This window comes from Heliomarina sp. (genome assembly GCF_052826185.1).
The window spans coordinates 1-57,671 of the sequence record NZ_JBRBUI010000027.1 but is presented as its reverse complement, the minus strand read 5'-3'; the positions used below and the strand labels follow the sequence as shown (position 1 = coordinate 57,671).

Annotated in this window: 50 protein-coding genes and 1 pseudogene (1 of these 51 running past the window's edge); 31 read left to right on the top strand and 20 right to left on the bottom strand. The window is 55.2% G+C overall.

Annotated elements, in window-relative coordinates:
• The 8 genes in view from ACU0FH_RS09100 to ACU0FH_RS09065 are tightly spaced (at most 53 nt apart) and all read right to left on the bottom strand, a layout consistent with a single transcriptional unit that may run on beyond the window.
• Positions 1-939: the start of a Tm-1-like ATP-binding domain-containing protein gene (locus ACU0FH_RS09100; protein WP_446194317.1), read on the bottom strand. The gene continues 1,248 nt to the left of window position 1, outside the view; the window shows 939 of its 2,187 coding nt (coding positions 1-939); the start codon lies at positions 937-939; the stop codon falls past the left edge of the window.
• Positions 932-1,717: an ABC transporter ATP-binding protein gene (locus ACU0FH_RS09095; RefSeq protein ID WP_446194316.1), complete on the bottom strand. Its 786-nt coding sequence runs from the start codon at positions 1,715-1,717 to the stop codon at positions 932-934. Before ACU0FH_RS09095 ends, ACU0FH_RS09100 begins: the two co-directional genes overlap by 8 nt.
• A gap of 21 nt (positions 1,718-1,738) precedes the next feature.
• On the bottom strand, positions 1,739-2,983 hold the full coding sequence (locus ACU0FH_RS09090) for an ABC transporter substrate-binding protein (RefSeq protein ID WP_446194315.1): 1,245 nt from the start codon (positions 2,981-2,983) through the stop codon (positions 1,739-1,741).
• A 53-nt stretch (positions 2,984-3,036) separates the two neighbouring features.
• Positions 3,037-4,068 (bottom strand): branched-chain amino acid ABC transporter permease, encoded by a 1,032-nt coding sequence (locus tag ACU0FH_RS09085; RefSeq protein ID WP_446194314.1) that lies wholly within the window; start codon positions 4,066-4,068, stop codon positions 3,037-3,039.
• Positions 4,065-5,117: a branched-chain amino acid ABC transporter permease gene (locus tag ACU0FH_RS09080; protein WP_446194313.1), complete on the bottom strand. Its 1,053-nt coding sequence runs from the start codon at positions 5,115-5,117 to the stop codon at positions 4,065-4,067. Before ACU0FH_RS09080 ends, ACU0FH_RS09085 begins: the two co-directional genes overlap by 4 nt.
• The gene (locus ACU0FH_RS09075; RefSeq protein ID WP_446194312.1) at positions 5,114-6,424 is read right to left on the bottom strand and encodes an amidohydrolase family protein; all 1,311 of its coding nucleotides are present in this window, start codon (positions 6,422-6,424) and stop codon (positions 5,114-5,116) included. Before ACU0FH_RS09075 ends, ACU0FH_RS09080 begins: the two co-directional genes overlap by 4 nt.
• A 42-nt stretch (positions 6,425-6,466) precedes the next feature.
• The gene (locus ACU0FH_RS09070; protein ID WP_446194311.1) at positions 6,467-7,240 is read right to left on the bottom strand and encodes an alpha/beta fold hydrolase; all 774 of its coding nucleotides are present in this window, start codon (positions 7,238-7,240) and stop codon (positions 6,467-6,469) included.
• Complete coding sequence (locus ACU0FH_RS09065; protein WP_446194310.1) at positions 7,237-8,103, bottom strand: fumarylacetoacetate hydrolase family protein; 867 nt, start codon at positions 8,101-8,103, stop codon at positions 7,237-7,239. Before ACU0FH_RS09065 ends, ACU0FH_RS09070 begins: the two co-directional genes overlap by 4 nt.
• Before the next feature lie 252 nt (positions 8,104-8,355).
• Here ACU0FH_RS09065 and ACU0FH_RS09060 point away from each other — a divergent pair, with 252 nt between their 5' ends.
• Entirely contained in the window at positions 8,356-9,072 is a 717-nt protein-coding gene (locus ACU0FH_RS09060) for a FadR/GntR family transcriptional regulator (protein ID WP_446194309.1), read from the top strand.
• Entirely contained in the window at positions 9,069-9,560 is a 492-nt protein-coding gene (locus ACU0FH_RS09055; protein ID WP_446194308.1) for a FadR/GntR family transcriptional regulator, read from the top strand. Before ACU0FH_RS09060 ends, ACU0FH_RS09055 begins: the two co-directional genes overlap by 4 nt.
• Before the next feature lie 92 nt (positions 9,561-9,652).
• Here ACU0FH_RS09055 and ACU0FH_RS09050 read toward each other — a convergent pair whose 3' ends face one another.
• Positions 9,653-9,937, bottom strand: a complete 285-nt coding sequence (locus ACU0FH_RS09050; protein WP_446194307.1) for a GntR family transcriptional regulator — start codon at positions 9,935-9,937, stop codon at positions 9,653-9,655.
• 448 nt (positions 9,938-10,385) lie between these two features.
• Here ACU0FH_RS09050 and ACU0FH_RS09045 point away from each other — a divergent pair, with 448 nt between their 5' ends.
• Positions 10,386-11,300, top strand: coding sequence for a sugar kinase (locus tag ACU0FH_RS09045; RefSeq protein ID WP_446194306.1), 915 nt, complete (start codon positions 10,386-10,388; stop codon positions 11,298-11,300).
• A 422-nt stretch (positions 11,301-11,722) separates the two neighbouring features.
• Entirely contained in the window at positions 11,723-12,385 is a 663-nt protein-coding gene (gene lipB, locus ACU0FH_RS09040; protein WP_446194305.1) for a lipoyl(octanoyl) transferase LipB, read from the top strand.
• A 15-nt stretch (positions 12,386-12,400) separates the two neighbouring features.
• Here lipB and ACU0FH_RS09035 read toward each other — a convergent pair whose 3' ends face one another.
• The gene (locus ACU0FH_RS09035) at positions 12,401-14,047 is read right to left on the bottom strand and encodes an alpha/beta fold hydrolase (RefSeq protein ID WP_446194304.1); all 1,647 of its coding nucleotides are present in this window, start codon (positions 14,045-14,047) and stop codon (positions 12,401-12,403) included.
• Between the two features lie 393 nt (positions 14,048-14,440).
• Positions 14,441-15,361 (bottom strand): cation diffusion facilitator family transporter, encoded by a 921-nt coding sequence (locus ACU0FH_RS09030; RefSeq protein ID WP_446194303.1) that lies wholly within the window; start codon positions 15,359-15,361, stop codon positions 14,441-14,443.
• 70 nt (positions 15,362-15,431) lie between these two features.
• Here ACU0FH_RS09030 and ACU0FH_RS09025 point away from each other — a divergent pair, with 70 nt between their 5' ends.
• On the top strand, positions 15,432-15,902 hold the full coding sequence (locus tag ACU0FH_RS09025) for a MerR family transcriptional regulator (protein WP_446194302.1): 471 nt from the start codon (positions 15,432-15,434) through the stop codon (positions 15,900-15,902).
• On the opposite strand, the gene ACU0FH_RS09020 is transcribed toward ACU0FH_RS09025, so the two are convergent.
• On the bottom strand, positions 15,899-16,318 hold the full coding sequence (locus ACU0FH_RS09020; protein WP_446194301.1) for an HIT family protein: 420 nt from the start codon (positions 16,316-16,318) through the stop codon (positions 15,899-15,901). The genes ACU0FH_RS09025 and ACU0FH_RS09020 overlap by 4 nt on opposite strands.
• A 223-nt stretch (positions 16,319-16,541) precedes the next feature.
• Here ACU0FH_RS09020 and ctaD point away from each other — a divergent pair, with 223 nt between their 5' ends.
• Positions 16,542-18,215, top strand: a complete 1,674-nt coding sequence (ctaD, locus tag ACU0FH_RS09015) for a cytochrome c oxidase subunit I (RefSeq protein ID WP_088631806.1) — start codon at positions 16,542-16,544, stop codon at positions 18,213-18,215.
• Between the two features lie 132 nt (positions 18,216-18,347).
• Positions 18,348-18,833: a DUF2244 domain-containing protein gene (locus tag ACU0FH_RS09010; RefSeq protein ID WP_446194300.1), complete on the top strand. Its 486-nt coding sequence runs from the start codon at positions 18,348-18,350 to the stop codon at positions 18,831-18,833.
• A gap of 26 nt (positions 18,834-18,859) precedes the next feature.
• Here ACU0FH_RS09010 and ACU0FH_RS09005 read toward each other — a convergent pair whose 3' ends face one another.
• Positions 18,860-19,327 carry a GatB/YqeY domain-containing protein gene (locus tag ACU0FH_RS09005; RefSeq protein ID WP_446194299.1) on the bottom strand — a complete coding sequence of 156 codons (468 nt, stop codon included), beginning with the start codon at positions 19,325-19,327 and terminating at the stop codon, positions 18,860-18,862.
• Between the two features lie 181 nt (positions 19,328-19,508).
• On the opposite strand from ACU0FH_RS09005, the gene carA reads away from it, so the two are divergent.
• Complete coding sequence (carA, locus tag ACU0FH_RS09000; RefSeq protein WP_446194298.1) at positions 19,509-20,672, top strand: glutamine-hydrolyzing carbamoyl-phosphate synthase small subunit; 1,164 nt, start codon at positions 19,509-19,511, stop codon at positions 20,670-20,672.
• Positions 20,673-20,780: 108 nt separating this feature from the next.
• Positions 20,781-22,637, top strand: coding sequence for a glycosyltransferase (locus tag ACU0FH_RS08995; protein WP_446194297.1), 1,857 nt, complete (start codon positions 20,781-20,783; stop codon positions 22,635-22,637).
• A 3-nt stretch (positions 22,638-22,640) separates the two neighbouring features.
• Here ACU0FH_RS08995 and ACU0FH_RS08990 read toward each other — a convergent pair whose 3' ends face one another.
• Positions 22,641-23,285: a GntR family transcriptional regulator gene (locus ACU0FH_RS08990; protein ID WP_238372216.1), complete on the bottom strand. Its 645-nt coding sequence runs from the start codon at positions 23,283-23,285 to the stop codon at positions 22,641-22,643.
• A gap of 100 nt (positions 23,286-23,385) precedes the next feature.
• Here ACU0FH_RS08990 and ACU0FH_RS08985 point away from each other — a divergent pair, with 100 nt between their 5' ends.
• Both ACU0FH_RS08985 and ACU0FH_RS08980 read left to right on the top strand, forming a co-directional pair.
• Complete coding sequence (locus ACU0FH_RS08985; RefSeq protein ID WP_446194296.1) at positions 23,386-24,030, top strand: pyrimidine 5'-nucleotidase; 645 nt, start codon at positions 23,386-23,388, stop codon at positions 24,028-24,030.
• Positions 24,031-24,082: 52 nt separating this feature from the next.
• Positions 24,083-25,279 (top strand): UbiH/UbiF family hydroxylase, encoded by a 1,197-nt coding sequence (locus tag ACU0FH_RS08980; protein WP_446194295.1) that lies wholly within the window; start codon positions 24,083-24,085, stop codon positions 25,277-25,279.
• Here ACU0FH_RS08980 and ACU0FH_RS08975 read toward each other — a convergent pair.
• The 3 genes from ACU0FH_RS08975 to ACU0FH_RS08965 form a co-directional block, all read right to left on the bottom strand.
• Positions 25,276-26,403 (bottom strand): aminotransferase class V-fold PLP-dependent enzyme, encoded by a 1,128-nt coding sequence (locus ACU0FH_RS08975; RefSeq protein WP_446194294.1) that lies wholly within the window; start codon positions 26,401-26,403, stop codon positions 25,276-25,278. The two genes, ACU0FH_RS08980 and ACU0FH_RS08975, sit on opposite strands and share 4 nt — an antisense overlap.
• A gap of 67 nt (positions 26,404-26,470) precedes the next feature.
• Complete coding sequence (locus tag ACU0FH_RS08970) at positions 26,471-26,929, bottom strand: Lrp/AsnC family transcriptional regulator (protein ID WP_446194293.1); 459 nt, start codon at positions 26,927-26,929, stop codon at positions 26,471-26,473.
• Entirely contained in the window at positions 26,926-27,381 is a 456-nt protein-coding gene (locus ACU0FH_RS08965) for an Lrp/AsnC family transcriptional regulator (RefSeq protein WP_446194292.1), read from the bottom strand. The genes ACU0FH_RS08970 and ACU0FH_RS08965 overlap by 4 nt, the downstream gene beginning before the upstream one ends.
• 137 nt (positions 27,382-27,518) lie before the next feature.
• On the opposite strand from ACU0FH_RS08965, the gene ilvC reads away from it, so the two are divergent.
• The gene (gene ilvC / locus ACU0FH_RS08960) at positions 27,519-28,541 is read left to right on the top strand and encodes a ketol-acid reductoisomerase (protein ID WP_088631814.1); all 1,023 of its coding nucleotides are present in this window, start codon (positions 27,519-27,521) and stop codon (positions 28,539-28,541) included.
• A 98-nt stretch (positions 28,542-28,639) separates the two neighbouring features.
• Here ilvC and ACU0FH_RS08955 read toward each other — a convergent pair whose 3' ends face one another.
• Entirely contained in the window at positions 28,640-28,822 is a 183-nt protein-coding gene (locus tag ACU0FH_RS08955; protein WP_446194291.1) for a zinc-finger domain-containing protein, read from the bottom strand.
• A gap of 161 nt (positions 28,823-28,983) precedes the next feature.
• On the opposite strand from ACU0FH_RS08955, the gene ACU0FH_RS08950 reads away from it, so the two are divergent.
• The 6 genes from ACU0FH_RS08950 (at position 28,984) to ACU0FH_RS08925 (ending at position 37,815) form a co-directional block, all read left to right on the top strand.
• Positions 28,984-29,343, top strand: coding sequence for a YigZ family protein (locus ACU0FH_RS08950; RefSeq protein WP_446194578.1), 360 nt, complete (start codon positions 28,984-28,986; stop codon positions 29,341-29,343).
• Positions 29,344-29,471: 128 nt separating this feature from the next.
• Positions 29,472-31,625 (top strand): NAD(P)-binding protein, encoded by a 2,154-nt coding sequence (locus tag ACU0FH_RS08945; RefSeq protein ID WP_446194290.1) that lies wholly within the window; start codon positions 29,472-29,474, stop codon positions 31,623-31,625.
• Positions 31,612-32,382, top strand: a complete 771-nt coding sequence (locus tag ACU0FH_RS08940) for a hypothetical protein (RefSeq protein WP_446194289.1) — start codon at positions 31,612-31,614, stop codon at positions 32,380-32,382. The genes ACU0FH_RS08945 and ACU0FH_RS08940 overlap by 14 nt, the downstream gene beginning before the upstream one ends.
• 1 nt (position 32,383) lies before the next feature.
• Entirely contained in the window at positions 32,384-33,409 is a 1,026-nt protein-coding gene (locus ACU0FH_RS08935) for a polyprenyl synthetase family protein (RefSeq protein ID WP_446194288.1), read from the top strand.
• A 119-nt stretch (positions 33,410-33,528) separates the two neighbouring features.
• Entirely contained in the window at positions 33,529-36,828 is a 3,300-nt protein-coding gene (locus ACU0FH_RS08930) for an AAA family ATPase (RefSeq protein ID WP_446194287.1), read from the top strand.
• A 6-nt stretch (positions 36,829-36,834) separates the two neighbouring features.
• Complete coding sequence (locus ACU0FH_RS08925) at positions 36,835-37,815, top strand: NAD-dependent epimerase/dehydratase family protein (protein ID WP_446194286.1); 981 nt, start codon at positions 36,835-36,837, stop codon at positions 37,813-37,815.
• On the opposite strand, the gene ACU0FH_RS08920 is transcribed toward ACU0FH_RS08925, so the two are convergent.
• Positions 37,807-41,388, bottom strand: coding sequence for a hypothetical protein (locus ACU0FH_RS08920; RefSeq protein WP_446194285.1), 3,582 nt, complete (start codon positions 41,386-41,388; stop codon positions 37,807-37,809). The two genes, ACU0FH_RS08925 and ACU0FH_RS08920, sit on opposite strands and share 9 nt — an antisense overlap.
• Positions 41,389-41,669: 281 nt before the next feature.
• On the opposite strand from ACU0FH_RS08920, the gene ACU0FH_RS08915 reads away from it, so the two are divergent.
• From ACU0FH_RS08915 to ACU0FH_RS08905, 3 genes are all read left to right on the top strand, one after another.
• Entirely contained in the window at positions 41,670-43,487 is a 1,818-nt protein-coding gene (locus ACU0FH_RS08915) for an ABC transporter transmembrane domain-containing protein (protein WP_446194284.1), read from the top strand.
• Between the two features lie 106 nt (positions 43,488-43,593).
• The gene (locus ACU0FH_RS08910; protein ID WP_446194283.1) at positions 43,594-45,474 is read left to right on the top strand and encodes an acyl-CoA synthetase; all 1,881 of its coding nucleotides are present in this window, start codon (positions 43,594-43,596) and stop codon (positions 45,472-45,474) included.
• Between the two features lie 10 nt (positions 45,475-45,484).
• Positions 45,485-46,411: an alpha/beta hydrolase gene (locus tag ACU0FH_RS08905; RefSeq protein WP_446194282.1), complete on the top strand. Its 927-nt coding sequence runs from the start codon at positions 45,485-45,487 to the stop codon at positions 46,409-46,411.
• 34 nt (positions 46,412-46,445) lie between these two features.
• Here ACU0FH_RS08905 and ACU0FH_RS08900 read toward each other — a convergent pair whose 3' ends face one another.
• Positions 46,446-49,373, bottom strand: a complete 2,928-nt coding sequence (locus tag ACU0FH_RS08900; protein WP_446194281.1) for an error-prone DNA polymerase — start codon at positions 49,371-49,373, stop codon at positions 46,446-46,448.
• A 198-nt stretch (positions 49,374-49,571) separates the two neighbouring features.
• On the opposite strand from ACU0FH_RS08900, the gene ACU0FH_RS08895 reads away from it, so the two are divergent.
• The 10 genes and pseudogenes from ACU0FH_RS08895 (at position 49,572) to ACU0FH_RS08850 (ending at position 57,534) form a co-directional block, all read left to right on the top strand.
• Positions 49,572-51,638 carry a methyl-accepting chemotaxis protein gene (locus tag ACU0FH_RS08895; RefSeq protein ID WP_446194280.1) on the top strand — a complete coding sequence of 689 codons (2,067 nt, stop codon included), beginning with the start codon at positions 49,572-49,574 and terminating at the stop codon, positions 51,636-51,638.
• Positions 51,639-52,010: 372 nt separating this feature from the next.
• Entirely contained in the window at positions 52,011-52,325 is a 315-nt protein-coding gene (locus tag ACU0FH_RS08890; RefSeq protein ID WP_446194591.1) for a hypothetical protein, read from the top strand.
• Positions 52,274-52,420 carry a hypothetical protein gene (locus tag ACU0FH_RS08885; RefSeq protein ID WP_446194279.1) on the top strand — a complete coding sequence of 49 codons (147 nt, stop codon included), beginning with the start codon at positions 52,274-52,276 and terminating at the stop codon, positions 52,418-52,420. Before ACU0FH_RS08890 ends, ACU0FH_RS08885 begins: the two co-directional genes overlap by 52 nt.
• The gene (locus ACU0FH_RS08880) at positions 52,421-52,729 is read left to right on the top strand and encodes a hypothetical protein (RefSeq protein ID WP_446194278.1); all 309 of its coding nucleotides are present in this window, start codon (positions 52,421-52,423) and stop codon (positions 52,727-52,729) included.
• Positions 52,707-53,066: a DNA methyltransferase gene (locus ACU0FH_RS08875; RefSeq protein WP_446194277.1), complete on the top strand. Its 360-nt coding sequence runs from the start codon at positions 52,707-52,709 to the stop codon at positions 53,064-53,066. The genes ACU0FH_RS08880 and ACU0FH_RS08875 overlap by 23 nt, the downstream gene beginning before the upstream one ends.
• Before the next feature lie 404 nt (positions 53,067-53,470).
• Entirely contained in the window at positions 53,471-54,646 is a 1,176-nt protein-coding gene (locus ACU0FH_RS08870) for an FAD-dependent oxidoreductase (RefSeq protein ID WP_446194276.1), read from the top strand.
• The gene (locus ACU0FH_RS08865) at positions 54,643-55,947 is read left to right on the top strand and encodes an HD domain-containing protein (protein ID WP_446194275.1); all 1,305 of its coding nucleotides are present in this window, start codon (positions 54,643-54,645) and stop codon (positions 55,945-55,947) included. The genes ACU0FH_RS08870 and ACU0FH_RS08865 overlap by 4 nt, the downstream gene beginning before the upstream one ends.
• Positions 55,944-56,171 (top strand): annotated as a pseudogene (locus ACU0FH_RS08860) (DNA methyltransferase); the annotation flags it as partial. The gene ACU0FH_RS08865 and the pseudogene ACU0FH_RS08860, both read left to right, overlap by 4 nt.
• Entirely contained in the window at positions 56,172-57,194 is a 1,023-nt protein-coding gene (locus ACU0FH_RS08855; RefSeq protein WP_446194590.1) for a hypothetical protein, read from the top strand.
• A 1-nt stretch (position 57,195) separates the two neighbouring features.
• Positions 57,196-57,534 (top strand): hypothetical protein, encoded by a 339-nt coding sequence (locus tag ACU0FH_RS08850; RefSeq protein WP_446194274.1) that lies wholly within the window; start codon positions 57,196-57,198, stop codon positions 57,532-57,534.
• Positions 57,535-57,671 lie beyond the last annotated feature (137 nt).

Below are 57,671 nucleotides of genomic sequence, written 5' to 3'. Positions count from 1 at the left end.
GATATGAAACACGTTCTCGGGGGCTGGCTCGGGAGCAGGTTTGCTTTGCACCACGGTCGCGTTGGGCACATTCCAACGGTTCGGCATTTGAGTCACCGGGTGGAAGTCAGAGACCTTCTGATCTCCGCTGCGATTGACCCTGTAGACCTCGGCCATCTGCTCGGCGACGACAGCCTGTTCGCCGGGAGACGGCTCGGGCATTTCATCTTCGCTGTGGCGTCCCACGCCAAGCAAGCGTTGTTGCAAATCGCGATCCGCAGCCAGTGCTTTTGCATCCATGATACGGTTTATCCGACCGTTCACCATGATCCCGACACGGTCGGAAACGGACGTGGCAACGCCGATGTTCTGTTCGATGACGAGGATCGCCATTTCATCTTCGGCGGCGAGGCGGACCAGCATGTCACGCACCTGATCGACGATCACCGGGGCCAGACCTTCGGTCGGTTCATCCATGATCATCAGTTTCGGGTCGGACAGCAAAGCGCGGGAGATCGCAAGCATCTGCTGTTCCCCGCCCGAAAGCTGGGCGCCGCCATTGTTGCGCCGTTCGGCCAGCCGGGGAAACGTCTGGTAAATCCGCTCCGGGCTCCAGCTGGCGTCGCGCGTTGTTTTGGCCGCAAGACGTAGATGTTCGTCGACCGTCAGGCTTGGCCATACCCGGCGTCCCTGCGGAACATATCCGATGCCGAGCCGGTGAATTTCATGCGGTTCGAGGTGGGAAATTTCGCGCCCCATCGCGCGGATCGATCCGCTTTGAGCTTTTTTCAGCCCTGTGATTGTGTTGCACAGGGTCGTTTTGCCCATGCCATTACGCCCGACGATGGAAAGAACGCCGGTTTCGAGCGTAAATCCGACGCCTTGCAGCGCATGGCTTTCGCCATAATAGACTTGCAGATCTTCCACCTGAAGAACGGCCTTACCTCGACGTTCAGCCATGGCCGTCTCCTAGGTAGATAGCCTGAACTTCGGCGTCATTTTCAATTTCTTGCGGCGTGCCTTCCTTGAAAACGCGGCCGTTATGCATCATCGAAACATACTCCGAGACGCGCAGCGCCACGTCGAGATCGTGTTCGATGATGACGTATCCGATATGCAATGGCAGGGCGCCGAGTATGGCGACGAGATCACGCCTTTCGGTTGGCGAAAGACCGGCCGCCGGTTCATCGAACAGGATGAAACGGGGCGCGCCTGCCAGAGCAAAGGCGATTTCAAGCTGCCGCTTGCGACCATGCGATAGTGTCGCGACCTGAAGATCGGCGTCGTCGTATAGATGAACGGCCATGAGGATCGACCGGGCCTGTTCCATATTGGCGTCCGTATCGCGGGGCCGGAGCAGCGAAAACCGGCGGCGCGAGACGCCGCGACAAGCGAGATAAACGCTTTGGAGAATGGTCAGCCCGTCGAAGAGCTGTGAAATCTGGTAAGTCCGGCGCAAACCGCGCCGGATCCTGTCGTGTGCAGGGATCGATGTGATGTCTTCCCCGAAAAAGCGGATCCGCCCGAAAGTACAGTCGAAATCCCCTGTAATCGCGTTGAATAGAGTCGTTTTCCCGGCTCCGTTCGATCCCAGAACCGCGCGGCGTTCACCTGCGGCGATCTTCATATTGATATCGGACAGCGCCACGAGGGCACCGAAATGACGTGCCACGCCATCCAGCTCCAGCGCGTAAGAGCCGGTGCTGGACAGAGGAGTGTTTTCACTTAGCAATGCCATATTAGGCGCCAGTCCGAAACATCAGGGGCAGCTAGGGTTTTCGCGGCTGACCGCGCCGAGCGCCCTGAACTCTTCCTTGTCAATGCCGAGGGTCTGATTGACCTGCGGCGTGGTCTGGATGAGCTTGTTCACGAGGTTGCCATCCGGACCCTCGACCACTTCGGTCAGGTAGATGTCGGCAATCGCGTTGCGATTTTCATCGAGTGAAACCTTGCCTGTCGGGGTCTCAAATTCTAGATTGGCAAGGGCTTCGCGGTAGGCTGTCGGGTCCGAGAGATCACCGCCGGTTTCCTCGAGCGCGAGCAGGGCTGCTTTCATCCCGATGTAGTACCCATGGGCAAAGAGCGAGGGCGACGGGAACGCACCATCAGTTTTCTTGTACTCTTCGACGAAGGAAAGCCACTCTTTGCTGTCATTGGTATCGGCTGTGGGACCGGCCGCCGGCGTTCCAATCAGGATGTCACGCAGGCGTCCTTCGGAGGTCAGCACAGTCTGGTCGACCGTAATGGACCCGCCGATTAGTGGAGCCTCGCCCCCGGCCTGCTGGTACTGGCTGAGGAAGTTCACCGCATCGGCACCGCCGAGCGCGACATAGATCGCATCTACCTCATCAGGAATAGCGGCAATGACCGACGAGTAGTCCTTGTTCCCGATTGGCACCCACGACTTTGAGGGAACCGTGCCGCCTGCATTGCAGAATTCAGCCATAAAGCCAAAGACCTGCGTGTAAGGGAAGGAATAATCCTCGGCTACGGTTGCGACGGACTGGTAGCCCTTTTCATTGTAGACATAGGTGCCCAAGCCGGCCATCCACTGCGCGCCGTCTGTCGAGAAGCGGAAGAAGTTGTCGGCCGGATCGCGGAACGTGGTGTCCTGCGCGGCGGATGATCCGTTGATGAAGGTCACATCGGGTTGCGTCTTGGCGTAGTCCTTGACGGCGATGCCTTCGTCCCCGGAAAGAGGCCCGACGAGCACCTTGACCCCGTCTTGTTCGACCAGCTTTCGTGCAGCGCGCACCGCGCTATCGGGAGAGGCATCCGAAGAGCCGCGAATGATCTCGATCTCATGTCCGGCAACTTCGCCGCCGAATTCGTTGACGGCAGTCATTGCGCCGCGCTCGCCGTCTTCGCCAAGCACGGTGAACGCGCCTTCGAAGGTAGCCAGCAGGCCGATCTTGATCGCGCCATCCTGTGCAAGCGCGATGCCCGGAAGCGTGAGCGCCGTGGACAGCGTCAGCGCGAGCAGGTTGCGTTTTGTGATCCTCATGTCTTTTTCCTCCCTGGAAGTTTGAATTGGATCGTCTTTCCGGAACCCTCTCCTCAGGAGTCCGGTCGTAATGAGTTCTGTTTCAAATAGGGTTTGGCCTTTTCCCAGAGGCCGAGCATGCCGTCAGGCGATACAAAGACTACGCCCAGGAAAACGAGGCCGATCAGGGTGTTGAAGCGTTCCGCACCCACGATATCGATGGCAAAGGTCTGCATCATAACGACAAGGATCGCGCCGAGGAACGGCCCGATGGGATGTCGCAATCCCCCGATGACGGCGATGATGAGAACATTGACCGCCGCGCCGACCCCGATGGTGCCGGGGCTGATACGACCTTGGAACCAGACGAGCAACACTCCGGCCAAGCCGGCAATCGCCCCGGAGAGAAACCAGGCAAAGACCTTGTGCGCGGTCGTGTTGTAGCCGATGGCGCGCATCCTGCGCTGGTTGTCGCGAGTCGCCTGAAGTGTGAGACCAAAAGTGGATTGCGCACCGTATAGGACAGCCGCGTAGCAGAGCGATGCTGTGCCAAGGCAGAGGTAATAGAAGGGCAATGGATCGCGCCAGTTGACGCCGAACACTTCGGGTGCGCGCAGACCCGCATAGCCCGGAAAACCGTTGAACAGAGTATAGTTTTGCTGGGCGAAGTAGAAAGCCGCTGTGGCGACGGCGAGGGTGATCATGATCGTATAGATGCCCTCGGTTCTCACGGCGATCAGCCCGATCAGTGCAGACGCTGTGGCTGCGAAAAGAACCGCGACTGGAACATAAATCCACCAAGGCCAGCCAAAACCCATTACGTCAGAACTATTTTCACCGAAAATCGCGACGCTGTACCCTGCTACCCCGACAACCGTGATTTGCGCGAGGCTGACCATGCCGCCATAACCCGCCAGCAGCATCAGCGAGAGCGCGATCATCCCGAAAATCAGGGTATAGGCGCCTATCTGGGTCAGGAAAAAGTCAGATGCGACGGCCGGGTATATGATCAGAAGGACGGCCAGTATGATGTTGCCCGCGCCGATATGCCGGATAAAGGCGGGCCCGGACGGGTTTGCATCGCGAAGGGTTTCGATCGAACTCACAGCCGTTTCCCCATAATGCCTTCGGGGCGGATTGCCAGTGTAACGACCATGATCACGAAGGTCAGGACGACGCCGTATGTCGGGAAATAGACGAGGCCGATCTGTTCGGCGAGCCCAATGAGCAGCGCGCCAATCGCGGCGCCGGTGATAGATCCCATGCCGCCGACGATGACGACCACAAGGCTTGCCAGCAGGTAACGGATGTCTTCGCCGGGCGCGACAGAGAGAGCAGATCCGCCGATAACACCCGCCAGCCCAGCCAGTCCGGCGCCAAGTGCGAAAACGCCTGCAAAGACATAGTGGACGTTTACGCCCGTGGCCGAGAGCATCTCGCGGTCATCGACACCGGCCCGGATCATCATGCCGATGCGGGTCTTGTTGAGGGTCAGCCAAAGCGCCACGCCGATTGCCACAGCCACGCCGAGGACGATCAACCGATACAGGGGGTACTTGAGAAAAACGAGCGTGCCGTTCGAGCGCTCTGCCGTTACAACCGGCAGTTTGATCGCACCGCTTATCCATTCAGGCGTCAGAATTTGATAGGTTCCGCCAGACCAGACAGCCAGCATGAGATCGGCTGCCACGATGGAAATGCCGATGCTGACCAGTGTCTGGCGCAGATCGTCGCCTTCGAGGCGGCGGAACACCAATATCTGCATGATCAGACCCACAAGAGCGATGGTGATAAAGGCGCCGGCGACCCCGATGAACCAGTTGCCGGTCCGGGTCGCGATTTCATACCCGACATAGGCTCCAAGCAGGTAGAGCGAACCATGCGCAAGATTCACATTGCGCATCAGCCCGAAGATCAGGGTAAAGCCGCTTGCGACGAGAAAGTAGAGGCCCGCGAGTGTCAGCCCGTTAAGGATCGCGCTGAGAAAAGCCTTTTTCGAGATAAGTATTGCGTCAAGCCAATCCGGCCATTGGGCGACGATCATCCATATGAGCACCAGTCCGACAAGAATGCCGAAACCGACCCAGATCTGCTTCCGGGTTGGCCCCTTCGGCGGGCTGGACAGCTCGTTGCGGAGATTGCCGGTTTCGCTCATGCGATCAGTCGACGCCTTTGTTCCTGTGCCTGAGGCGCCTTGTGAAACTTGCCGTCTTTCATAATCGCAAGGATGCGTTTCTGATCCTGAAGGATGCGGACGTCGGAAATTGGATCTCCGTCGATGAGGATGAGATCGGCAAGGTAGCCTTCCTTGATCAAGCCAAGCTCATCTCCCATCTGCATGATCTGGCCGCCATACTTGGTGCCGGCCTGAATCGCTTCCATGGGACTGAAACCCAGCATATCGACGAAGGTCTCAATGTCCTTGGCGTTGGTGCCCTGGGGGGTCCAGGCAAAGCCGTAATCCCCGCCGATGCAGATGCGGATTCCGCGGCGGTGCATCTTTTTCATCGTATCGATGCACATCTCCAATTCGCGTTCGTATTCCATCGCGATCGGCGATCCGGGTTTGATCCCCCATTCTTCGGCATAGCGTGCGGTATTGATCAGCCATGCGATGCCCGGCGCGACAAAGTGCCTGTCCTTGGCCGCTTCGAGCATGTCGAGGCTTTCCTCGTCAGCGAAGGAGGCATGGTAGATGTTCGTGATCCCGTGGCGGATACATTGCTTGACCGACCCCGAGGAACGGGCATGGGCCGATAGTGTCTTGTTGCGACAGCGGGCTTCCTGCACGGCCATTGCGACTTCCTCCTCGGACATGGGCGTTTCTTCGGCGCCCATTCCGGTGATCGCTTCACCGCTGAGGTTCAGCTTGATGCTGTCGACACCATATTTGATCAGAGTCCGGACGGTCCGGCGAACTTCCTCCGGACCTGAGACAACCAGTCCGAGGTTCAATCCTTCGTGCGGGATGTGGCTTGGCGCGGCATCGCCGAGACCGCCGACCGTCGTGATCTCGGGGCCCGCCGACAGGTAGCGTGGCCCGGGAAAACGGCCTTCATTAATAAAGCGTTTGGCCACGACATCCAGCCTCGGTTTTGCAGCGGCTGCCCCCCTGCCTGCGGTGAAACCAGCATCGAGAACGAGCTTGGCCATCTCCATGGTGACCAGCATGTGTTCTTCCAGTTCCATCATCTGGATCGGGTCGATGCCCGGCGCGTTGTTCCAGCTTAGATGAAGGTGCGCGTCGATCATGCCGGGCATCAGCGTCGCGCCCATCCCGTCGATTACCTTGGCACCCCCGTAAGAAGAGCCGCCAAACCGGGCACCCCCCCGGGAAATGCGCGAGATGCGGTTACCTTTGACGACGACCTCGCCAGTGTAAGGGTTTTCACCCGTTGCATCGAGCACGCGCACATTCGTGAAAACAGTCTCGCTGTTTCCGTTCCAATCCGTTTCAGCCATGTGTTCCTCCCAAAACTGGCCGCCTCCTGTGTGTCGCGCGCGTCAGATCCTGTGACGTTGCAGAAATTCCCGCGTCGCGTTTGCACAATCCCTTGGCCGTTCAATCGGGGTCCAATGGCCGCATCCCGGTATGATGCGAATTTCGGACCCCTCGATATTTTCATTAAGCAACCGGGCCATGCTGACCGGCGCGACAGGGTCATGTTCTCCAGTAACCAGCAGAACCGGCGCTTTGATCTTGCGCCAGTGCGCTGCTTTTGCGCCGGAGAGGGCTTCGCAATTCTGTGCATATCCCTCGGGCGGTTGCCGCATCAGGGATTCACGCACGAATGCTGCGGCGACCGGATTTTCGCGATGCGTTTCGGGCGCTAGTGTCGCTTTGGAAATCTGGTCGGCGACCTCGTCCATCCCGTTCTTACGAACGCCAGCGGCCCGGTCGAGCAGCCCCTTGCGGGCCGCATCCGGCGGTTCCGTCAACGCGCCGAAGAGCACCATCGAGGTAACCAGTTCAGGACGGGTTTCGGCCAGTTTCTGACAGACGAGCGTTCCCATGGAATGTCCAAGCAGGTGGCAGCGTTCCAAGCCGGTGGCTTGAATCCAGTCGGCTACGAGATCGACAATCACATCGAGGGTCAGCCGGGCATGCGGAAGCCCGGTTCGAGCAGCCCCCGGCATGTCCGGTCTGACGCAGCGGTATGTTGTCAGCTCAGGCATCAGAGCTTCGAATGTGTTCGACGATCCGCCCAACCCATGAATCATCACGACTGGATCCCCGTCGCCAGCATCGTCCGAAACAAGGGTGAAGCGGTTGTTCATGATGCCCGTACCGGGTTTTCGAGATAGCCGATCTGGTCGATTTCGACCCGGATGAGGTCTCCGTCCACGAGATACTTCGGTGGTTTGAAGCCGATGCCCACGCCTTCGGGTGTTCCTGTCGCGATGACATCGCCCGGTTTCAGGCTCACGCCAGCCGAGATGGTTTCAATCAGCGTCGGGATGTCGAAAATGAGATCCCTGACGGAAGCGTCCTGTCGCATTTCTCCGTTGATGGCGCAACGCACTCGCATGGAGTCGAGATCAACCTCATCTGCCGTCACGACCCACGGTCCCATCGGGCAGAACGTGTCCTGAGATTTACCGATCAGCCATTGACTGTATTTGCCCTGCAGATCGCGTGCGGTGACATCGTTGATGATGGTATAGCCCCAAACGTGGCCCATCGCCTCATTAGCGGAAATGCCACGCCCGCCTTTGCCAATAATCACGCCAAGTTCGGCCTCGTAGTCGATGGAGGTAGATACGTTTGGGTCAAGCCGCACCTCGGCACCCGGTCCGACAACTGTTTCCGGCACCTTGGAGAAGATAATCGGGTCTTTTGGGACCACAGAATTGGCGGCGCTTGAGTCGAAACCGCTGCTGGCGAATTCCTCTGCATGCGCGTGGTAGTTCTTGCCGACGCAGAAGATGTTGCGTGATGGACGCGGGATAGGAGCGCAAAGTTTCACCTGGCTTAATGGGATTGGCTCCATCTGCCGGGGCATCTCGCTCCTACCGATGAGAACAGCCACACCTTGCGCGGATTCCTCAAGGGTGAGGTCAAACGGGCGCACTGTACTGCCATCAGGATCGACAAGCCCAACTCGCCTTTCGGATTGAATTTCAAATGTGGCGAATTTCATCCGGCACTCCTCCCAAAGTGAACCGATCCATTTATTGGTTCAATATTTTTGTTCTGTAAACCCTATTTTGTTGCCTTGGTGAAATTTAGTAAGTATTGGATCAGGAAGTTTTTGAACTCGACTGCAACGATTTTCGCTTTTTCGGTCAGGACAGTACCTGTTCCCGTTGTCGGCCAGAATGTTATCAGCCTTGAAAAGTTCCAGAATCTGAGCCGGACACGCCATTGGTTCAGAACCTAGAAGAGGACCTCAATGTCGCGTGTGAAGTCCAAAGATATTACCCAGTCGCTGCGGGCGCGTATCGCAGAGGCAGAGTGGGGTGCAGATCAGAAATTACCGAACGAGAGAGAGCTGGCTCAGGAATATGGAGTTGCGCGGAATACGGTGCGCCGGGCGATCTCCGAGCTTTCCGAACAAGGCATACTCACGCGGCATGTGGGCCGGAGCACCGTCATCAACGAAACAGCCGTACTGGGTAGCAGCGATCTGTCTGATATCATCCGCAGTCTCAATGAAATCAGCCCCTTCGATATCATGAATATGCGTCTGATCATCGAACCTCAGGCTGCGGCCAGTGCCGCGACGATGGGTTCCGACAGCGAGCTCGAGGCGATGGAAGAGATACATCAGAAGTCGATCGAGATGGAGGATCGGGAGAAGTTCGAGAAATTGGACATGGCGTTTCACGAAGCCATCTTTGCAGCTACACGGAATGAGCTGCTCAGGAACCTGAACGAAATTTCGTGTATCGTTCGGCGGCGGTCGACCGTGGCGGCAATTCGCAAGAATGGGTTCAGCGAAGCGCGGAGAATCGAGAGTATCGCGCAGCATCGGTCGATCCTTGATGCGCTCAAAGCCAGAAATCCCGAAGCGGCGGCAGAGGCCATGAAGTTGCATCTTGCTGTGCGCAGCCGGAACATTTTTGGTGGAGATACACCCGACCATATGCCGATTGGACAGGTTCTATGAACGGGCCGGAGATCGCGGTCGTTCCGGAACATGATGACGATCAGGAATTGATGGGCGTCCTTCGGCGGATTGCCGGAACAAGCCCGCGGGACATCATGGAAGTGCGTATGATTGTTGAGCCAAAGGCCGCCGCTGTGTCGGCAGCCAACGCCCGGCCCGCCGATCTTGTGGCGATACGCAACGCGCATGATCTGGCTGTGGCGTCGATGGAATCCGGGACCTTCGAGGCATGGGACGGAGAGTTCCATAAACGCATTTTCGAAAGCACCCGGAATGATTTCCTGACGACATTGCACGATATTCTGAACGCGATCCGGATGCGAGAAAACTGGGTGGAGATCAAACGCCGTACCTTTGATCCCGAACAGCGCATTATATATTGCGATGAACATGCTGCCATCTACGCCGCAATCGAATCCCGTGATCCTGCGCGCGCTGCGAGTGAGATGCGCCGACATATCAGAACGATCAGCCGAAACTTGTTCTGACAGCAGAGCAAGATAACCGTTACAGGCTGGTCCCGTCGGGTCGCCGGTGGCCACTTTCCATTACGAAGCTTCGTTCTGACCGATATTTGCCGTCAGGATTGAGAGTGCTTTATCAACATTTTGTCGGCAACGCGGCGGATTCGAGGGAGCGCTGCGCGTCGCAGAGTTTGGAAAGTTCCATTGGAGCGAGGGAAAAAAACAAAGCTGCCGAGCTGCGGTTCGATAACAAGCAGGCCTTCCATCTCGCGACGGTCTATCGCGTTTCGTACAGGCGGGCAGCTGACCTGAATTTTCGAGGCGATTCGCGCTTCGGAAAGTTGGCTTCCGAGGTCCAAGTCATCCGAGATGATCAAGTTCCGTAGGGCTTCGGAGACCATTTCTTTCTAAGATTTAAGGCGCGAAATGGATCTCATACGGGTCTTCTCTCCGAGACTTTAGTCCACACCTGACGGCATACAAAATGCCGGATGTTGGAAAAGTGGACTAAAGCGTATTTTGCGCCCCGGTGATCTGATTGTGGGGTATATCGATGGCTGTGTTCTTGTACCCATCGTGCATGCAGAAGCGGTGCTGGAGACGGCGCGAGAGATAGATGAGCGCGAGTCGGAGCAGGCCGGCTGATCATCGAAACGGGATCCACGAAGAAAGGTCTTGAGAAATACTGGCGTATCTCATCCGGTAGCTTAGACCTGATTCAGCTGTCGGGTGCGTTGGCAATCGCAGGTTCAGCATCCGTAAACTCCGATCGCAGACCAGCCCTGCGCTATTAATAGAAACGAACCCGCGCTTCGCTTTTCGGGCGTGGCCAACCATAGAGAAGGCGATATGGCACCAGAATTACTATGTCTTGGAGAGCCTCTGCTGGAGTTCAACCAACAGAAGAATGGCACCTATCTGCCTGGACATGGCGGTGACACATCCAACTGTGCCATCGCTGCTGCCCGGCAAGGCGCGAGGGTCGGTTATGTGACCCATGTCGGTGCGGATACCTTTGGGGACAGTTTCATAAATCTGTGGGCCGAAGAGGGAGTCGACACCAAGACGGTTCGGCAGGTTAAAAATGCGCATACAGGTGTCTATTTCGTGACCCACGGCCCCGACGGACACCAGTTCAGTTATTTCCGTGAGGGCTCTGCCAGTTCCCGTATGGGACCAGCGGACTTACCTGTTGCTGCTCTTAAATCGGCAAAGATCCTGCATGTCTCGGGTATTAGTCAGGCGATTTCGCAGACGGCGGCGGACGCGGTTTTCGAAGCGATCGATATTGTGAGATCTGCAGGGGGGAGGGTGTCCTACGATACCAACCTGCGGCTCAAGCTCTGGCCGATTGCCCGCGCGCGGGCAGTTACCCATGCAGCGATGGCGATGTGCGATATAGCATTGCCCGGTCTTGATGATGCGCGGCAGCTGACAGGACTGAATGACCCTGACGCAATTGCGGATTTCTACCTTGATCTCGGCGCGGAAACCGTTGCCCTGACTCTTGGCGAGGAGGGCACTCTTGTTGCGACCACAGAAGAACGGCGCCGTATCATCGGTCGTCGGGTAAAGGCGGTCGACGCCACGGCGGCGGGTGATACGTTTGACGGCGCATTCCTTGCCCGCATTCTTGCAGGCGACGACCCTTTCGAAGCTGCAAACTATGCCAATGCTGCCGCAGCCTTGTCGACACAGGGTTATGGGGCCGTCGTGCCCATGCCGCGTCGAGAGGCCGTGCTTGAATTTTTATCGGAGTGCTGAGTGAAGTTGGTAGCCGTTATCGGCGGTTCTCGCGCCATTGGAGTCGCAGCGACCCTTGTTTAGGAGGGATGTTCCGTAACTGCGACCGGCGTAACACGCGAAGAGGTCCAAGCTTTTTGGTACCTATACGCTTGGGATTGCGACCGCAGTGCTTGATGTGACCTACAATAATGCTGTTCCGCTTGGGACAGACTATTTGCTGTGTAAAAGTCTTTTCCAAGATCGACGTGTGTCGATAACACTATGAGAAGTTTGGTCTGAGCGGAGACTACGTGGATCAATTTTGATTATTAGACCCTGATTGAGCAAGTATGCGCAGCCCATGCGGCACTTTGTAAACATGATTTTTTCCAGCGCGTGAGATCGTTCTCGAAAGGCGAACTGCTCTTTTCGCGATCATTCCATCGGTATACATTCGAGCGATGGAATGGATCATCTCAGAAGAACTTGTCCCTTATCAGGATGCGCTGGACTTTATGGAGGCGCGGGCGGGTGCCATCGCCTCGGGTACCGCTGGGGAGTGTATCTGGCTGCTTGAGCATCCGCCGCTCTACACAGCAGGAACAAGTGCGAACCCGAAGGATCTCAAGGAGCCGGACCGATTTCCTGTGATTCCGACGCGACGCGGCGGGCAATACACATACCACGGACCCGGCCAGCGCGTAATTTACGTGATGCTGGATGTCGGACGGCGCGGCCGGGATGTGCGGCGCTTTGTTCAGCAGCTCGAGGACTGGGTTATCCGGGCCCTTCAGGAGTTCAATATCACAGGGCATATCCGCGAAGGACGTGTTGGCGTCTGGGTCGAAAGGCCCGACAGGCCTAAGGGTTTCGACGGATCGGTGCAGGAAGACAAGATTGCGGCCATCGGGATACGGTTAAGGAAATGGGTCAGTTTCCATGGCATCTCGATCAATGTAGACCCCGATCTTTCGCATTTCTCGGGGATCGTGCCCTGTGGAATCGCAGAGCACGGGGTTACCAGTCTTGTTGATCTGGGTATGCCAGTGACGATGGAGGATCTCGATGTTGCGCTTATGCGGTGTTTCAAGGAAGTTTTTGAAACTCATAACGCCGAGGTTTGACGCGACGCTGAATAGTCAGCGGCCGTCGAAAAGCTCGTCTAGTACGTCGAGCACAAGATTAGGCTGATCGTAAAACATGAGCTGCCCGGCGCCGGGAACGATACGAACCTCGACGTTTTCCCGTCCTTTCATGGTATCAACCACGCTTTGTGCGGATACTACGGGGTCGATTTCGCCATTCAGGAAGATGCTGCGGGTCTTATTTTTACCGAGCTGGCCGCCCCAGTCCCGAACGACAAAATAGCTGTCGGTTTCAAAACCGGCCTGTCCCTGTTCAACTGTGAACCTAAAGCCAGATTGCAGCAGGTCGGCAAGTTGGTATTTTTGAATAATACCGTTGTCCCATGTGCCGGGAGCAAAAAGGGAGTTCATGAACTCTGTCACCTCTTTCCCGTCGATTTGCGCAATACCTGCACGCAGGACGGTCGGCAGTAAGGCGGGGGCAAAACGTGCGGTGTAGGCGACGACGCGCTGCCTTGGTGGCATGCTGCGGAACTGGCTCAGACGAGTGATGGGAGCATTGCCGGAAACGCTTAGCGTGCCGGCAACGAGGTCGCCCAGCCGAGTGGCAACAGTATGTGCATATAGACTGCCACCCAAGTGGCTCATAATGACGGGCCGGTCGAGTTCGAACCTTTCGATGAGTTCCTTGGTATGAAGGTAGGCGATATCGACGGCCTGATCGATACGATCGACGGGCGTCGATTTTCCGAAACCCGCGCGCACCGGCATTAGAACCTGAAAGTTCCGGTCCATGAATTCCGCCGCATGCCGTTTGAGCGGGGCTGGTCCGTCTATCATGCCGTGAAAGAAGATCACAGGGCGAGCAGAGCTGCTTCCGATCCGGAAGAGCTGCATCGTCATGCCGGTGGATTCCATCTGCAGGAGTTCGAAGGGCAGATCAATGTTGCTGCGTCTGTTCTTTCCCTGAGCGTCGTTCGTATTGATCAGGAAGACGACAAGGCGAATGAGATCCACCTGACTGGGAGCCCCGGTCTTTGAAAGGACGGATTTGGCTTGATTGCGAACCGTGTGTTCGGACCTGCCGGTTTGTTCGGCGATCTGCTTTAGGTTGTTGCCGCCCAAGAGATTTCTGACAAGTTCCACTTCTGCCCGGGATAGGCCAAAGGAACTGACCAGCATATTGCCTGCCGAGTCGCTCCACTGAAATTCGAGGCCCTCGATTGCAACAAGCAAAGTGGGTGTGCCGTGCTCGGTCGGAACGGGCACGATACGCGCCATGAGATGCCGCGGTGTCAATGCGCTCGATAGAACAACGGGAGGAACAGCGGCGCGCTTCAGTCGCGCAGAAGCGAAAAGTTGTTGCACAAGTTCCACGGAAACAGGGGTCAGCTCGGCGAGCATATCGTCCAGTTCAATGGCCCGGCCCAGCAGCTGCTTTGCAACATGACTCGCCGCCACCGACTTGCCCTCTGAATCGAAAAGGAGGGAGAAAACTGGAGACGCGGCAACTTGATCACTGACATTAGCCTTGGGGGGCGCGACCCGGCCTAGCTGTTCGAGAATATTGTAAGCGCGGGCGAAGTGCGCTTCGAGTTCCGGATCGACGTCAAGATCGATCGTCCCCGGTGGTTCGCTGCCGTCCTTGAGTGCTTCCTGACCCTCAAGCACTGCCTGAATATGATCTCCCCAAGCGTCCATGAACGAATCATAAAAGTCCGGCCTTATGACAGACTCATAAATCGCAGCGACGACTCGTTCCCGCGTCGTGGCCTCTGGTTGGTAACTTTTGGGTGAGTCCCGAATGATGCAATATCCCTATGAGTTGCGGGCTGCGGCTTAAACTTGATCGAAACAACTTTGGTACACGGCTTTTGACCCATTTGGGTCATGGCAAAAATATGCCGTCAGGTTAACAATGTTTTATCGTTCCTTTCGTGAGTGGCGATCATTTCAGTGACAATTTCAGGGCTATTTTTCCGCCCGTACCCATTTCAATACCTTCTACCGCTCCGGGTAACCGGAGCGGTTTTTAGCTCTCTATGTTACTGAGAACTTGTGTCAAAGTATCGAGATGTCAACTTCCGAAGTCTCTCAGTGACCGATGAGTTTCGGATTCTCGCAGATCAGGTCACCGTATTCGAACTCAAGAGTCGTATGGCTGATACTGAACGTGTCGAGCAAGAGTTGCTTGATGTCCTGCTTGATCCGGGTTTGCTTGATCAGATCGGACTCGGCGATGAGCACATGGGCTTGAAGCGCGGTTTCTGACTCCTCCATCTGCCAGAGATGCAGGTGATGGATACCTTCGACGCCGGGCGTCTTCAAAATTGCTTCAATGACTTCTTCAGTATGGATGCCGGGCGGGCTACCCAGCATCAGCACCCTGGTGACACCACCGATTTCCGCGTAGACATGCCATAGGATGTATCCCGCGATCATCAGCGTTACGACGGGGTCAACCCAGTCCCAGCCCAACACGATAACAGCAAAACCGGCGATGATGACTGCGACTGAACCCAGTGCATCCGCAAGGTTATGGAGGAAAGCCGCCCTGATGTTCATGCTTTCCTTTGACAACCTGTAAGTTAGCGCAGCGGTCACCAGATCGATGACAAGTGCAATGGACGCAATCGACACGACCATCCAACCAGCTATAGGCTGCGGGTCCAACGCACGCATGACCCCCTCGAACCCGAGGTAGAGCGCGATAACGACAAGCGTTGTATAATTGATGAGAGCGGCCACGACTTCGGCGCGTCCGTAGCCAAAGCTCATATTCGTGTCTGCCGGACGGCGCGCAATCTTGCGGGCCACGAATGCGATGATGAGCGAGATCGCATCCGAGAAGTTGTGCAACGCGTCTGCGATCAGCGCGAGGGAGCCGGAAAGTATCCCGCCAACTACCTGAGCGAGCGTCAGAAGCATGTTTACAGCGATGGCCCAAGCGACCTTGGCGTCGCCCGCATCGGGATTGATGTGGTGGTGGTGATGGTCAGATTGATCGTGTGGCATTTCGGGTCCTGGTACTTGTGCAGGCTCAAGGTAATTGCTCTAGTAACTAGAGGTTCAAGAGGTGATCTGAATGTTTTCGATAGGCCAGCTTTCCCGCCGAACAGGGGTGAAGGTTCCGACGATCAGATATTACGAAGATCGGGGTCTTCTCCCGCAGCCCGAGCGTTCATCCGGCAACCAGCGGCGCTATGATGAACATACGCTGAAGCTGCTGAAGTTCATCAGGCATACCCGTCAGCTGGGTTTGCCGCTGGAAGATGTATCTGAATTGATTTCCTTGCAGGAACAGAGTGGACCGGTGCTTTCAAAGGCCCATGAAATCGCATTGCGCCAGCGCGATCTTCTGCGTGAGCGTATTGAAGAACTGCAGAAACTGGAGGCGGAACTTGAGCGGATTTCGAATGCGTGCACGCATCCTCATCTCGAAGCGGAGCATGCGGGGGAATGTGCCGTCCTAAACGGCTTCTCGGATCACGGTTCGTGCGAGCATGCGCACAGGAGCTACCCGGTCGGAAGAAATCTGCCCAGAACGACGGGCTAGTCCAGAGCCTTGCGGATCTTGTCTGCAACCGCCGCAATCTGATCCAGATCTCCCATCTGGCCCGGAGGACGCAGTACGTCGCCCTGACGGCGGGGCAGGATATGAAAGTGGAGATGAAATACTTCCTGTCCGCCGGGCGCCTCATTGAACTGCTGAATGGTCACGCCTTCGGCATCCAATCCCTTCATCACGGCCTTGCTGACTTTTTGAACGGTGTTCATAACGCTGGCCAGTTGTTCAGGGCTGGCGTCGAGAACATTCCGGCAGGGGGTCTTTGGTATGACAAGACAATGACCATCGGCCCTTGGCATGATATCCATGAAAACAAGCGTGTCGTCATCTTCGAAAACGCGTGTCGCCGGCAGCTCGTCCCGCAGGATTTTTGCAAAGATATTGTCGTCCTGATACTCGGCCATCTCGTTTTCCCTGCAAGAAATCACGTGTTTCAATCTGTTTCTATTGGTCGTGACGAGCGGGTCAAGCGGCAAAACCTATCAAGGGGGCGCGTCAATATATCTTACTCTGGGACGATTTACGCCATTGAAGCACCAGTCAGGTCATTCTAAAACCTGCATGAATATGCAAGCGGCCGCAACAGGGCTGCGCGCCCATAGCCCATAGCTAACCAGGAGGTGCCCGATGGCAGACGCAGCCATTCACGGCCACGAACACGAGGACACACGCGGGTTTTTCACGCGCTGGTTCATGTCCACAAACCACAAGGACATCGGGGTACTCTACCTCATAGTGGCCGCAATTGTTGGTTTCATTTCAGTAGGCTTTACCGTTTTCATGCGGCTCGAGCTTTTGGAGCCCGGCGTTCAGCACATGTGTCTCGAAGGCGCACGTCTGTTCAGTGATGCGGCGCGCGAATGTACGCCGAACGGTCACCTCTGGAACGTTCTGATTACGGGCCACGGCATCCTGATGATGTTCTTCGTGGTGATTCCTGCGCTCTTCGGCGGATTCGGCAACTACTTCATGCCGCTGCAAATCGGCGCGCCGGACATGGCATTCCCGCGGATGAATAACCTCTCCTTCTGGATGTATGTTGCCGGTACAAGCCTTGCGGTCTGTTCGGTTCTGTCGCCGGGTGGCAACGATCAGCTTGGTGCTGGCGTGGGCTGGGTGCTTTATCCCCCGCTCTCTGTCCGTGAAGGCGGTATGGCGATGGACTTCGCCATCTTCGCGGTTCACCTTTCCGGCGCGTCGTCGATCCTTGGTGCGATCAACATCATCACCACCTTCCTGAACATGCGTGCCCCCGGCATGACCCTGTTCAAGGTGCCGCTGTTCGCCTGGTCGATCTTTGTCACGGCTTGGCTGATCCTTCTGTCGCTGCCGGTTCTGGCGGGCGCGATCACCATGCTGCTGATGGATCGTAACTTTGGTTTCACCTTCTTCGATCCGGCCGGTGGCGGTGACCCGATCCTGTATCAGCACATTCTCTGGTTCTTCGGCCACCCCGAGGTGTATATCATCATCCTTCCCGGATTTGGTATCATCAGCCACGTGATCGCAACGTTCAGCCGCAAGCCGGTGTTCGGTTACCTGCCGATGGTCTGGGCTCTGATCGCGATTGGCGCGCTGGGCTTCGTCGTTTGGGCGCACCACATGTATACAGTCGGTATGTCGCTTCACCAGCAGGCCTATTTCATGCTGGCGACGATGGTTATTGCGGTGCCAACAGGGGTCAAGGTGTTCAGCTGGATTGCCACCATGTGGGGCGGTTCCATCGAGTTCAAAACTCCCATGCTCTGGGCGTTTGGCTTCCTTTTCCTCTTCACCGTTGGCGGTGTAACCGGGATCGTGCTCAGCCAGGCTGCTGTCGACCGTTATTATCACGACACCTACTATGTCGTGGCGCACTTCCACTACGTCATGAGCCTTGGTGCCGTGTTCGCGATCTTTGCGGGTATCTACTTCTACTTCCCCAAGATGACCGGACGCATGTACCCGGAATGGGCAGGTAAGGTGCACTTCTGGACGATGTTCATCGGTGCCAACCTGACCTTCTTCCCGCAGCACTTCCTGGGCCGTCAGGGCATGCCGCGCCGCTACATCGACTATCCCGAGGCGTTTGCCTACTGGAACGCTTGGTCGAGCTGGGGTGCCTTCCTGTCCTTCGCATCGTTCCTCTTCTTCTTCGGCGTCATCATCTACAGCCTGCGCGCAGGCGCCAAGGTGACCGAAGCCAACCCGTGGAACGAATATGCGGATACGCTGGAATGGACTCTGCCGAGCCCGCCGCCCGAGCATACGTTCGAGATTCTTCCGAAGCAGGAAGACTGGGACAAGCACCACGCGCACTAAGCGCTGGGGACGCAAAAAAATCAGGAGCCCCGGCGTTTGCCGGGGCTCTTTTCATTTTTGGCCATCGAAAGTCCAGGTTTTATTGGCCGGGAATACTGAACTGGCCCTATCCATTTAGACAAGGCTCTCTCGATGCCATACCAATGGGAAAGTCAGGAAGAACCCGTCCGGATCCTCAAGCTTTGGCCGCATCAAAGCCTGCAGCCAAGGGGGTTCGTCATATTCATCGGCGCGACCTGCGGGATGCTTCTTTTGCCGCTTTTAGCATTGTTGGGAAGCGTACTGCTTTGGCTATTGCTTCCATTCCCTGCGGCAGCCGTTTTCGGAATATGGTTCGCGATCGGCAAGAACCGAAAGAACGCGCGGATTATGGAAATCCTGACGCTCACAGATAACTTGGTACGCCTCGAAAGACACACGCCCAAAAAGGACGTTAAAGAGTGGGAATGCAACCGGTACTGGGCCCGCCCGCAGATGCATGGAAAGGACGGCCCGGTCCCCTACTACGTGACGCTAAAGGGAGCGGGCCGGGAAGTGGAAATCGGTGCGTTTCTGTCTGAAGACGAACGTCGGGCGCTTTTCGATGACCTATGCCGGATCCTGCCGAGCAGAACCTAGAAATATAGCGCTTGTTTGGGTTTATCTCACCCCGAGCAGAGCCGGTCCTTTACCAACGGACCTACTTTTCCGAAATCCATCTGACCCGTGTAGCGGGATTTCAATTCCGCCATGACCTTACCCATGTCCCGGATGCTTTCTGCTCCGGTGCTATCAATGGCCTTATCCACGGCCTGGGTCATCTGACCTTCGTCAAGCTGCGGTGGCAGGAATTCTTCGATAACCTTCATCTCTGCCAGTTCCCGGTCGGACAGATCGAGGCGGCCGCCTTCCTCGTAAGCAATCGCGCTTTCATGGCGTTGCTTCATCATCTTTCCAAGGATTGAAAGCACTTCCGCGTCGCCCACCCCATTGGCTTCGCTGTCATCGCTCCGCGCGGCAATGTCTTGATCTTTGATCGCCGCGTTAATGAGCCTGAGCGTAGAAAGCCGGGTCGCTGCCTTGTCCCGCATTGCCTGTTTCAGGGCATCATTCACCCTAGACCGCAAGTCCATCTTTTGTCCCATCCCCATGGATCATGAAGTCTCTCACTTTACTAAAAGCGTGTAGTTCTGACAATATCGCTTTCGCGACGTAACTTTTTCCTTAACTTTAACCCGGCACGGCGACTGCGGGTTGACCACGGCTGCGCCGCCTCATACTACTCCATGAATTTGCCGAAATCGGAGTCGTATCATGGTCGCCACAGCCCCCGCGAAGCCTACTGCATGTCTCGCACTTGCCGATGGGACAATCTTTTACGGTGTCGGTTTCGGAGCAATCGGTCAGACAGTGGCCGAGCTTTGCTTTAACACGGCGATGACCGGGTACCAGGAAATCATGACTGACCCTTCCTATGCAGGTCAGATCGTGACTTTTACCTTCCCGCATATCGGCAATGTGGGCGTGAACCCGGATGATGATGAAACCGGCGATCCGGTCGCCGCAGGCATGATCGTCAAGTGGGACCCGACAATCGCTAGCAACTGGAGAAGCGCTGACGAACTGAAAGTCTGGCTTGAAAGACGCGGTCGGATTGCAATGGGAGGCGTCGACACGAGACGTCTGACCCGGGCGATCCGCCAGCAAGGAGCACCGCACGTTGCACTGGCGCACAATCCCGAAGGCAACTTCGACATTGAGGCTCTTGTTGCTGCCGCGCGCGCTTTCCGCGGGCTGGAGGGCATGGATCTGGCGAAGGATGTGACCTGCGCGCAGTCCTATCGTTGGAATGAAATGCGTTGGGCATGGCCGGGAGGCTACACCGCGCAAACAGATCCGAAATACAAAGTCGTTGCCGTCGACTACGGCGCAAAACGCAACATCCTGCGCTGCCTTGCCAGTGTCGGCTGTGATGTGACGGTTCTCCCGGCTTCGGCGACAGCGGAAGACGTGCTTGCGCACAATCCTGATGGATTGTTCCTGTCCAATGGGCCCGGGGATCCTGCGGCGACCGGTGCGTACGCCGTACCAATGATTCAGGAAGTGATCGGAAAAACGGAACTTCCAGTGTTCGGCATTTGCCTTGGGCACCAGATGCTGGCGCTCGCACTCGGTGCCAAGACGGTCAAAATGAACCACGGTCATCATGGTGCCAACCACCCCGTAAAAGATCTTGAAACCGGTAAGGTGGAAATCACCTCCATGAACCATGGTTTTGCTGTTGATGCCCAGACGCTACCGAATGGCGTTCGTGAAACTCATCGTTCGCTGTTCGATGGTTCCAACTGCGGTATTCGCATGACTGATCGACCGGTCTGGTCCGTTCAATACCACCCCGAGGCAAGTCCGGGGCCGCAGGACAGCTTCTATCTTTTCGAAAGGTTCGCGGAGGCAATGAAAGAACGCGCGTCCGCCTGAGAGAAATACCGACGGACAACCAAGGAAAAATTTACCTCTCTTTAAGGTTAACCAGCCAACTCTGCCCTATCCGGCTCGGGAGGCAGGTTACCCATGGAAAGAGGTCCCTTGGTTCACGATGGTGGTGCCAATACTGCCGAGCGGATGCCAATCGGCCGCCACTTGGTTGACAACGGATCGATCACCTCTTCGCAACTGGTAGCCGCGCTTCAGCTTCAGACAACAATCAACGCTCCCTTGGGTGAAATCCTTGTTGCCGAAGGAATCGCGAAGAAGCAGGATGTCGAAAAAGTCCTTGCGCAGCAGTTCCCCCTGCCTAAAGCGGACTTTGATAAAGAACCAATAGACACGGAACTGTGCAAATCTCGACCGCCGCGTTTCTGGGTTCGAAACCGCCTTCTGCCTTGGAAGAATGACGGCGAACGCGTCCTGATTGCCACGGAACGCCCTGATCGCTTTGATGACATTCGCGGCAGTCTTGAAGCGAATTTCGGATCTCTCGCACCGGCGCTTGGCGAATCCGACGATATGACAAGATCTATCAGCTTGTTGTTCGGGCGCCAGCTGGCCCTCGAAGCCAATGAACGGGTTGCGGCTGAATTCAGTTGCCGGAGCTGGCATTGGAGTGCGCGCCTGATTTTACCTCTTCTCCTCGTGGCTAGCGGAACAGGCTTTTACAACTTTCCGACACTCGGGTACTTCTTTGCCACTCTTGTCGCGCTTTCTGCTCTTGTTCTGTTTGCTTGTCTCAGGTTCACGGCGTTCATAGCTCATATGACTGACAACGACCTTCTTGCCGTACCGCTAGGCCGAACCGTGATGCAGGCAGAGAAACTGCGCAAACCAAAAGTCTCGGTCCTTGTTCCCCTTTATCGGGAAAAAGAGATCGTAAAAACGCTGGTTGCCCGGCTTAGTCGTCTGACGTACCCAAAGGCGGTCCTTGAGGTGCTTTTGGTCCTGGAAGAACGGGATGATGTGACCCGGCGTACACTGGCCGAAACAACCTTGCCTAGATGGATGCGTGTCGTGGAGGTTCCCGCAATCGGAGGCATCAAAACGAAGCCACGCGCGATGAACTATGCGCTGGACTTCTGCGGGGGCGAAATCGTGGGAGTTTGGGATGCCGAGGATGCACCGGCTTTTGACCAAATCGAGCGCGTCGTCGAAAGGTTTGCATCGGCGCCCGATGATGTTGTCTGTCTTCAGGGCGTGCTGGATTATTACAATCCACGGACCAACTGGATTTCACGCTGCTTTACCATCGAATACGCCGCCTGGTTTCGTGTCATCCTGCCGGGACTCGCACGCCTCGGTCTGATCGTTCCGCTCGGCGGTACAACACTTTTTTTTCGCAGGGACAAGCTGGAAGAGCTTGGAGGATGGGACGCTCACAACGTGACCGAAGATGCTGATCTTGGCGTACGGCTTTCCCGGTGGGGTTACCGCACGGAAATGATCGATACCGTGACCTATGAGGAAGCGAACTGTCGGGTCTGGCCATGGATAAAACAGAGATCGCGATGGCTAAAGGGATTCATGGTCACATATGTCGTTCACATGCGGCGTCCCTTGAATCTCTACCGCGACATTGGTCCCCTCAAGTTCCTAAGCTTTCAGGCGTTCTTTCTCGGCACTCTCAGCCAGTTCCTGTTGGCCCCTTTCATCTGGACCTTCTGGCTCTTTCTATTTGGCATTCCGCACCCGTTGGAGGGATTCGCACCCTATGAGTATCTCCTAGGCGTGATGCTGTTCTTTTTCTGCATCGAGTTGATGGGGTTCATCATCGCAATGCTTGCTGTATCGAAATCCGACAGGCGTTTTCTGATGATATGGGTGCCAGCGATGCTTTTGTATTTTCCGTTAGGTACAGTCGCCGCGATCAAGGCATTGGTAGAGCTGATGGTGGCGCCGTATTATTGGGACAAGACCCAGCACGGCGTTGTCTTGGCTGACGAATGTGTCTGATCGTCAACCGCGCCTGTCGGCATCCTGTTTCAATCTTGTTTTGAAGGCGACCGAGATATGGTTCTGTAAGGCATGTTCCGCGGAATCCTCATCGCGTTTTTCTATTGCCGCTACAATTTTGCGATGTTCGGCCTGAGCGATTTCACCGCGACCTTCCGCTGCCAAGGAAGTTGTCGCCATCAAGGCCATCGTCCGGTGCACCAGATCCAGTTGTTGCACCAAATATCTGTTGTGCGAGGCAAGCTGTATCTGCTTGTGAAAGCGCCGGTTGGACCGTGCAAGCGCAGGTGGGTCGTGGATCAAGGCGTCGTCCGCCTCTACCATCTCACGCAGAACTGTAATCTCTTCTTCATTCGCGTGGCGGGCAGCAAGGCGGGCGGCCAAGCCTTCCAATTCGCGGCGCACAACATAGAGTTCGGCCATCTGGTTGTGATCCAGTGAAGCCACGATGAGCGAACGGCCGTCTCGGGCCAAGAGTGATTGTGTTTCGAGCCGCTGCAAGGCTTCGCGCACGGGTGTGCGCGAGACGCCCAGCCGCTCTGCAAGATCGCTCTCGACCAACCGGTCGCCGGGCTTGTAGTCACCCATGTCAATCGCTTCGAGGATCAGGCTGTACGCATCCGTCTGCGCCGGTTTGGTTTCTTTCATATGGCCACCGGAAGATTTCATCCCTAGTGTCTACTCGCGGCGCTATGACCGGATCAAGCCCGCCGTTGAAAACCCGTTGGTGCTGAGCTAGAGCCTCCCAATGATCAAAACATCATTCAGCCATGTCGAGACTTGGGTCTTTGACCTCGACAACACTCTTTATCCGCCCTCTGCGCGCCTCTTTGATCAGATCGAAGTCCACATGACCAAATATGTCATGGATGCGCTTTCCGTGGACGCTGAGGAGGCTGACAAGTTGCGCTCGGAGTATTGGCGCACCTACGGAACCACTCTCGCAGGACTCATGAGGGTTCATGGGGTGGATCCCGGTCCATACCTCACGAAGGTGCATGAAATTTCGTTCGATCATCTGGAAGAAGACCAAGCCTTAGCAGCAGCAATTGCCGCATTACCCGGAAGGCGCATCGTGTACACAAACGGTACACGGCCATACGCGGAAAACGTACTAAAGGCGCGCGGCCTGAGCGAGGTATTCGATGGTATCTATGGCGTCGAGCATGCGCAGTTTCTTCCAAAACCTGAACGCGAGGCCTTTGAAATGGTGTTTGCTCTCGACGGTCTGAACCCAGCGCGGGCGGCGATGTTCGAAGACGATGCCCGCAATCTTGTGGCGCCACATGCGATGGGCATGCAGACGGTTCACGTTGCACCTGATCGTCTGGAGTCGGACCACATACATCACCATACCGACGATCTGGCATCATTCGTTGCCAGACTTATCTAATGTGACATAGCAACGGTGAAAGCCGTCTCGATAACATGGAGAGAGGATAGCCATGCCGGAACAAAGCGACGTTCTCGTTTCGGGTGGAGGTATCGCTGGCCTGACCGCGGCAGCCGTTTTCGGGGCAATGGGCTATGACGTTACATGCGTGGATCCGGCTCCACCGATAACGTCGCGCGATGTGTCGGGCTCAGACCTTCGCACCACGGCGATCCTGCAACCTGCCAAGGCTTTGCTTGAGAAATTCGGTCTGTGGCAGCGATTGGCGCCGCACGCCATGCCGCTGCGAGTCATGCGGATCGTCGATGCTGGCGGTGAGGCTTCAGAGCCCAGAGTGGTCCGGGAATTTCGCGCTGACGAGATTTCCAATCAGCCATTTGGATGGAACCTGCCGAACTGGTTGCTGCGCCGAGAATTCCTGTCCCAGCTTACGGATCTACCTTCCGTCAGTTTCCGACCCGGAGTGAGTACGAATTCGCTCTTTACCCGAATGGGCGAAGCGCGTGTCGGATTAAGCGACGGTTCAAAGGTTTCCACGCGTCTTGTCATTGCTGCCGATGGACGAAATTCGTTTACCCGTGAGGCCGCGGGAATTTCGATTACTAAAAGGCACTATGGCCAGAAGGCGCTGGCCTTTGCTGTGACGCACACTCTGCCACACGAAAGCGTTTCGACCGAAATCCATCGAAGCGGCGGACCTTTTACACTGGTCCCACTGCCGGATCACGAAGGAAAACCATCCTCCGCTGTCGTGTGGATGGAGACCGGACCAAAGGCGCAGGAACTGCATGCGCTTTCTGACGATGCCTTTGAAGTTGCCGTGAATGAAAGAGCTTGCGGTCTGATGGGTGAAATTCATCTGGCCACCGGCCGGGCGCTTTGGCCAATTACGAGTCAGCATGCAGAAACCATGCAGGCAGAACGAGTCGCCCTGATGGCCGAGGCCGCCCATGTCGTTCCGCCCATCGGCGCTCAGGGACTTAACATGTCACTTGCTGATCTGCGCTGCCTGACGGAACTGGCCGAGAAATACCCGGACGATCTTGGATGTGCCGACATGCTAACGGCCTACGACAAGGCACGCATGAGCGATATCCGGTTGCGCGTTCAAGGGATCGATCTGCTGAACCGGGCATCAATGGTGGATGCCCGAGCTCTGCGGGATGTCAGGGCCGCCGGGTTAAGCGCCCTTTATGCACTCCCCCAGATCCGGCACATGCTTATGCGCATGGGGCTTGGCGTTGCTTAGATCACCTGGTCGAGAACCTTCTTGAGCCGGACCAGAGTAGCGTCGACATCGTAAAGCTTGTCGAGACCAAAGAGGCCAAGTCTGAAGGTCTGGAAGTTTTCGGGCTCGTCGCACTGAAGCGGCACACCGGCGGCGATCTGCATTCCCTTCGCGGCGAAGGCGCGTCCCGATTGTATGTCGGGCGAGTCGGTGTAGCTGACGACGACACCCGGCGCGCCAAATCCATCGGCTGCCACAGAGACAATGCCTTTGTCAGCGAGCATAGCGCGAACGCCCTCGCCCAGTTTCCACTGCGCTTCCCGCAGACGGTCGAAACCATAGTCACGCGATTCCATCATGGTGTCCCGGAAATCGCAGAGCGCGTCGGTCGGCATTGTGGCGTGATAGGCGTGCCCGCCGCTTTCATAGGCGGCCATGATCTGCCGCCACTTTTTGAGATCAATGGCAAAGCTGTCGGATCTTGTCTCGTCCAGCCGTGCCAGTGCCTCTGACGACATCATCACGAGACCCGCCGAAGGAGATGAACTCCACCCCTTTTGCGGCGCGCTGATCAATATGTCGACGCCTGTTGATTTCATGTCCACCCACGCACAGCCGGACGCAATGCAATCCAGCACCACCAGTGCACCGACCTCATGCGCGGCATCCGCGAGTGACGAGACATAATCGTCTGGCAGGATGACGCCTGCCGAAGTTTCCACATGAGGCGCGAAGACAACCGAGGGCTTTTCCCTGCGTATCGTTTCAACAACCTCATCGATTGGGGCTGGTGCGAAAGGTGAGGGAGAAACGTTGCCGACCCGACGCGCTTTCATGACGGTGGCCGAAGTTGTCAGGCCGCCTGTTTCAATGATCTGGCTCCAACGATAGGAAAACCATCCATTGCGCACAACCAGTACATCCTGCCCCCGGGCGAACTGGCGCGCTACGGCTTCCATTGCATACGTACCGCCACCTGGGACGATGGCAACGCCGTCGGCCTGATAGACTTCCTTCAACCCATCGGAAAGATCACGCATGACTTTCTGGAACTTCATGGACATGTGGTTCAGCGATCGGTCGGTAAAAACGACCGAGAATTCTTCCAATCCGTCAGGATCTACAGTCTCAAGCAAAGCTGGCATGGGATGTCCTTTCTGAACCTGCCTAACCTGATAGCGATCAGCGAGACGATTGGCAAAACCTCTGTGATCACCCGAGGGGGCCGGGCAGCCTTTCTTCGCTCAGCAGAACATTCGCCTCAAGATCGCCGGCACCTGGAAGCGTCATTATCCTGCGCCTGAGGATGCGCTCGAAGTCAGACAGATCGCGGGCCACGACCCGAAGACGAAAATCGTAGAGACCGAGCACGTGCTCGACTGTCTGCACCTCGGGGATCGCGCTGACCGCTCTTTCGAAATCGGCAAGACTTGGCTGTGCCTTGCGGGCGAGTTTGATGCCCACGAAAACAGTGACGCCAAAACCAAGTGCCTCGGCGTTGAGGCGAAGCTGGCGCCCTTTCAGGATGCCAGCGTCTTCCAGCCGGCGAATGCGCCGCCACGTTGCCGGTTGCGAAAGGCCGAATTTGCGACCCAACGCGCTCGCGCTTTGCGTGGCGTCCTGAACCAGCGCACTCAGCAGTTTGCGATCGATATCGTCAATTTCCGTCATACTGGCAGAACCTTGTCGGATTTGATCCGCGCGATATGCATAAGGGCTTCTATGTCGGCGACATGGGGCAGGGTGAGAATCCTGTCACGATACAACGACTGATAATGAGCTAGATCTTTTGCGATCACAGAGAGTCTGACGTCGACCCGACCCAGAAAAGTCTGGATCTCGAGAACTTCCGGTACCTTCCGTGACTCTGCAAGAAATTCGTCAAACGCGCGAGGTTCCGCTTTTTCCAAGGTGAATCGAAGGCTTACTTCGACCGTATAGTCAAGAGCCGCCCAGTCGATGATTGCTTCCTGGCCAAGGATGACCCCGTTGCTTTCCATCTTTTCGAGCCGTCGCCAACACATTGCAGGCGTTACTCGCGCCCTGTCTGCCAGTTCGGAGACAGAAAGACTCGGTTCAGCCTGGAACTGGCGGAGAATGCGGCGGTCGATGTCATCTAGCATGAATATACCGAAAATCTAATGATCTACGAATGATACTTCCTCTTGCTCTTAAATACTCAAGGAAACTGATATCGCAACAACGATATCGGCGGAGTAGACAGGGCGACATCTGAGACGCTGCGGAAAAGGAGCTACCGATGCGTGTGTATTATGATCGCGATTGCGATATTAACCTGATCAAGGACAAGAAAGTTGCCATTCTGGGTTACGGGTCGCAGGGCCACGCCCATGCGTTGAACCTGCGCGACTCTGGCGCCAAGAATCTTGTCGTCGCTCTCCGCGAAGGTTCGCCTTCGGCAAAGAAGGCTGAGGGCGAAGGTCTTACGGTTATGGGGATCGCCGAAGCAGCGGCATGGTGCGACCTGATCATGTTTACCATGCCCGATGAACTGCAGGCCGAGACCTACAAGAAATACGTGCATGACAACCTCAAGGAAGGTTCGGCAATCGCGTTTGCACATGGTCTGAACGTGCATTTCGGGCTCATCGAGCCCAAGCCCGGTGTCGATGTCATCATGATGGCACCAAAGGGCCCGGGTCATACCGTGCGCGGCGAGTACACCAAAGGCGGCGGCGTTCCCTGCCTCGTGGCCGTGCATAACGACGCATCGGGCAAGGCGCTGGAGCTGGGCCTGTCCTATTGTTCCGCAATTGGCGGTGGTCGTTCGGGTATCATCGAAACCAATTTCCGCCAGGAATGTGAAACCGACCTGTTCGGCGAACAGGCCGTTCTCTGCGGTGGTCTGGTTGAGCTGATCCGCATGGGTTTCGAAACTCTGGTCGAAGCCGGGTACGAGCCCGAAATGGCCTATTTCGAGTGTCTGCACGAAGTGAAGCTGATCGTGGATCTGATCTACGAAGGCGGCATCGCCAACATGAACTACTCGATCTCGAACACCGCTGAATACGGCGAATATGTCTCGGGTCCGCGTATTCTTCCCTACGATGAAACCAAGGCACGTATGAAAGCGGTTCTGACCGACATTCAGAACGGCAAGTTCGTCCGTGATTTCATGCAGGAAAACGCTGTTGGTCAGCCGATGTTCAAGGCAACGCGCCGCCTGAATGACGAACACCAGATCGAACAGATCGGCGAAAAGCTGCGTGCCATGATGCCTTGGATTTCCGCAGGCAAGATGGTCGACAAGGCCAAGAACTGATCGAGCATATGGCTTGAAAGAAAAGGCGCCCAGTTTGGGCGCCTTTTTTTTGGTAAGTGACAGTCTGAAACGACTGGAATAACGCTAGCGGAACAGGTCTAGCCTCGTTTGGCTTCATGCTCCGAATGGATGAACTTGCAATCGCAGTAGGGGCATTCGACCCAGCCTGTATCCAGCGGGATGCTCAACCAGACACGTGGATGACCGAGGGCACCTTCGCCGCCGTCACATGCAATGCGATAGCTGTCCACCACCTTGGTTTCAGGCGCTTCGATGGTCATGGTCTCTGGTATCCTTCTGAGCTGGATTTCTTGACTCTTTTATGTGTCAGTAAAGCCAACGCTGCAAGGCCCCGATTGTCGCGGTTACTGGAGTATCAGGGCTCTCGCCAGCTTGGACCGGCTTGTTGATTATTCATGTCGAAGCTTTTAATCCGCCAAGTATGCTTGTCCTTGAAAACATTCTGTCCGACCGGGGTTCCAGGTATGCCGTGTCGGGTGGTCCCGCCGATACCGCAGAGGCAGCGCGTGCATTTGTTCGCGAACTGACACGCCGAAAGAAATTCGCGAAGGCGACCCACAATACATGGGGATTGCTCACCAGTGAGGGTGCGCAACTTAAGAGTGACGACGGCGAAAGTGGCGCCGGATTGGTGATTCTGCGGCAGTTGGAGACCGCCGGTTTGCACGATCATGTCGTGGTGGTGACGCGCTGGTATGGTGGAAAACACCTGGGCGGCGACCGGTTTCGGCATGTTCAGCAGGCGGTTCGGACCTATCTGGAGGCACTGGAAAATACGTAGGAAACGTTGCCTGATTTGCGCTTTTCTGCTGCGAGAACAGTGGTCTTTCTCGTGTCTAGCCAAGAGATTCGTTGCGTGAAAGCAATTTAGCGGTCAACCTGAGAGCGACTGGCTTTGGGTGACCGGAAATGAGCACTAAGAAAGTCTGTATAGTGGGGGGAGGCTGTGCGGCTGTCGCAACGGCTTTCGAACTGACCCAACCAGAACGCAACGGGGAGTTCGAAGTTACCATCTATCAGCAGGGTTGGCGTCTGGGTGGCAAAGGCGCATCCGGACGGGCTTTGCCGTCGCAGCGGATCGAGGAACACGGGCTTCACCTATGGATGGGCTTTTACGAGAATGCCTTTGGCATGATGCGGGCTTGCTACGAAGAACTTGGCAGGAATCCCGAGACCTGCCCGATCGCCACTTGGGATCAGGCCTTCAAGCCGGATAACTACGTTGGAGTGACCGAGGATCTGGCCGATGGCTGGGCCAACTGGATGGCTCTTTTTCCGCCTGCCTCCGGCAATCCTGGCGATCCGCTGAAAACGGCCGATCCTTTTTCCATTCCTGCCTATCTCACACGTTGCGTATTGTTGCTGAGAACGTTGATCACTTCGGTGCAAGACCGCGTGCCGCAGGCAGAAGTGAAAGGCGGTAGTGATCTCGTCGGTGCGGTGGCAGCTCTTGCACGCAGTACGGCACGGGGAGTCGTGGCTGAACCATTGAAATCCGCAGAGCGTCTTGCGTCTTATGGACAGCTTGCCATCGGAGTGGTGATTGCCGAGGCGCTGGATATCTTGAGACGCATATTCGATCGCCGACCTCAGTCATGGAGGCCGGACGACGATTTGCATGCCGCTCAATCACTGCTGACAAAATTGTCGGTCGTTATCCATAGCCAGATAGAGCAACTCACAGCCTTAGACCCGGAATTGCGTCGCGTTTGGGAAATCGCCGATGTGGTGCTAGCGATCATACGCGGTATCCTTCGTGACGGGCTTATATTCAACCCGCGCGGGTTCGATGCGATCGACGATCTGGACTGGCGAGAATGGTTGCGATTGCACGGAGCGTCGGAGCTTTCCGTTAACAACGCTTTTGTCAGAGCCTCCTATGACCTGCTGTTTGCCTATGAGGACGGGGACATTAACAGGCCGCGACTTGCGGCAGGGCAGGCTTTGCGCGGCGCGTTACGCATGTTCTTTACCTATCGCGGCGCCCTGTTCTGGAAGATGCAGGCCGGTATGGGAGATATCGTCTTTGCGCCATTTTACGAGGTGCTAAAGCGGCGCGGGGTGAAGTTCGAATTCTTTCATCGTCTGGAAGACCTGAATCTTGATGGTTCCGGCAAGCTGGTAGAGCAGGCCATTTTCAATGTACAGGCGAAGGTCAAACGCGGCCTAGATTACGAGCCGCTCGTCAATGTGAAGGATCTGCCAAGCTGGCCCTCTGAGCCGGATTTTTCCCAGCTCACGGGCGGCGACAAGCTGAAAAAAAGTGGCTGGGATGCGGAATCCCGTTGGGATGAACATTCGGCTGGGACACGGACGCTGAAGATAGGGAAGGATTTTGATTTCCTTGTACTTGCAGTGGGTCTGGGCGAGGTGCCTAACGTGGCTGCCGAATTGATCGCGGCGTCGCCAACATGGCGCCGTATGGTCGAAGAGGTCAAAACTGTCGCCACGCAGGCATTTCAGATCTGGCTGGACAAGCCGGTTGACGAACTGGGGTGGTCAAAACCGTCGCCGAACATTTCGGGTTATGTCGAACCTTTTGATACCTGGGCCGACATGCCACAACTGATCGCGCTGGAAGATTGGGAAGTCGATCCGAAAGCGATTGCGTATTTCTGTTCCGTCCTGCCCGACAGTGAGATCCCCACGTCGGATAACCCCCTGTCTTCTGCTCGGGACAGAGTGAAAGAAAATGCCATTCGCTTCCTCGACAAGGATGTCGCGCATTTTTGGCCGGCTGCCGTGCGGAAGGACGGGTTTGACTGGTCGCTTTTGTCCGGGCCTGACAAATCGTCCGATGGGCCTGAACGTTTATCCTCGCAATTCTGGACGGCAAATATCAATCCGACCGATCGTTACATTCTGTCCCTACCGGGCAGTCTCAAGTATAGAATTTCACCCTTGGATCAACATTTTGATAACGTGACTGTTGCCGGGGACTGGACCCGTTGCGGGCATCAGGCTGGGTGCGTCGAAGCGGCTGTGATGTCGGGACGCCTCGCCGCCCATGCCATGTCTTTGCACCCGCCGCTTGAGGAGATTGTCGGATATGACCACCCATGATGAAAATGGCATAACGGACTCCCTGAGCAGCCATGCGGGCGAGTTCCTCCGGCGTCCGACCCTTGATCGAACCGACCCGCACCGAAACATTTTCAATGCGTTCCGGCAAAGCGATGGTCGGAAACAGGACGTATTTGGAGACGAAAAAGTCTGGCGAAGCTTCCAGAGTAGTAACGCCGAAGAAGCTGAGCCGTCGAACGGGTCATCATGGACACCGGGTCCGCTTTGGGATGGCGTTTCCGAGAGTGTGCGGGCCGGGTATGATGTGATAAACCGCCAGATCGAGGAAGGAAAAGCAACCGCTGCCCGCTTCGCTAGCCCGGATAGAGGTGGCCAATCGCGGGGCATGCCTGAAATCTTGGAGCGCCTTATCCGCACATACTCGGATATTGGCTCGGTCTGGGTAGAATTGTTGGTCGCGGCCACCGAAAGAGATCAGCCAAAAGCACCCAATGCGCCCGAAACGACTGCTGGCTTTCGAGACGACATTGGCGTTGGTGTGCAGGTCCGAGCATCTTGTTCAGTGACGGCTCGCGCGCGGTTATACCGCTCGGTGACAGGAACACTTAACGTTTTGCCTCTGCGCGGCGCCGGCCCGGACGGAGAGGAAATTCGCAGTGTTAGCGTTGAACCGGGGTATTGTGTCCACATCGACATCCCGAGTGATGCGAAACACGGGATATACTATGGTATACTTCTAGAGCAGGGGGCGGATGAGCCAGCCGGTTCACTGACCGTGACGGTTGGTGGGGATTGAAATGAGCGAGCCGGCCATCCAGGAAACACTGGAAGAATACGGCGCCATGACTCGCGATCTCATGGCGCATTACTTGCCGACGCCTGAAGCAGATCACTACCTTTACGGTCCAGCGGCGGATTACCCGTTGCGAGGCGGAAAGATGATGCGGCCCAGCATATGTATCGCGACGGCTCGCTTGTTCGGCGCTTCTCTTGAAGATTCACTGAAGGTCGCCGTAAGTATTGAATTGCTGCACAACGCCTTACTGATCCACGATGACATCGAAGACGAAAGCGAAACCCGCCGGGGTCAGCCGACGCTGCACATGAAGCACGGAATACCAATTGCATTGAACGTTGGCGATGCTTTGGCGCTTTCGAGTCTTCGACCTTTGATCCATGTTTTTCCCCGGATCGGACCGTGGATGGGTCTGAAACTTATCGAAGATATGGAACGCATGGCCCGTGAAACCGCTGAAGGTCAGGCTATGGAACTCGCATGGCGGCACGACAATACGCTGAAACTGGCCCCCGAGGATTACCTCGTGATGGTGCTCAAGAAGACATGCTGGCTGGCGACAATCTTTCCATGCCGGGCGGGAGCGTTGCTGGGGTCGAGATCGTCGATTGCCGAGGATGCTTTCATGCGCTTTGGCTTTTTCGTTGGCGCAGCCTTTCAGATCAGTGACGATACGCTGAACATCGAAGCCGAAGCGATCTATGGCAAGGAAGCCTGCGGGGACCTGCTGGAGGGAAAACGGACGCTAATGTTGATCGACCTTCTTAATCTGTTACGGGGCGACGATCTGCATCGGCTTGTGACATTTCTTTCCAGAAAGAGATCGGAGTTGGCGGAGGACGAAATAGGTTGGGTTCGAGAGAAGATCATCGACCTTGGTTGTTTGAACAGGGCGCGATCAGCAGCGCGAGGGATGGCCGGAGCCGCGCAGCATGAGTTTGATCTGACGTTCGGGCATCTTCCCCAATCCCGGGACAAGGCTTTCCTGTCGGGCCTGGCCTGTTGGTCTTTGTCGAGATCGCATTGATCATACCTGTGAATTTGCCGGATGGCGGGTATCCGGGCAGTTTAGTTTGATAGCGAGTTGGGAATGATTGTCTGAGGCCTGAAGGCGGGAAACTTCGGCATGCAAGAACGGGAATTGCAATGAGCACTACCTTTGCGGGGAAACTATACGACTGGCTGCAATCGATAAATGCCGCCGAATGCTTCGACATTCTTCAGAACGCGGATATCGACATGGAGTTGCTGGTTGACCTGACCGAGGAAGACCTGCGTGAGCTTGGATTGTCTTTGGGGCAGCGGAAACGGCTCCAGAAGGGGATTGAGACATTACGATCGGGCGGCCAGTCCGGCTCGGTGACATCACGCGCTGAACGGCGACAGTTGAGTTTTCTTTTCTGCGATTTGGTGGATTCCACAGTGATTAGCCAGAGAATGGATGCAGAAGATCTTGCGTCCGTGCAGCAGGCTTATCACGGGCTGTGTTCGCAGATAGCCAACCGTTGGGGTGGCAGGATGCTTGCTCAATATGGCGATGGCTGCATGCTGGTGTTTGGTCATCCCAACGTCCATGAGAACGATGCCGAACGTGCGGTGCGGGCCGGGCTTGAACTGGCGACTGCAGTACCGGATGCACAGTTTGCGCCGGGCGTTTCGCTGAATTGCCGGATCGCCATCGCAACGGGCCGGGTGGTCATCGGTGACGTGACCGGTGGTTCAGACCCCAACGCCGTAGCTGGCGAAACGCCGAACCTCGCGGCGCGACTTCAGGACATAGCGAAGCCCGGGACAGTGGTTATCGCTGAATCCACGATGAACCTTGTTAAGTCCGCCTTCGATCTCGACAGTCGTGGCGCGCATAAATTGAAAGGGTACGACCAACCGGTAGAGGCCTGGACAGTTACGGCGGCGAAAGACGAGTCGGATCGTGTAACCGGACTTGGAAGCGATCATCACTTTGTGGGACGCCGGGACGAACTGGAACTGTTGCAGGTGCGATGGGAAAAGGCGCTTACGGGTTCGATGCAGATCGTGACCGTGTCTGGTGAAGCGGGCTTGGGTAAGTCATGGTTGCTTTCTGCCTTTGCCCAGCGCGCCATGGTTGCCAATGAAGAGATGCGCCGGTTTCGCTACTTCTGCGTAAGCTTCAAGACAAACAGCGCGTTGCATCCATTTTTGGCGGAGATTGCCAGATCTATCGGTATCGTGGGTGCTGAAAGCGCCGCGCAGACCCGTCAGCGCATCAAAGACTGGCCCGACCTGAAAGATATCGAGATCAGTAATGCATCTGCATTACTGGCGGCGCAGTTTGGCGTGCAGGATACCGAGACGCCTCTGGCACTGAATGCGGCGCAGCAAAAGCTCGCGATGTTTGCGTTGCTGAACGAAATGCTGAAGAAGCGTGCAGGTGCGGGACCCGTGTTGATCGAAATTGAAGATATTCACTGGGCCGATCCGACGACGTTAGAATTTCTCTCACGACTGGTGACGGATCCTCCGAAACTCCCTGTCATGCTGGTCACGACGCACAGACCTGAGTTTGAGTTGAACTGGCCAGCTCTGCCTTGGCTTACACATGTCGGGCTCAACCGCTTGTCGCTTGGCGAAAGCATCGAGATTGCTCGTTTGGCGGATGGCACCCACTCAATCCCGGAGGCGAGGTTGCGCGACATTATCGCCAAAGCCGATGGCGTGCCCCTGTTTGTCGAAGAACTGACCCAAACGGTGGCTGTTCTGGAGGGCAATGAAATCGGTGGTGCCATCAGGGTGCCGGAAACGCTTGAAGCGTCGCTTATGGCGCGGCTTGACCGGAATGCTGCGGCGAAGTCGATCGCGCAGATCGCTGCGACGATCGGCCGGAAGTTCCGAGGTTCAACGCTTGCGGCTGTTGCCAATAAGGATCCGGACACGCTTGCGCAGTTAATCCGACAACTTACGGACGACCGGATTCTCGAGCCGGTCAAGAATGATCCGGATTCATACATCTTTCGCCATGCGTTGATACAGGACGCAGCATATGGTTCGCTCTTGCGCAGCGAACGAAAGAAATTGCACGCCCGGATTGCGGACATTCTGGCGGAAGAAAACCAGCATGAAGCAATCATTGAACCGGAAACTTTGGCGCGTCATCTGGCTGGCGCTGAAATGCACTTGGAAGCCGTTGGAAAGCTGATTGAAGCGGGTCAGAATGCAACGTCGCGCGCAGCTCAGATCGAAGCTAACAATCATTTCCGTTCTGCATTGGACTTACTGAAAAAGGCACCTGTCGGTGAGATAACAACGCGGTTCGAGGCGACCGTGAACGCCTTGCTTGGTCAGTCTCTGTTGGCCACTGTCGGTTTTGCCGCGCCGGAAGTTGGAGAAGCCTTTGATCGTGCTCGCCACCTCAGTGCTGAAATTGGCGAAACTCCACTGCTTGTCTCCGCTCTTTATGGTGTATCGGTTGTGGCCGCATCACGTGGGGAGCGGGAAAAAACGCGCGAGCTGGCAGAGGAATCTATTCGCTTGTTCGGCGAAAGTGACGTTCCGCTGTTTGCGATGGGGAGCCATTTTACCAATGGACTGCTGCATATCTTCGAAGGGTCACTGGATGAGGCCGAAGCAGCTCTTGAAAAGGCGCTGGGCTACTATTCTCCAGCGCTGCTTGGCTATTCCTTGCAGGTTTATGGAGATGACCTTGGCTCTTATGCGCTGATTTACCTGCTGTGGATTCATGCCCTTCGGGGGGATTTCGAAAAATCTCTCGAGTATAGCCAGCGCAGTGAGGCGCTGACGAAGGAACTTGGAGACCGACAGGTTGAAATCAGGACATTGGCATTTGCCATGAGCGGTTTCCAGATGCTTGGCGAACTAGAAGCGACCGAGGCATTGGCGGACCAAGTGATCGCAAAGGCCGTTGAGCAATGCTATCCTTATTGGCAGGCGGTTGGAGAAGTCGGCAAGAGCTGGGTGCTATGTCATACGGGACGACCGGAAGAAGGATTTGCCAAGTTCGATGGAGCCCTGGCTTTCTTTGACGCCATCGGTCAGCGCACGCCGATGTCTCTTATACGGACTTACCATGCCGAAGCCCTGATTGCGGCCGGAGCTAAAGAGCAGGCCTTTTTGATGTTGAACGAGGCTATCCAAACCTGTGGGTCAGAGTTGGATACATTATACCTGCCGGAGTTGCTGCGCCTTAAGGCGGAAACTTTGCTGGGTGACGATGATCAAAGCGCTGTCGATCTGCTGACCGAAGCGCACGCGCTTGCCCGGTCAAATTCGATGGCATTCTTTGAGTTGCGCAGCGCCGTCAGTCTTTGCCGCGCTCAAGCGGGAGGGCTGGGCGAAGAAGAGGCCCTGGTTAGGCTTAGGGAAGCCAGAGCCAAGATACGCGCACCGCAGCCTTTTGCGGTTCTCAACGAGGCAGACGAGATACTATCGTCTTACCCAAACCCGGCCTGATCACGGATGCGGCGCGCAGTTGTTCTGGGCGGGGGCGGTCATTTCGGGGCGGCATTATGTGCAGGTTTGCTTGAGCGTGGTTGGGTTGTTTCTGCTGTCACACGGACCGGTGGCAGACGTGCCGGATTGCAGAACCTCTCGGTCGAACGGGTAATTTGCAACGATTGCGAATCCGGCGCGATGCGGCACCTCTTTCGGGGGCATGAATTGATAATAGATGCCGCTGCGCCCTATGCTCTGGACCTGCATGACGCGAGGCAGAGCCATTCGCAAAGGCTGGCAGCTGCCAAGGACCGAATGGAGAGCTTGATTTTCGCAGCCCGAGCCAGTGGATCGGTTGTCGTATACATCGGATCGTTTTTGACGCGATACTTGATGTCCGAAAATGACGACCGGCGGCTTCGGTTTATCTCCGCTATTCATCCTTACTTCAGAATGAAACTCGAGCTTGAGAGACTCGCAAAAAAAGCCGCCAAGCGAGGCGATCCGATGATAATCGTCAATCCGACTTCACTTTTGGGGCCTGGTAACCTGCGGATCGTCGAGCACTGCTTTGTCGCCTCTGTGCTGTATGGGAAAATGCCGGCGAGCTTTCCGGATATCATAAACGTAATGGACGTTCGCGATGCGGCCGAGGCGACCTTGCGCACGCTCGACGCTGGCATATTCGGTATGCCGGTTTGGTTGAGCGGCCATAACATTTCTGTACATGATTTGACCCAAATGATTGCCAATCTGGGACAGGTGGAATCTCCTCCACGATGGCGAGGTTTGGCAATGGGAGCGATGGTGTTATACGCACTGGAAAACGGGATGTCCGTATTGGGCCGTGAAACTCGCTTTCCCAGCCTTCCCGTTCTTTTGACACTGGCGAGTCGTGCTGTTGAACAAAGCACCTGCCAGCGGGCTTTGGGTGTCGACCTGAGACCCCTGGAAGCCACGATAAGAGACGAGATCGACTGGTATCGTGGCCGCGACCTAACCTGAGATATGATCTTCGGTATCCAGCGAAAGGCCTGTCAGCCGTTCTCCAAGAAGTTCTACTGCGGTCAGGCCGGTTGGCCACTCATTGTGGCCGATGTGCGGATTATAGTCGTGCTTCAGGCGTTCTACAGTGCGGAGCCACGCGGTTTTCCAAACGCGAAAATCGTCATCGAACATGTCCTGTTTTTCCAGTTCATCGAAGAAAGATAGGAGACTTTCCTTAAGGTCGGTCAACATGTCGAGATCCCAATATTCGCCAACATGACCTTTCATCGGAACGAGTTCCGGTACGACGCCTTCGGCGACTGGTTTAAACCACTCGGGCATTTTGTCTTCAGCGCATTCCTTCAAATAATCGCCATAGCGCGCGAAACCCTGAGCAGTTTCGGAGCTTTCATCATCTGAGCCGCAGAACAGGTTGATGACTGACCAGAACTCGAACCTGAGCAGCATAATATGGCCCACACGGAGTCGGATTGTCTGCAATTCATGTGCGTCGGAAGGAGGCCAGAATCCATCCTGGGTTTCCAATCCGGGAAAGAGTTGCTGGGAAATTGATGGGCCGAAGGACTCTGCGCGTATCCGGAAGTCTGAACGCGGGATCCAGATTTCGGGATGCGGTCTATCAGCTTTGCCCCAATGTCGGTTTAGAAGTGAATCGATGATTGTTGCCGGGCTTACCAGTTCCAATGCGCCAGCCAACTTGAGTAACGGCAAGCTGCCTGACACGTCGCCGTTTTGAGATTTCAGCGTCCTTACCAATGTAGAAATGTCTGGAATTTGGCCGTTATCCATACCGTCGACCACGTCCGCGACACAAAGCGTATCAATTGGCCGCGCGCGGTTCAGGGTCTTGATCGCAACGAGGCCGGACTCCTCGACGTCGGATCGGAAGGCTGCCATGCTTTCCTCGGTCAGACGTCGGGGCGCATGGACGATTTGCGTGTCACCGTTCCGTTCGGAACAAACATATGAGAATGCAATCGCCGGTTTCGATTTCGACAGGCGATCGAGCTCGGCCGGATTTTCTGTGTTCCATCCAAACAGGCCTTCCGGGACGGATACGGACGTCCACGGTTCGTCTCCTACACGCTCGAACAGGGTGCAGCCGCCTTCGCGGACCAGATCGGCATTGATCTCGAACGGTCGAAGCGGTTCAAACTCGTCGATCATTCCATGGTCAGTTGCGACCGTGCGCTTAGGTATCAATCCGAGGATTTTGCCTACCGGTTGGGTAGGAAACCGCGCGATGGATACTGACAGGCTGCGTTCGATTTCGCTGAGGTCGTAGAGCCGATCAATACGCGTGGTTTCACGAACGATACCCTGATAACATGCCTTGTCGGGATAGCCTGCATCCCTGAACTGCTTCAGCGACAGGGTATTTATGCCGCGTTCGCCGCCGAGTATGTTTAGTGCCAGACTTCTTGCGCCCTCGAAAGGCAAGTGATCACCTGCAGTCGGATCAGCGCCCTCTGCACGAGGACTGACACCAGTTTCGTCGAACTTACGGGCCAGATCGTCTTGGACGAGCGGTCCCCAACTGCCTGCAATGTTGCGCCAGCCGTCGACATCCCATTCCGGCAGAAGCGGACTGTCACGCACTTGAACAAGTGAATGTTGCAGTCCCTGCGCGTCGGTGCCCAGCGAAGGCACCATGATTGCTTTGACTTCCGCTAGGATGCCGCGGTCCGGGCCTTTGGCGGTCCAACCTGAGGGCGGCGTTGAAATGCTTGAACGAAGCGTCGGTACGCCGAAGACTTCGCTTTCCGCGACAGCCAGACGAATATCGTCGACATAACTGAAAGGCGATATCAAACCCGTTCCTATCAGCCTATTGGCGCCCTTGCGCCATTTTTCCTGTCTTTCCTCCTGTGCGAGATGTTGAGGCCCCATCTTGGAAGCGAGCAGGAAGGTCGGCATGACATTCTCCAGCGCATCGTCTTTTCCGGGCGTGGCGTCGTAATATTTGACAGGGACCGAGAAAGTGACTTCGTTGCCGGATGTCGTCGCCGAAGGATTCAAATCGGCCGAGATTTGTTGGTAATTTGCGATGATCAAATAGACATATCGGCCCCAGGCCTCCACGCGCATTTGATCCGGCACATTTATGTAATCCTCTACGAATTTCTGTAGAACCTCTTCATTCGCGAGAATGGGCAGCACACGGATCTTGGCACACGGCATACGCAGAGTGCCACCTATCGCTTCGCTTGCGCCGCGTGTTGTGTTGAAAGGATTGGTTCTGCCAATCTGGCGCATCTCAGGTGTCTTGGAGAGGAGGGGCTTTGTGCTCTGACCCGTCTCTGGTGGTGTCACCAAACGTGTCGGTTGAAAACTCGCTTCTTTTGCAACGCCCTGAATGCCTCTCGTTGTTTTCCAATCCCCATGTCGGGAGCGCCAGGCTAGGGTTTGGCCTTTGCCGTAAAGCATGTCGATCTTGATCCAGAATGGCATGACTGGACTAAGGGTAGAAATCGTTCCGCTTTGGACGTCGCGGGTTGAAATCGCCTGAAGGCCAAGTGTTTGCAGGACCGGAACCGTTGTGGTGTTGACCATGTGGATCTGGTAGCCGCCGCTGAACTGGCCAGCGAAAAGGTTTTCGCTTCCAAGAACGCCTCCGCTCCCAATGCGGTGAATGGGCATTTTGGCAGCTGTAATTGCCTGATAGCATGTCATCTCTGCATCTTCCGCGTCGCGGAATTGTTTGAGATTGATCGTATTGGAATAAAGCTTTGGGAATGCCTCTCTAAGCGATTGAAATGCGGCGAGGGGATCGTTCAACATGGACGATCCGGTTTTTATCAGGTTGTCTAAACCGGTATTGGAGTTTCCTTCTGTAGAAGGAGTCGCATCCCGCGCTGGACGCCGCGACGCGCGCATTTCAGCGAATGCTGTCAGAGAGTCACGCGCCATTCTTGTCATACCGGCCAGGTTATTGGGCCAGTTCAAGAGTGCGTCTGTGACAGAGGACAGGTTGGTTGGGATGTCGGTCAGTCCTGACATCGGCGTATGCGTCACGCTCAGAAACGGAGCTTTCAGGTCATCGCCCATCCGGTCGGCGGCCGATTGGGATCGTATTTCAAAGACCTGCCTCGCGCCATGTGGATCGGTCAACCATCTGTCGACCGAGGGATCGAGCCTCGCCAGGAGCTTCGGCCAGCCATAGACTTCGCGACCGGTACTAAGCGACAACTCGTTGTCCACGAAAATGAAGGGCGTGGTGAAAGCCCAATCGTGGAAGGTGAATTCCTGTCCGCCCGATTCAGGTTTCATCCAGGCGAGCGGCACGCCAAAGGCCACTTCGCGCTGGGATACCCAGCCCGTCCGGGCCGCGGCCGCCGACATTTTCCCGTAGTCCAGAATGATCAGATAAACAAAAGGCAGAACCGGTCGGAATTTTACGATCTCGGGTGCTTGGTTGAGGTAGTTGTCAACGAACTGGCTTAATCTGGCGAGGTTGGCCTGCAGCGGAAAAACCGTCATCGTGACATCGCTGAATGCAAAGGGTGGGGCCATTTGGAGCGAGCTCGCTTCCCCACGGGCGTTGTTATACGTCGGACCGTCAATGAGCATTGGTTCGTCCTGACATCAAGAAATGAAGTTGGTCAAAAGAGACTAGTCAACGTCTTGGAACAGGTCAGTTCAATAAGGCCTTACTTGCAGAAGCTATATGAGAATGGGTGGTCGGTCCAATCTTATGAGCAATTGGTACGGTCCGACTGTAGAGGTCCAGTTGCAGCCGCGTCGCTTGCCGCGTTGACAGACTGTCGCCTTGACCGCGCGATCATGGGCCTTCATGACAGCCATGGTACGAAGGCTGCTCATTGAGTACCGGAAAGCACGACAGGAAAATTATGGCCAAGACGCAAGCTTCAGCGAACGCGATTCCAAATGCCACCGGCACCGAGGAGCGTGCAAAATCGAAGAATGTAGCGGGCCTTGAGGCATTGTGGCCATTTGTGCGCCCGTATACCGGGCTGGTGGCGGCTGCTGGTTTTGCGTTGGTGTTCACCGCCGTCATTTCGCTGACGCTGCCCTTGGCGGTTCGCCGCGTCATTGACAATTTCCGTGTCCAGAATGGCGAACTTCTTGATAAATATTTTCTGGCGGCTCTTGCCATCGCGGCGTTGTTGGCTGTCGGGACCGGGCTTCGCTATGCTCTGGTGACCCGTCTCGGTGAACGCGTTGTGGCAGATATCCGCAAGGCAGTGTTCGACCGTGTCATCGGAATGAGTCCCGCCTTCTTCGAAAAAATCATGACCGGCGAAGTGCTTAGCCGCATCACCACGGACACGACCCTGATCCAGTCCGTGCTGGGATCTTCTGCCTCGATCGCGCTTCGCAACATGCTGATCTTTGCCGGTGGTCTCGTGCTTATGCTTCTGACATCGCCCAAGCTTTCAGGATTGGTTTTGTTGCTTGTACCTGCGGTTATCGTACCGATCATGACGCTCGGTCGGCGACTGCGTAAGATAAGCCGGGAAAACCAGGACTGGATCGCGGCTTCGTCGGGCAACGCCTCTGAAACCCTTGGGGCCGTTCAAACGGTTCAGGCTTTTACGCATGAAGCTGCCAGCAAGTCACAGTTTTCGGAAATGACTGAAACCTCTTATCTCGTCTCCCTGCGCCGGATCAGGACCCGTGCCGTCATGACGGTTATCGTGATATTCCTGATTTTCACCGGCATTGTCGGTGTGCTCTGGATCGGTGCGAATGATGTTCGTGCCGGTACGATGACTGAAGGTATGTTGATTCAGTTCGTCATCTATTCGGTCATGGTTGCTGGCTCCGTCGCGGCTCTAAGTGAAATCTGGGGAGAATTGCAACGCGCGGCAGGGGCGACCGAAAGATTGATCGAGCTGCTGAATAGCCAAGACACGGTGGTCGATCCTGCAGAACCCACAGGCCTTCCGCAACCGGTGAAGGGCGCGATTGAATTCGAAAACGTTCGATTCTCATATCCGTCGCGAAGCGATATCAGTGCGTTGGATGGTGTTTCACTTAAGATAAAGCCGGGAGAAACCGTGGCATTCGTCGGGCCATCCGGAGCTGGAAAGACAACCGTGATCCAGATGATCCTCAGGTACTATGATCCGCAGTCCGGCTGCATTCGTCTCGACGGAACCGACCTTCGCGATGTGAATCGGGCCGATTTCCGTAAGTTCATAGCCATGGTTCCGCAGGACTCGGTGATCTTTGCCGCATCTGCGCTTGAAAACATTAGGTTCGGACGGCCGGATGCGTCGGATGCAGAGGTGGAAGCGGCCGCAAGGGCAGCAGCGGCGCATGATTTTATTGTGGCCTTGCCGGGTGGATACGACGCCTACCTTGGAGAGCGCGGTGTGATGCTTTCGGGTGGGCAAAAGCAACGTATCGCCATCGCGCGGGCGATTTTGCGCGATGCCCCCGTGCTTTTGCTTGATGAAGCCACGAGCGCTTTGGATGCAGAAAGTGAGCGCGCTGTACAGCGCGCGGTGGACGAGCTTTCAAAAGATCGAACGACATTGATTGTTGCGCATCGTCTGGCGACGGTGAAAAAAGCCGACCGGATTATCGTGATGGAAGATGGAAGGATCGTTTCATCCGGCACGCACGAGCAACTCGTTGCGGAAAACGGGCTGTATGCGCGTCTCGCGAGGCTGCAGTTCACCGACGGGCTAGCTGCAGAATAACCTTGCGTGGCGTCATATTCATGTCGCCTTGCACATAAATGAAAATACTTTCATCTTTCCTTTCGAGAGAAAAGATGCCGCTAGGCATCTTCAGGGAGGAAATCAGATGAGTTTTGCGAGTCTCGAAGACAGCAAAAGATTACAGAACGAAATGCCGTGGGAAGCGCGGGAGGTGCCTGCCACGGTCTACGAGATGCTGAGTATCACATCTGAAAAGTTCCCGGACCGTCCGGCTGTTTCATACCAGCTGTTGTCGGGACCGGATGACAAGGCAGAGACTCTTACTTGGAGTGAGCTGCATGCTCGGGTGTCTCAGGCAGCTAATCTGTTCCGGTCACTTCGTATCGGTAAGGAAGACGTGGTTGCACTGATCCTGCCGAACACGACGGAGACCGTTGTTGCTACGATTGCCGGAACAGTTGCTGGGATCGTCAACCCTATCAACCCCTTGCTCGAACCTGAGCAGATTGCTGCAATCCTGCGCGAAACCGGCGCAAAAGTTGTCGTGACGCTAAAGGCGTTTCCCAAGACGGATATCGCGCAAAAGGCGCATGAGGCCGTGCGGCATGCACCGGATGTTCATACCATTCTTGAAGTGGACCTGAATCGATACCTGACACCACCAAAAAGTTGGATCGTTCCCTTGGTCCGTGGCAAAATTTCCGGGAAGCACCATGCCGACATCCTGGATTTCAACAAGGCCTGTGCGAGCCAGTCCAAGTCTCTTGATTTCACCGACGAGAAGGAAGACCGCATCGCAGCCTACTTCCATACGGGTGGGACGACCGGCATGCCCAAGGTCGCGCAGCACAAGTATTCCGGCATCGTCTATCAAGGCTGGATCGGTCACGAACTGCTCTACACTGAAGAGGACAGTGTTATGTGCCCGCTGCCTCTTTTCCATGTCTTCGCCTGCCATGTCATCCTTATGGCCGTTCTAAAATCAGGTGCGCATGTGGTTTTCCCAACCCCGGCCGGGTACAGGGGCGACGGGGTATTCGATAACTTCTGGAAACTCTGTGAGCGCTGGAAGACAACCTTTGTAATTACGGTGCCAACCGCGGTTTCGGCCCTTATGCAGCGTAAGGTGGATGCCGATATCTCTACGGTGAAGAACGCATTTTCCGGGTCGGCTCCGATGCCTCTGGAGTTATTTACCCGGTTCACGAACGCGACTGGCATCAACATCGTTGAAGGCTATGGTTTAACCGAGGCGACCTGTCTGGTCTCTTGTAACCCGGTTGATGGCGAAAAGAAGGTTGGCAGTGTCGGGGTGCCTTTCCCCTATACAGACATCAAGATCGTCAAGGTCGCCGACGGGAAGCCCGTTGAATGCGGTATGGACGAAGTAGGCGAGATTTGCATTTCCAACCCGGGCGTATTTGCGGGTCATACCTATACGGAAGAGCCAAAAAACAAGGATCTTTATCATTTCGACAAGTACCTCAGAACGGGAGATCTAGGTAGGCTCGACTCGGACGGATATCTATGGATTACCGGGCGCGCCAAGGACCTGATTATCAGGGGCGGTCATAACATTGACCCGGCCGAGATCGAGGAGGCGCTGTTGCGCCATCCCGCAGTTGCTTTTGCCGGTGCGATCGGTCAACCGGATGCAAAAGCAGGGGAAATTCCTTGCGCCTACGTAGAGTTGGTTGGGGGAGCTTCGGTAACGGAAGCCGAGTTGATGGAGCATTGCAAAACGCATGTTCATGAACGGGCGGCCCAGCCAAAGCATTTGACGATCATGTCTGAATTGCCGAAAACCGCCGTGGGTAAAGTGTTTAAACCCGAGCTTCGCAAGCAGGCGATCATGCGTATCTACAATGGCTCGCTGGAAGAGGCGCAGGTGCCGGCGCGGGTCACGTTTGTCATAGATGACAAGAAGCGCGGACTCGTGGCGCAAGTCACAGCGAATGGCGCCAAAGAGGACGATGTTGCTCATGTCCTTGGCCAATACACGCGGCCATGGGAATGGGCCGCTTGAGGAGAACCTGATGGTTGACTACGACACCCTTATCGATGCCCAGACATGGGCATTTATCCGGAAGACGGCTGAATCCTATCCGGATGACGCCGTCGATCTGGATATCGAGGGTCAGCGTCGCGTTTATGATGCGATGTGCAGAGAGTTCCATCAGGAATATCCCGAAGGCGTGTCAGCTGTCGATAAACTTGCGGATGGTGTGCCGGTTCGCATCTATACCGCCGGGGATCCCGGGCGTACGGTTATGTTTTTTCATGGTGGTGGATTCGTCGTCGGCGGTCTTGAGAGCCATGACGACGTTTGCGCCGAGATTTGCGCAAACACCGGCTATCGCGTGGTTGCCGTTGATTATCGGCTTGCCCCGGAACACAAGCACCCGGCTGCTTTTGAAGATGCATGGGCTGCGACGCAATGGGCCGCGAACCGATACAAGGACGGGCTCGTTCTGGTTGGTGACAGTGCCGGCGGGAATCTGGCAGCGGCTGTTGCCCACTACGCACGCGATAGGCTGAAAGGTATTCTTGGCCAGGTGCTGATTTATCCGGGCCTGGGTGGAGACCGGAATGCACCTTCGTATTCTGAGCATGCCAATGCGCCGATGCTAACTCGGGCAGATCTGGAATTCTACGAGAACATCCGGCTGAATGGCGAGGCCCCTGCTGGCGATGCCACCTATGCCCCCCTGCATGACACCGATTTCTCAAAGCTGCCTCGGACGGTCATTTTCACGGCTGAGTGCGACCCGATCGCCAGCGATGGTCCCCAATATCGCGACAAGTTGAAAGCGGCAGGTGTGCCGGTTCATCTCGTCGAAGAAGAGGGACTTGTGCACGGTTATCTGCGGGCCCGACTTATGTCGGCGCGTGCAGGTGAAAGTTTCGAGCGGATTGTTCTTGCAGTCGAGGCATTGGGACAGGATCTCTGGCCCTACGACTGATCCGTGATCGAGAGGTATCGGACATCTGGACTGGCTATGAAAGGGGCTTTTTCATAATCGATGGATCTCCGGCGCCCGGTGTGAGGATATGGCGCAGCATCGCGACCGGGTGCGCCTTGAGGCTAAGGCGGGTGGCTACGAAATCTTCAACCACCTCTTCTCCGAGTGTCATTTCCGGCAGATGGGTAGCGGGTTCGTCAATCAGTTCGCCGCCAATATCCTGAGCGAACAGGGGAAGGGGAGCAGGGGTAGTGATTGCCTTGGCCTGCCAGAGCGCTTCGCGGCGGCTTAGACCGAGAGAGGCAAAGACATCTGCTTCGGCCAGTCGTTCCAGAACCGCGGGGCGCACTCCTGCGCGCCGCCAGAGATCGTCCACCCGGTTGTATCCATTGCCTCGAACCGCCGTGAGCCAGGTTGCGTCTTCTTCGGTCAGGCCCTTGATCTGGCGGAAGCCTAAGCGAAGGGCCAGGTTGCCACGACCGTCGGGTTCCATCACGTTGTCCCAGAAGCTTGCATTCACATCAACGGGTCGCACGATGACGCCATGTTCCCGCGCATCCCGCACAATTTGTGCCGGCGCATAAAAGCCCATCGGTTGCGAGTTCAGCAGCGCACAGGCGAAGATCCCTGGGTGATGGCACTTGATCCATGCGCTGGCATAGACCAAGAGAGCAAAGCTGGCCGCGTGACTTTCGGGAAAGCCATATGAGCCGAAGCCCTCGATCTGCGAAAAACAGCGTTCTGCGAACATATCGTCATATCCGTTACGCTTCATGCCGCGCAGAAAGAGACTGCGGAATTCGCTGACATTGCCGTGTTTCTTGAAGGTCGCGAGAGAGCGGCGCAACCGGTCGGCCTGCTCGGGTGTGAAGCCTGCGCCGACAATGGCAATTTGCATCGCCTGCTCTTGAAACAAGGGTACACCCAGCGTCTTTCCCAACACTTTTCCAAGTGCGTCAGAGGGGAATGCTATCTGCTCTTCGCCGTTTCGCCGACGAATATAGGGGTGCACCATATCGCCTTGGATCGGACCGGGACGAATGATGGCGACCTCGATCACCAGATCGTAGAAATTGCGTGGTCGCATACGGGGCAGAAAATTCATCTGCGCCCGGCTTTCGACCTGAAAGACGCCGATACTGTCGGCTCGGCAGAGCATGTCGTAAACGTTTTCATCTTCTTGCGGCAAATTCGCAAGCGTATGCCGGGCTCCATGGTGGATCGCCAAGAGGTCGAATGCCTTGCGGATACATGTCAGCATGCCAAGGCTGAGCACGTCGATCTTGAGAATGCCCAGTGAATCGATGTCATCCTTGTCCCAGCAAATCACGGTGCGGTTATCCATCGTTGCATTTTCGATGGGGACCAGCTCGTCCAGCCGGTCCTGCGTGATTACGAAACCTCCTACATGCTGGGAGAGATGTCGTGGAAAGCCGACGATTTCCTGCACAAGCTCCATTGTAAGTCGCAGCTGGCGATCATCAGGGTTCAGGCCGATTTCACGCATCCGGCGATCTTCCATCCCATCTGCCGAGAAAAATCCCCAAAGCTGTGAAGACAGACCCGATATCGTATCCTCGGACAGGCCCATCGCGCGTCCGACCTCACGGATTGCACGTTTCCCGCGGTAATGGATCACCGTCGCGCATAGCCCGGCCTTGTGACGGCCATAGGTTTCGTAGATGTGCTGAATGACCTCTTCGCGGCGCTCATGTTCGAAATCCACGTCGATGTCTGGCGGTTCGTCCCGAGCCTCACTCACAAATCGTTCAAAGACCATCGTTCCGATTTCGGGGCTGACCGAGGTGATGCCAAGACAATAGCAGACAACCGAATTGGCTGCGGATCCGCGCCCTTGGCAGAGAATATTGCGTGAGCGGGCGAATGTGACGATATCGTTAACGGTCAGGAAATACGGTTCGTATTTCAGCTTGGCGATCAGGTCGAGCTCATGCTGCAGCATGTCGCGCACGTGATCCGGCGCACCGTAGGGATAACGCCATTTCAGTCCTTTCCGTGCAAACTGTTCAAGACGTTGCGCGGGCGTTTCCTCCGGGGTGCCTTCATTGGGGTATTCATAACGAAGTTCGTCGAGGGAGAAACTCAGCCTGTCTGCAAGCTTTTCCGCACGGGTGATCGCATCCTGGTGGCCCCTGAAAAGCCGCTGCATTTCAGCTTTGGAGCGGAGACGGCATTCTGCATTTGGCAGGGCCGCGCGGCCCAGTTGTTCTACGCGGCATCCCAAGCGAATTGCGCTAAGGACATCGGCAAGCCGCCAGCGTCCACCGTGGTGCATTCGGGGTGCGGCGCTGGCGAGTGTCGGGATACCCAGTTCCTGTGCAACCTTTGTCAGTGATGCAAAGCGTTCGCTGTCATAGCCGTTGTAGAGCGGATGCATCATCAGATGCATTCGCCCAGCAAAGTGGCGAGTCAGGTCCGGCATATGCGAAGACCATACCCGTGCTCCACCTTTTATATGCCGTTCGGGTGGCCAGAGGATGAGCTGAAGGCCATCCGGCCAGTCGATCAGGTCTGTGAGCCATAGATCGCAGTGTCCTTTCTCGGCTCTCAATCGACCGGTAGAAAGAATTCGGCACAGGTTGCGCCACCCCGTCCGGTTTTCCGGAAGGACTGTGATAGGCGGCGTATCCTTGAAGACCAAGCGGGTTGCCGGAATAAGCCGCGGTATATGGGCGACCGGAAATGAAACCGGCGGCCGGCAGTTTGCTGGCCGCGGGGGGCCGATCAACCCGTGTTGATCATTCCAGTCCATTCGTTCTTTGACCTGTCTGGCGATCGACTTGGCTTGGGTATGCGCTCTTACGATACCGGCGACGGAGTTGTCGTCAGCTATGGCAATAGCCCCAAGACCCAGTTCGCAGGCACGTTCCATGTACTCCTCCGGATGGGACGCTCCGGTGAGAAAGGTAAAGTTGGATAGGGCAGACAGTTCACAGTACATGATTCCCTATCATATTCCCCTTTTGTTCTCTTGTTGAGGGGCTGGTTGGGGTCAGGCTCCGCTGGATGAGGCGCGAAACGCCCTTTGGATCGCGTAAAAAACAGGTTTCACGCCGGTTGTGCGCGGAACAGTGGTTTTCTTAACCCATTATCAAAGTCTGTTTGGTGAATTGTCTTCGATGATTTCTGGAGATTCCGTATGTTCAATTTTCTTGGTAACAATTCCAAAGAAAAGCATAAGTTAATAGGTTTGGAGCATTCCGCCATAGACCGTTCACACGCAATCGTTAGATTTGGAATGGACGGCACAGTGCTTGAGGTCAACGACCTGTATTGCGAAATCACAGGATATAGGCGTGAGGATGTTGTCGGAAAATCATACACCGCAACGCTGCGCCAGAAAGATCGCGGTACGCCTGAAATGACTGAAGTGTGGCGCAAGGTCGCCGCCGGAAAAGTTGTCAACCGAACTGAACCGCGCGTGAACAAGGCTGGCCAGGAAACCTGGTTTGATACAACATACACTGCGGTTGCAGATGCCGACGGCAATTATGATCACATACTTGGTGTCGGCCGAGAAATTTCCATGGTCCACATGCGGCGTCGGGACAATCGCAGTCAAACCGACGCGATCAAGCGATCCATGGCCGTGATCGAATTTGACCTTAACGGCAATATCCTTGATGCAAATGAATTGTTCTTGGCCGCCACAGGATATTCTCTGGACGAAATAAAGGGTAAGCACCATCGGATCTTCATGCCGGGCAACGAAGCGTCCAAACCGGAATACACTGCCTTTTGGGATCGTTTGAAATCCGGCGCTTCAGAGAGTGGCGACGTGATGCGCGTCGCCAAAAGCGGGCGGGAAATCTGGTTGAATGCCACTTACGAGACCCTGATCGACCCCGAGGGCGTTCCCTTCAAGGTCGTCAAATACGCTTTTGACATATCTGAGGCAAAAAATCTGGCCGCCGATGCGAAAAGCCAGATCGACGCAATTCACAAGGTTCAAGCCGTCATTGAATTTGATACGCAAGGAAAAATCCTTCAGGCCAATGAAAATTTCTGCAAGGCGATGGGATACGAGAAATCCGAAATCATTGGTCGCCATCACAGTATGTTCATTCCCAAGGAACAGGCCGCTAGCGACGATTACGCAAAATTTTGGGAAAATCTGCGTAACGGGCATGAGGTTGCCGGGAACTTCACACGCATTGGCAAAGGCGGAAAGACAGTTCACATACGTGCAAGCTACAACCCGATACGCAACGCGGCCGGCAAGGTCTCGAAAGTTGTCAAATACGCTATGGACACGACGCTTTTGCAAGTGACAGTGGACACGATGCGTCACGGATTGGATCGTCTGGAGGAAGGTGACCTGTCAGTGCGGCTTGAGCAAAATCTGGGTGAGATGGATATGATCCGGCAGAAGTTCAACTCGGCCATTGAAAAGATTCATGATGTCATCAACGTGGTCGTCCAGCGAACGACTGATGTTTTTGATGAGACAGGCGGCATTACAAGCGCGACGGACGATTTGGCAAGGCGCACGGAGAAACAGGCTGCGACGCTTGAAGAAACTTCTGCTGCACTTGACCTTTTTGCGACGTCTGTAAGAAACACAGCCAAGGCAGCGACCGAAGCCCGCAACAAAGCGGATGAAGCGAAGAACCAGACGCGGGATTCCGGACAAGTCGTTGGCAATGCTGTCAATGCGATGAATGAAATTGCTGAATCTTCAAACAAGATATCATCGATCACAGGTGTGATTGACGCGATTGCATTCCAAACCAACCTGTTGGCCTTGAACGCTGGCGTTGAGGCCGCTCGCGCTGGGGATGCAGGGCGTGGTTTTGCAGTTGTTGCATCCGAGGTTCGAGAACTTGCACAAAAATCATCAGAGGCAGCTCGTGAAATCGCTGAACTAATTGCTGCTTCTACAGGCCAGGTGCAAAAAGGTGTAGATCTGGTTGGTCAGGCCGGAACTTCCATAAAGACGATTGATGATATGGTCCAGGAAATCAGTGTGGGCGTATCGCAGATCGCCAACTCCGCAAACGAACAGGCGGCCGGCGTTTCTGAGATGAATGCTTCTATCGGCGAACTTGACCAGGCAACGCAAAACAACGCTGCAATGGCTGAAGAGACAAGCGCGGCAACGCAGTCGCTTGCAAATGGCGTCGGCGATGTCCTGAATGCCGTGAAATTCTTCTCTAAACCTGGCAATGCAGGTGTCGATCATGAAAATTTGAGAATGACCGGATAAGGTGAGCGACAAAGAATTTCGAACAACTGGAGATCTATTTGAGAGCTTGCTATTCTTATAACGCTTCCGGTTCACAAAGTATGCATTCTGTTCTTCAGTTTTACCTTTCTTCCTAAAGAGATGTTTACCGGTAAGGGCGACCCTTCGAGACGTGTTTAGTTGATCAGCCGAAGCCAAGTGTCTCAATTGGATTGTTAGTGCATGACCAGCTTGGTGTTCACCGCGTCATTGGTCCGGGCGTTATGAGAACTTTGGGGGTATTGTTTAGTTGGGAAATAAAATGGCAAGCGCGCAAATCTGGGCAAGGCGTGTTACCAGCTCTTGCAATAAGCCAGCGCTCTGGAAAACTCGCCGCTTCTGATCGTGTCGGACATGGATGTGTTGCGCACCCAAACCAACTGGACCAGCACGGTGCAGCAGGTGTACACTCTGGCACTTGACGACCTCAAGGACGCCGCCAATGGCGACAAGCTGCGACATGCCTTCCTAAATCCAAGGCTCTTCAAACCGACCAATACCTGTCAATTGGTCACAGAACAAGCGACGCAGACGTTGCCAATCTTGCCCAGCGCCTACGGAAATGCGGTCACGACCCGCAACAAGTTGCGCATTTCGCCAGCCGTCTTGTTTTCTGCATGTTTGCCGAGGATGTGGAGCTTCTGCCGAGCAGAATGTTCGAACGGATGATGAGGGCCGCGGGCCCTGCCCCTGCCAGCTTTGCAACCCATACCAAGGCGCTGTTCGGTGCGATGAAGGATGGCGTGTTTGTCGGGTTCGAATAGGTGGACTGGTTCAACGGTGGACTGTTCGACAATGACGACGTGTTGCCGCTCGGATGGGAAGATCTGGACGACCTCACTCGCGCCGCACATCTGTACTGGTTCGATATTGCCCCCTCGATCCTTGGCACCCTGTCCGAACGGGGTCTGGACCCGGCCAAGCGTGGCCAGTTGGGCGCGCATTACACCGACCGCGACAAGATCATGCAGATCGTCAATCCGGTGATTGTGGAACGGCTCCCGAACGATTGGGCTGAGGTGAAAGCCCAGATCGAAGACCTGATCGACAATGTCCCCAAGGCGAACCAATGACAAGCTTCTCAGCACGTCACAGAAGGCCGCCGCCACCCGCGCGCTGGACAAGTCCGAGGCGCTGCACCAAGCGTTTCTGGATCGGCTCAAGGCGTTTCGAGTGCTGGACCCGGCCTGTCGGTCCGGCAACTTCCTCTATATCGCGCTTCTGGAACTCAAGAACATAGAATACCGGGTGAACCTCGAGGCCAAAGCGTTGGGCTTGACCTTCAAACACTATGCGAGATTGTCGCCCCGCTATTCGCGCTCTGATACCGTTGCAGCAGATTTTCGTCCCGGATCTACAGCAGGACTAATGCTCCAAGCGGAAACAATTTGGCGGAAAATTAGGGGATGATAGCGATAGGTTATCGCCCATGTACTCGATAAAAAGTGATAATTTTCAAGTTTGTGGCGGAGACGAAGGATAGCGAACACTCACTATAACACGTTGTTTTAAAATTAAAATATGTAAGTAAGAATTAAACGTACCACGATTTGCACCACGCGTTTCATCACGGTTCATTCTAAATGGCTCATGTGGCAAACGGGATAAGATTTAACGCTGCCTGAGATGGAGGTTTCCTTCATGCATCCAGAAGTCAGATCGGTGTTGGAGAGCGTAGCGACGATGGCGCGCGTGAACCTCTGGTCGCCACCCGCATGCCAAGGTATTGATTGTAAAGTTAAAAAAGTCCAACCTTGACTACCCAGCCCGCCCCCCCCAGAAAGTCCCAAAAGGGTTTGGGGCAGACGCGAGCGATGACATACGACATAGTGGTGATTGGTGGTGGAATGGCTGGTATTCTAGCAGCCTTGGAAGCCGCCGCTAACGGCGCCTCTGTGGCGCTCGTGGATCATGCAATCCCCGCAGCCGAAGGCAAACTCGGAGGTTTTGCGAAGTTCTCTGGAGCAAAGTTCTCAAAACTACCTGCCGGTCAGGGCCTCATTCCGATCGCTGGTAGTGAACACGCTCTGGCGCTCGTAGCTGACGAAGCATTCGAAATTCTGGGACTAGCGGAGCGCGCGGGAACCACTTCCTCTGATCGCATCCTAAACAGTGAGACCCTCACTCTTAGGGCTTATGACTCCATACTACTTACGCCGCATGAGATAGATGAACTCGTTGCTAGATGTGAAGCGCGCCTAGCGCGGCGTGTCACGGTCTTTAAGTCTCGGGCAATCACGGTCAATGATGGTAACCATTTCGAGGTCGTTCTGGAAGGCCAAGAAGTCTTGCGTTCCAAGTTTCTGCTTCTTGCTGCAGGCCGGCAAGGAGCCGAGTTCGCACGAGAACTTGGAGCGCTCGAGCAGAATGGCAAAGGCTTTGACGTTGGTGTTCGCATCGAGTTCCTCGATGGCTCGGCCTTAAGCAAGCTTCGTAGTCTGGGGCCCGACGCGAAAATCTTGGAGGGGAAGTGTCGGACGTTTTGTTTGAACGCGCCTGGTGAAATTTATCGTTATCCGTTCTACAACTTCACAATTCCTGGCGGTATTGTAGCTGAGCAGAATTTCCCTCGCGCCAACGTTGGGATATTGCGTCGTGTGGAGGGTAAAGTAAATGAGCTTCCAAGAATAATCGAAAAAATTAGGGCGCTCCCTCCTGAGAGCTTTTCAAGCAATCCCTTCATAACGGGAGGAGGTCTTGGGGATAAGGCTCCATACGTAAATGAGGCGTTCGGGAAGGAGATCGCGCTCGAGCTAGACACTTTTACAAATAGTCTATCGGAATCGGGCTTGATCACTCTGAGTAGAGAGCATGCGGTTCATTTTCCACTGATCGACTGGCATTGGCCTGTGTACGCTACTCCCAAATCCCATCGAACGACCGTCGAAAATCTCTACGTTGCCGGAGACATCGCGGGGCATGCTCGAGGTCTTCTGCAAGCGGCTGTCTCTGGAATTCTCGCAGCGCGGGAAATAGGATGCGCAAAGTGAAGAATAGATTTTTCGATCCCATCTACGGGCCCGTCGTAGTGGATGAACAGTCCATGTCACTTATGCTCTCTCCTGAAATACAGAGGCTGCGATATGTCAGGATGTGCAACATTAATTCCTTGCTGATAAGCGGCGCTTCCGAGCCATCCAGATTTGAGCACATCGTCGGCGTCTATCACCTGGCCAATGTCTGGGCTGATGCCCACGAAGTCCACGCTGCGAAGCGCGACGTACTTCGTGCTGCTGCAGTGCTACACGATCTACAGACGGGCCCGTTTGGGCATTCAATGGAGTATATACTTGATGACAATAAGATCGAAGGCGACTTCAATCACGAAGACATAAATGCGGGGAAAAGGAGCAGTTATCTTCAAGATTTAACGCAAGGCGTTTCATTTTCTGGCGCCCCGTTTAAATCTTCGGAGATTCTAGGCTCAAATTGGGATGACGTTGTGGAAATAATCAAGGGGCGTGGAGCGTTTGGCCCCTTGGTCTCGGCGGAAATCGATATTGACAATATTGACAACGTAGTCCGACTAGCATGCCATGTCGGCGTAACTTCCCAATCAGATGCTAGAAGCATCGCACAAGGTCTGGCTTCTGACATCGAAATAGGAGAGCAAGGCGCCTCCGTAGGAAAGAGTGGCGTCGAACTCGTAATGAGATGGCAAGACGTCCGAGAGAAATTGTATAAACTCTTGCTATGGGATTGGGCTGAGTTCTCAGCGAAAGCCATGCTGACTCGCGTTATGGAGGACGCTGTTGCTCTTGGGAAGTTGAGTTCAGATAGGTGGATCCTTACTGACGATGCTCTGATTTCTTACCTTAGCCAAAGCTTGACTGGAGAAGGAGGGGCGACGAAAGAAATTCTATCGCGATTGGTGAGAGGAGCGCTGTATGATCCTGTGTCGCTTCTTAGAATGAGCGGGACCGCGAACTATGACGGTATCTCCAATTTGAAAAGAAAAAGGGAAATCGAAGTCGCTCTCGCAGAGGCTGCGGGTTGCTCGTGCATATTCCATGCCATTAAAGATAGAGCCAAAACGAACAGGGCCATTAACATCTACAACAGGGCCACGATGAAGAGTGAAGTGATTGGTCGGAGCTCTAATGAAACTCTGATCGGCGTTTTCTCCGCAAAGGAGTTGAGCAAGGCTGCGAAGCGTCGTGTTCGGGTGCTTTTGCAGGAAATTCTTGGTGAATTGCCAGGTGATGAGCATGTCCTTCCACTCCCCGATCCGATAGAAGATATCTATGGAGAGCCCCTAGTACCCGAATCTCAGTTGGACCTCTTCCAATGAGGGACCAAATACGACGGCAGCTTGAGAACGTTGATTGGGATTTCTCTAGCGGGGACGACAGGATTGCTTCAGGGCTGCATTGGTATCCAGGCACATTTATTCCGAGCATACCGGCGACTTTGATAGAGGCGCTTAGTGAACCTGGGCAGAACATTTTTGACCCGTATTGCGGTAGCGGAACTACAGGAATTTCTGCGCTCTCGCGGTCTCGCAATGTAACCTTGATGGATCTCAATCCGATTGCGCTGCTCTCGTCGGCCGCAGGCCTTTCGTTGACGGTATTGAGACTTTCTAACCCCAAAGTTTTTGAGCTGATGTTTCAAGTGTTGGAGAATAAACTTGATGCATATTTCGGAAGATCCTCTCTAGTACCTTTGGGCGCCTCACACATCAGCGAGATAGAGTCTGTTGTTCTTTCTCACTACTCCGGATGTTTGTTGAATGATATTTGCATCCCGATCATGCAGAGGCCGAACGAAGAAGCTCTGACACCTTGGTATGACATTGAAACACTTTCTCGCATAATCGGCCTCTCGGATTATTTGAAAGAAGAGCTTGGGGCTGGACCTGTTTCCCTTGTCGCCCACACAATGATCTCCGCATGTCTAAGGCAACTTTGCTCGCAAAACCAAAGCTGGGGTCATATTGCTGACAATGTTAAACCAAGAGAACTAAAGCCAAAGGACGTGTATCGCTCATTGAGGGATTGGCTTGTAAGGGTCAAGAACCGACTTAAGAACCTATCGTACGTAGGCCCGGGTGTCTTTGATGCGAAATTCAAAATTACGCGTGCAAACTGGGATTTGGAATCTAACCCGACGCCCCCTGGCGGGTTTGATCTTTTGGTCACGTCGCCACCATATGCGGGAGCTATTGATTACGCTCTCTCTCAGAGGCTTTCCCTCTATTATATGGGGTACGCGGACACTGAAATTTCTACGCTAGTGGGCGCGGAAATAGGGGCAAGGCGCAAGCGATCCAAAACCACACATATTTCAACATGGGCTGAGCAAGTAGCGAAAACTGCGGGACATCACGACGGATATGCCAACGCTGGCTCGCACGCAGCCTATGTCTTTCCTCACAAGGACAGCGGCCGCGAGTTAGGTGAAGAGAAAATAATTCTTGAGATGGAAAGCAAAGGCTGGAATCTTGAAGTTCAATTCGACCGATCGATACGCCAGGCAAGGGCACGACACGCGTGGACTTCGATAAAGAAAGAAACAATACTGGTTTTTGGAAGGTGATATGCTTTTCGTAATTATTGGCGCCCGAGGCGCCGGGAAAACTACCCTTGTGGACTCTCTTAGGGAAAGGGGTGAGCTCGTCCTAAAACCTTCAACCGACCGGAAGCCGAGGTTTGACGGAGAGGACGAGTATAGCTTCTTTGATAGCTTAGAGGGCCAAAAGCTCTCTTGGGTGATCTCGGTAGGAAGCAGCAGATACGGCTATCTCAAAGATGAGACGGATAAAGCTATAGAGTCCGTTGCGTTTGCGGTGTTCGACCCTCTCAATATTGACGTTCTAGATAAATTTTCAGAAAGCGCTCCCTTCGAGGTTGTTAAAATTGGCCTAGATACAATTTGACCTGCCCCCCGCGAAATCCCTCATCATGATGTAGAGTCTGCCCAACCTTGAAGGAGCAGACGAATGCGAAAGAGCCGTTTTACCGAGGCGCAGATTATCGGGATGATCAAGGAGCAAGAGGCGGGCATGCCGACGGC

Bases quoted from the DNA above. Each gene is read 5' to 3' on its own strand.
- ACU0FH_RS08950 (WP_446194578.1), top strand. From the start codon at position 28,984: ATGCTTGTCCTTGAAAACATTCTGTCCGACCGGGGTTCCAGGTATGCC.
- ACU0FH_RS09030 (WP_446194303.1), bottom strand. From the start codon at position 15,361: ATGCCACACGATCAATCTGACCATCACCACCACCACATCAATCCCGAT.
- ACU0FH_RS08870 (WP_446194276.1), top strand. From the start codon at position 53,471: ATGACATACGACATAGTGGTGATTGGTGGTGGAATGGCTGGTATTCTA.
- ACU0FH_RS08885 (WP_446194279.1), top strand. From the start codon at position 52,274: ATGTTTGCCGAGGATGTGGAGCTTCTGCCGAGCAGAATGTTCGAACGG.
- ACU0FH_RS09090 (WP_446194315.1), bottom strand. From the start codon at position 2,983: ATGAGGATCACAAAACGCAACCTGCTCGCGCTGACGCTGTCCACGGCG.
- lipB (WP_446194305.1), top strand. From the start codon at position 11,723: ATGGAATGGATCATCTCAGAAGAACTTGTCCCTTATCAGGATGCGCTG.
- ACU0FH_RS08915 (WP_446194284.1), top strand. From the start codon at position 41,670: ATGGCCAAGACGCAAGCTTCAGCGAACGCGATTCCAAATGCCACCGGC.
- ACU0FH_RS08930 (WP_446194287.1), top strand. From the start codon at position 33,529: ATGAGCACTACCTTTGCGGGGAAACTATACGACTGGCTGCAATCGATA.
- ACU0FH_RS08975 (WP_446194294.1), bottom strand. From the start codon at position 26,403: ATGCCAGCTTTGCTTGAGACTGTAGATCCTGACGGATTGGAAGAATTC.
- ACU0FH_RS08945 (WP_446194290.1), top strand. From the start codon at position 29,472: ATGAGCACTAAGAAAGTCTGTATAGTGGGGGGAGGCTGTGCGGCTGTC.
- ACU0FH_RS09020 (WP_446194301.1), bottom strand. From the start codon at position 16,318: ATGGCCGAGTATCAGGACGACAATATCTTTGCAAAAATCCTGCGGGAC.
- ACU0FH_RS08940 (WP_446194289.1), top strand. From the start codon at position 31,612: ATGACCACCCATGATGAAAATGGCATAACGGACTCCCTGAGCAGCCAT.
- ACU0FH_RS09070 (WP_446194311.1), bottom strand. From the start codon at position 7,240: ATGAACAACCGCTTCACCCTTGTTTCGGACGATGCTGGCGACGGGGAT.
- ACU0FH_RS08965 (WP_446194292.1), bottom strand. From the start codon at position 27,381: ATGCTAGATGACATCGACCGCCGCATTCTCCGCCAGTTCCAGGCTGAA.
- ACU0FH_RS09050 (WP_446194307.1), bottom strand. From the start codon at position 9,937: ATGGTCTCCGAAGCCCTACGGAACTTGATCATCTCGGATGACTTGGAC.
- ACU0FH_RS08875 (WP_446194277.1), top strand. From the start codon at position 52,707: ATGTCCCCAAGGCGAACCAATGACAAGCTTCTCAGCACGTCACAGAAG.
- ACU0FH_RS08905 (WP_446194282.1), top strand. From the start codon at position 45,485: ATGGTTGACTACGACACCCTTATCGATGCCCAGACATGGGCATTTATC.
- ACU0FH_RS09005 (WP_446194299.1), bottom strand. From the start codon at position 19,327: ATGGACTTGCGGTCTAGGGTGAATGATGCCCTGAAACAGGCAATGCGG.
- ACU0FH_RS08855 (WP_446194590.1), top strand. From the start codon at position 56,172: ATGGATCTCAATCCGATTGCGCTGCTCTCGTCGGCCGCAGGCCTTTCG.
- ACU0FH_RS09010 (WP_446194300.1), top strand. From the start codon at position 18,348: ATGCCATACCAATGGGAAAGTCAGGAAGAACCCGTCCGGATCCTCAAG.
- ACU0FH_RS09035 (WP_446194304.1), bottom strand. From the start codon at position 14,047: ATGGACGCTTGGGGAGATCATATTCAGGCAGTGCTTGAGGGTCAGGAA.
- ACU0FH_RS09055 (WP_446194308.1), top strand. From the start codon at position 9,069: ATGAACGGGCCGGAGATCGCGGTCGTTCCGGAACATGATGACGATCAG.
- ACU0FH_RS09095 (WP_446194316.1), bottom strand. From the start codon at position 1,717: ATGGCATTGCTAAGTGAAAACACTCCTCTGTCCAGCACCGGCTCTTAC.
- ACU0FH_RS09065 (WP_446194310.1), bottom strand. From the start codon at position 8,103: ATGAAATTCGCCACATTTGAAATTCAATCCGAAAGGCGAGTTGGGCTT.
- ACU0FH_RS08910 (WP_446194283.1), top strand. From the start codon at position 43,594: ATGAGTTTTGCGAGTCTCGAAGACAGCAAAAGATTACAGAACGAAATG.
- ACU0FH_RS08970 (WP_446194293.1), bottom strand. From the start codon at position 26,929: ATGACGGAAATTGACGATATCGATCGCAAACTGCTGAGTGCGCTGGTT.
- ilvC (WP_088631814.1), top strand. From the start codon at position 27,519: ATGCGTGTGTATTATGATCGCGATTGCGATATTAACCTGATCAAGGAC.
- ACU0FH_RS09045 (WP_446194306.1), top strand. From the start codon at position 10,386: ATGGCACCAGAATTACTATGTCTTGGAGAGCCTCTGCTGGAGTTCAAC.
- ACU0FH_RS08900 (WP_446194281.1), bottom strand. From the start codon at position 49,373: ATGTACTGTGAACTGTCTGCCCTATCCAACTTTACCTTTCTCACCGGA.
- ACU0FH_RS09080 (WP_446194313.1), bottom strand. From the start codon at position 5,117: ATGAGCGAAACCGGCAATCTCCGCAACGAGCTGTCCAGCCCGCCGAAG.
- ACU0FH_RS08920 (WP_446194285.1), bottom strand. From the start codon at position 41,388: ATGCTCATTGACGGTCCGACGTATAACAACGCCCGTGGGGAAGCGAGC.
- ACU0FH_RS09060 (WP_446194309.1), top strand. From the start codon at position 8,356: ATGTCGCGTGTGAAGTCCAAAGATATTACCCAGTCGCTGCGGGCGCGT.
- ACU0FH_RS08980 (WP_446194295.1), top strand. From the start codon at position 24,083: ATGCCGGAACAAAGCGACGTTCTCGTTTCGGGTGGAGGTATCGCTGGC.
- ctaD (WP_088631806.1), top strand. From the start codon at position 16,542: ATGGCAGACGCAGCCATTCACGGCCACGAACACGAGGACACACGCGGG.
- carA (WP_446194298.1), top strand. From the start codon at position 19,509: ATGGTCGCCACAGCCCCCGCGAAGCCTACTGCATGTCTCGCACTTGCC.
- ACU0FH_RS09025 (WP_446194302.1), top strand. From the start codon at position 15,432: ATGTTTTCGATAGGCCAGCTTTCCCGCCGAACAGGGGTGAAGGTTCCG.
- ACU0FH_RS08990 (WP_238372216.1), bottom strand. From the start codon at position 23,285: ATGAAAGAAACCAAACCGGCGCAGACGGATGCGTACAGCCTGATCCTC.
- ACU0FH_RS08955 (WP_446194291.1), bottom strand. From the start codon at position 28,822: ATGACCATCGAAGCGCCTGAAACCAAGGTGGTGGACAGCTATCGCATT.
- ACU0FH_RS09075 (WP_446194312.1), bottom strand. From the start codon at position 6,424: ATGGCTGAAACGGATTGGAACGGAAACAGCGAGACTGTTTTCACGAAT.
- ACU0FH_RS08850 (WP_446194274.1), top strand. From the start codon at position 57,196: ATGCTTTTCGTAATTATTGGCGCCCGAGGCGCCGGGAAAACTACCCTT.
- ACU0FH_RS08925 (WP_446194286.1), top strand. From the start codon at position 36,835: ATGCGGCGCGCAGTTGTTCTGGGCGGGGGCGGTCATTTCGGGGCGGCA.
- ACU0FH_RS08895 (WP_446194280.1), top strand. From the start codon at position 49,572: ATGTTCAATTTTCTTGGTAACAATTCCAAAGAAAAGCATAAGTTAATA.
- ACU0FH_RS08985 (WP_446194296.1), top strand. From the start codon at position 23,386: ATGATCAAAACATCATTCAGCCATGTCGAGACTTGGGTCTTTGACCTC.
- ACU0FH_RS08890 (WP_446194591.1), top strand. From the start codon at position 52,011: ATGGATGTGTTGCGCACCCAAACCAACTGGACCAGCACGGTGCAGCAG.
- ACU0FH_RS08935 (WP_446194288.1), top strand. From the start codon at position 32,384: ATGAGCGAGCCGGCCATCCAGGAAACACTGGAAGAATACGGCGCCATG.